The organism is Pseudomonas sp. GM79, assembly GCF_000282495.1.
Lineage (GTDB): Bacteria > Pseudomonadota > Gammaproteobacteria > Pseudomonadales > Pseudomonadaceae > Aquipseudomonas.
Genome location: NZ_AKJE01000089.1, coordinates 1 through 57,671, shown reverse-complemented (window position 1 = coordinate 57,671; position 57,671 = coordinate 1). Strand labels below are relative to the sequence as shown.

Annotated in this window: 50 protein-coding genes and 3 pseudogenes (1 of these 53 running past the window's edge); 25 read left to right on the top strand and 28 right to left on the bottom strand. The window is 54.6% G+C overall.

Annotated elements, in window-relative coordinates:
* Positions 1–2,197 carry the 3' portion of an ATP-binding protein gene (locus PMI36_RS05780; protein WP_008074747.1) on the top strand. It extends 608 nt beyond the left edge of the window, so only the last 2,197 of its 2,805 coding nucleotides appear in the window; its start codon lies off the left edge, out of view; its stop codon occupies positions 2,195–2,197.
* Here PMI36_RS05780 and PMI36_RS05785 read toward each other — a convergent pair.
* Together PMI36_RS05785 and PMI36_RS05790 are read right to left on the bottom strand one after the other, a co-directional pair.
* Positions 2,162–3,640, bottom strand: coding sequence for an ATP-binding protein (locus tag PMI36_RS05785; protein ID WP_008074746.1), 1,479 nt, complete (start codon positions 3,638–3,640; stop codon positions 2,162–2,164). The two genes, PMI36_RS05780 and PMI36_RS05785, sit on opposite strands and share 36 nt — an antisense overlap.
* 186 nt (positions 3,641–3,826) lie before the next feature.
* Positions 3,827–4,777, bottom strand: a complete 951-nt coding sequence (locus PMI36_RS05790) for a GlxA family transcriptional regulator (RefSeq protein ID WP_008074745.1) — start codon at positions 4,775–4,777, stop codon at positions 3,827–3,829.
* Positions 4,778–4,991: 214 nt separating this feature from the next.
* Between PMI36_RS05790 and PMI36_RS05795 the strand changes: the two genes are divergently transcribed.
* Positions 4,992–5,714: a pirin family protein gene (locus PMI36_RS05795; RefSeq protein WP_008074744.1), complete on the top strand. Its 723-nt coding sequence runs from the start codon at positions 4,992–4,994 to the stop codon at positions 5,712–5,714.
* A gap of 165 nt (positions 5,715–5,879) precedes the next feature.
* Here PMI36_RS05795 and PMI36_RS05800 read toward each other — a convergent pair whose 3' ends face one another.
* Complete coding sequence (locus PMI36_RS05800; RefSeq protein ID WP_008074743.1) at positions 5,880–7,691, bottom strand: ABC transporter ATP-binding protein; 1,812 nt, start codon at positions 7,689–7,691, stop codon at positions 5,880–5,882.
* 247 nt (positions 7,692–7,938) lie between these two features.
* On the opposite strand from PMI36_RS05800, the pseudogene PMI36_RS31295 reads away from it, so the two are divergent.
* The 5 genes and pseudogenes from PMI36_RS31295 to PMI36_RS05820 form a co-directional block, all read left to right on the top strand.
* Positions 7,939–8,071: pseudogene (locus PMI36_RS31295) on the top strand (VOC family protein); the annotation flags it as partial.
* A gap of 570 nt (positions 8,072–8,641) precedes the next feature.
* The gene (locus PMI36_RS05805; RefSeq protein ID WP_008074742.1) at positions 8,642–9,373 is read left to right on the top strand and encodes a winged helix-turn-helix domain-containing protein; all 732 of its coding nucleotides are present in this window, start codon (positions 8,642–8,644) and stop codon (positions 9,371–9,373) included.
* 11 nt (positions 9,374–9,384) lie between these two features.
* Positions 9,385–10,140 (top strand): EAL domain-containing protein, encoded by a 756-nt coding sequence (locus PMI36_RS05810; RefSeq protein WP_008074741.1) that lies wholly within the window; start codon positions 9,385–9,387, stop codon positions 10,138–10,140.
* A 38-nt stretch (positions 10,141–10,178) separates the two neighbouring features.
* Positions 10,179–10,847, top strand: coding sequence for a winged helix-turn-helix domain-containing protein (locus PMI36_RS05815; protein WP_008074740.1), 669 nt, complete (start codon positions 10,179–10,181; stop codon positions 10,845–10,847).
* A 490-nt stretch (positions 10,848–11,337) separates the two neighbouring features.
* Positions 11,338–12,732: an undecaprenyl-phosphate glucose phosphotransferase gene (locus tag PMI36_RS05820; protein ID WP_008074739.1), complete on the top strand. Its 1,395-nt coding sequence runs from the start codon at positions 11,338–11,340 to the stop codon at positions 12,730–12,732.
* 247 nt (positions 12,733–12,979) lie between these two features.
* On the opposite strand, the gene PMI36_RS05825 is transcribed toward PMI36_RS05820, so the two are convergent.
* Positions 12,980–13,240 (bottom strand): DUF6429 family protein, encoded by a 261-nt coding sequence (locus PMI36_RS05825; RefSeq protein WP_008074738.1) that lies wholly within the window; start codon positions 13,238–13,240, stop codon positions 12,980–12,982.
* Between the two features lie 255 nt (positions 13,241–13,495).
* On the opposite strand from PMI36_RS05825, the pseudogene PMI36_RS30955 reads away from it, so the two are divergent.
* Positions 13,496–13,774: pseudogene (locus PMI36_RS30955) on the top strand (transposase); the annotation flags it as partial.
* Positions 13,775–13,880: 106 nt separating this feature from the next.
* Here PMI36_RS30955 and PMI36_RS30950 read toward each other — a convergent pair.
* Together PMI36_RS30950 and PMI36_RS05830 are read right to left on the bottom strand one after the other, a co-directional pair.
* Entirely contained in the window at positions 13,881–14,645 is a 765-nt protein-coding gene (locus PMI36_RS30950) for an SGNH/GDSL hydrolase family protein (protein WP_008074737.1), read from the bottom strand.
* Positions 14,642–15,739: an acyltransferase family protein gene (locus PMI36_RS05830; RefSeq protein ID WP_008074736.1), complete on the bottom strand. Its 1,098-nt coding sequence runs from the start codon at positions 15,737–15,739 to the stop codon at positions 14,642–14,644. Before PMI36_RS05830 ends, PMI36_RS30950 begins: the two co-directional genes overlap by 4 nt.
* 296 nt (positions 15,740–16,035) lie before the next feature.
* Here PMI36_RS05830 and PMI36_RS05835 point away from each other — a divergent pair, with 296 nt between their 5' ends.
* From PMI36_RS05835 to PMI36_RS05845, 3 genes are read left to right on the top strand one after another with little or no spacing between them, the layout of a single operon-like run.
* The gene (locus PMI36_RS05835) at positions 16,036–17,430 is read left to right on the top strand and encodes a hypothetical protein (RefSeq protein WP_008074735.1); all 1,395 of its coding nucleotides are present in this window, start codon (positions 16,036–16,038) and stop codon (positions 17,428–17,430) included.
* Positions 17,431–17,443: 13 nt separating this feature from the next.
* Entirely contained in the window at positions 17,444–18,616 is a 1,173-nt protein-coding gene (locus PMI36_RS05840) for an acyltransferase family protein (protein WP_008074734.1), read from the top strand.
* 16 nt (positions 18,617–18,632) lie between these two features.
* A complete protein-coding gene (locus PMI36_RS05845; RefSeq protein ID WP_238543594.1) occupies positions 18,633–19,685 on the top strand; it encodes a glycoside hydrolase family 99-like domain-containing protein in 1,053 nt (350 codons plus the stop codon).
* A gap of 279 nt (positions 19,686–19,964) precedes the next feature.
* Here the strand turns inward: PMI36_RS05845 and PMI36_RS05850 are convergent, their stop codons facing one another.
* The 15 genes from PMI36_RS05850 to PMI36_RS05925 form a co-directional block, all read right to left on the bottom strand.
* Positions 19,965–20,324 (bottom strand): VanZ family protein, encoded by a 360-nt coding sequence (locus PMI36_RS05850; RefSeq protein ID WP_008074732.1) that lies wholly within the window; start codon positions 20,322–20,324, stop codon positions 19,965–19,967.
* Positions 20,321–22,423 (bottom strand): YjbH domain-containing protein, encoded by a 2,103-nt coding sequence (locus tag PMI36_RS05855; protein WP_008074731.1) that lies wholly within the window; start codon positions 22,421–22,423, stop codon positions 20,321–20,323. Before PMI36_RS05855 ends, PMI36_RS05850 begins: the two co-directional genes overlap by 4 nt.
* Complete coding sequence (locus tag PMI36_RS05860; RefSeq protein ID WP_008074730.1) at positions 22,420–23,187, bottom strand: capsule biosynthesis GfcC family protein; 768 nt, start codon at positions 23,185–23,187, stop codon at positions 22,420–22,422. The genes PMI36_RS05855 and PMI36_RS05860 overlap by 4 nt, the downstream gene beginning before the upstream one ends.
* Positions 23,184–23,843, bottom strand: a complete 660-nt coding sequence (locus PMI36_RS05865) for a YjbF family lipoprotein (protein ID WP_008074729.1) — start codon at positions 23,841–23,843, stop codon at positions 23,184–23,186. Before PMI36_RS05865 ends, PMI36_RS05860 begins: the two co-directional genes overlap by 4 nt.
* A gap of 14 nt (positions 23,844–23,857) precedes the next feature.
* Positions 23,858–24,970: a polysaccharide biosynthesis/export family protein gene (locus PMI36_RS05870; protein WP_177319503.1), complete on the bottom strand. Its 1,113-nt coding sequence runs from the start codon at positions 24,968–24,970 to the stop codon at positions 23,858–23,860.
* An 87-nt stretch (positions 24,971–25,057) separates the two neighbouring features.
* Positions 25,058–25,312, bottom strand: coding sequence for a hypothetical protein (locus PMI36_RS05875; RefSeq protein ID WP_008074727.1), 255 nt, complete (start codon positions 25,310–25,312; stop codon positions 25,058–25,060).
* A gap of 425 nt (positions 25,313–25,737) precedes the next feature.
* A complete protein-coding gene (rfbC, locus tag PMI36_RS05880; RefSeq protein WP_008074726.1) occupies positions 25,738–26,277 on the bottom strand; it encodes a dTDP-4-dehydrorhamnose 3,5-epimerase in 540 nt (179 codons plus the stop codon).
* A complete protein-coding gene (rfbA, locus tag PMI36_RS05885; RefSeq protein WP_008074725.1) occupies positions 26,274–27,152 on the bottom strand; it encodes a glucose-1-phosphate thymidylyltransferase RfbA in 879 nt (292 codons plus the stop codon). The genes rfbC and rfbA overlap by 4 nt, the downstream gene beginning before the upstream one ends.
* Before the next feature lie 45 nt (positions 27,153–27,197).
* Positions 27,198–28,265 (bottom strand): dTDP-glucose 4,6-dehydratase, encoded by a 1,068-nt coding sequence (rfbB, locus tag PMI36_RS05890; protein ID WP_008074724.1) that lies wholly within the window; start codon positions 28,263–28,265, stop codon positions 27,198–27,200.
* Entirely contained in the window at positions 28,262–29,383 is a 1,122-nt protein-coding gene (locus PMI36_RS05895) for a DUF1972 domain-containing protein (protein ID WP_032830602.1), read from the bottom strand. The genes rfbB and PMI36_RS05895 overlap by 4 nt, the downstream gene beginning before the upstream one ends.
* 154 nt (positions 29,384–29,537) lie before the next feature.
* Complete coding sequence (locus PMI36_RS05900; RefSeq protein WP_008074722.1) at positions 29,538–30,641, bottom strand: glycosyltransferase family 4 protein; 1,104 nt, start codon at positions 30,639–30,641, stop codon at positions 29,538–29,540.
* An 887-nt stretch (positions 30,642–31,528) separates the two neighbouring features.
* Positions 31,529–32,830 (bottom strand): hypothetical protein, encoded by a 1,302-nt coding sequence (locus PMI36_RS05910; protein ID WP_008074720.1) that lies wholly within the window; start codon positions 32,828–32,830, stop codon positions 31,529–31,531.
* A 265-nt stretch (positions 32,831–33,095) separates the two neighbouring features.
* Positions 33,096–34,421: a UDP-glucose dehydrogenase family protein gene (locus PMI36_RS05915; protein ID WP_008074719.1), complete on the bottom strand. Its 1,326-nt coding sequence runs from the start codon at positions 34,419–34,421 to the stop codon at positions 33,096–33,098.
* A gap of 306 nt (positions 34,422–34,727) precedes the next feature.
* Positions 34,728–36,956, bottom strand: coding sequence for a polysaccharide biosynthesis tyrosine autokinase (locus PMI36_RS05920; RefSeq protein ID WP_008074718.1), 2,229 nt, complete (start codon positions 36,954–36,956; stop codon positions 34,728–34,730).
* Between the two features lie 45 nt (positions 36,957–37,001).
* A complete protein-coding gene (locus tag PMI36_RS05925) occupies positions 37,002–37,496 on the bottom strand; it encodes a low molecular weight protein-tyrosine-phosphatase (protein WP_008074717.1) in 495 nt (164 codons plus the stop codon).
* Positions 37,497–38,099: 603 nt separating this feature from the next.
* On the opposite strand from PMI36_RS05925, the gene galU reads away from it, so the two are divergent.
* The 3 genes from galU to rfaH all read left to right on the top strand — a co-directional run bounded on the left by galU (position 38,100) and on the right by rfaH (position 39,944).
* On the top strand, positions 38,100–38,933 hold the full coding sequence (galU, locus tag PMI36_RS05930; RefSeq protein ID WP_008074716.1) for a UTP--glucose-1-phosphate uridylyltransferase GalU: 834 nt from the start codon (positions 38,100–38,102) through the stop codon (positions 38,931–38,933).
* A 76-nt stretch (positions 38,934–39,009) separates the two neighbouring features.
* Entirely contained in the window at positions 39,010–39,441 is a 432-nt protein-coding gene (locus tag PMI36_RS05935) for a hypothetical protein (RefSeq protein WP_008074715.1), read from the top strand.
* Positions 39,438–39,944, top strand: coding sequence for a transcription/translation regulatory transformer protein RfaH (gene rfaH / locus PMI36_RS05940; RefSeq protein ID WP_008074714.1), 507 nt, complete (start codon positions 39,438–39,440; stop codon positions 39,942–39,944). The genes PMI36_RS05935 and rfaH overlap by 4 nt, the downstream gene beginning before the upstream one ends.
* Positions 39,945–40,096: 152 nt before the next feature.
* Here rfaH and PMI36_RS05945 read toward each other — a convergent pair whose 3' ends face one another.
* Positions 40,097–40,933, bottom strand: coding sequence for an undecaprenyl-diphosphate phosphatase (locus tag PMI36_RS05945; RefSeq protein WP_008074713.1), 837 nt, complete (start codon positions 40,931–40,933; stop codon positions 40,097–40,099).
* Positions 40,934–41,266: 333 nt separating this feature from the next.
* Between PMI36_RS05945 and PMI36_RS05950 the strand changes: the two genes are divergently transcribed.
* Positions 41,267–41,683: a hypothetical protein gene (locus tag PMI36_RS05950; protein ID WP_008074712.1), complete on the top strand. Its 417-nt coding sequence runs from the start codon at positions 41,267–41,269 to the stop codon at positions 41,681–41,683.
* Here PMI36_RS05950 and PMI36_RS05955 read toward each other — a convergent pair.
* From PMI36_RS05955 to PMI36_RS05975, 5 genes are all read right to left on the bottom strand, one after another.
* Positions 41,677–42,579: a universal stress protein gene (locus PMI36_RS05955; protein WP_008074710.1), complete on the bottom strand. Its 903-nt coding sequence runs from the start codon at positions 42,577–42,579 to the stop codon at positions 41,677–41,679. The genes PMI36_RS05950 and PMI36_RS05955 overlap by 7 nt on opposite strands.
* A gap of 204 nt (positions 42,580–42,783) precedes the next feature.
* The gene (locus tag PMI36_RS05960; RefSeq protein WP_008074709.1) at positions 42,784–43,383 is read right to left on the bottom strand and encodes a S1 family peptidase; all 600 of its coding nucleotides are present in this window, start codon (positions 43,381–43,383) and stop codon (positions 42,784–42,786) included.
* 330 nt (positions 43,384–43,713) lie between these two features.
* The gene (arsJ, locus tag PMI36_RS05965; RefSeq protein ID WP_008074708.1) at positions 43,714–44,943 is read right to left on the bottom strand and encodes an organoarsenical effux MFS transporter ArsJ; all 1,230 of its coding nucleotides are present in this window, start codon (positions 44,941–44,943) and stop codon (positions 43,714–43,716) included.
* A gap of 9 nt (positions 44,944–44,952) precedes the next feature.
* Positions 44,953–45,957, bottom strand: a complete 1,005-nt coding sequence (locus tag PMI36_RS05970; RefSeq protein WP_008074706.1) for an ArsJ-associated glyceraldehyde-3-phosphate dehydrogenase — start codon at positions 45,955–45,957, stop codon at positions 44,953–44,955.
* A gap of 47 nt (positions 45,958–46,004) precedes the next feature.
* Positions 46,005–46,367, bottom strand: a complete 363-nt coding sequence (locus PMI36_RS05975; RefSeq protein ID WP_008074696.1) for a metalloregulator ArsR/SmtB family transcription factor — start codon at positions 46,365–46,367, stop codon at positions 46,005–46,007.
* A 183-nt stretch (positions 46,368–46,550) separates the two neighbouring features.
* Between PMI36_RS05975 and PMI36_RS05980 the strand changes: the two genes are divergently transcribed.
* From PMI36_RS05980 to PMI36_RS05990, 3 genes are all read left to right on the top strand, one after another.
* Complete coding sequence (locus PMI36_RS05980) at positions 46,551–48,674, top strand: TonB-dependent receptor (protein ID WP_032830601.1); 2,124 nt, start codon at positions 46,551–46,553, stop codon at positions 48,672–48,674.
* A 304-nt stretch (positions 48,675–48,978) separates the two neighbouring features.
* Positions 48,979–49,242, top strand: a complete 264-nt coding sequence (locus tag PMI36_RS05985) for a PepSY domain-containing protein (RefSeq protein WP_007900892.1) — start codon at positions 48,979–48,981, stop codon at positions 49,240–49,242.
* A 7-nt stretch (positions 49,243–49,249) separates the two neighbouring features.
* Positions 49,250–49,777 (top strand): cytochrome b/b6 domain-containing protein, encoded by a 528-nt coding sequence (locus tag PMI36_RS05990; protein ID WP_008074694.1) that lies wholly within the window; start codon positions 49,250–49,252, stop codon positions 49,775–49,777.
* Between the two features lie 63 nt (positions 49,778–49,840).
* Here the strand turns inward: PMI36_RS05990 and PMI36_RS05995 are convergent, their stop codons facing one another.
* On the bottom strand, positions 49,841–51,517 hold the full coding sequence (locus tag PMI36_RS05995; protein WP_008074693.1) for an MFS transporter: 1,677 nt from the start codon (positions 51,515–51,517) through the stop codon (positions 49,841–49,843).
* Positions 51,518–51,879: 362 nt separating this feature from the next.
* On the opposite strand from PMI36_RS05995, the gene PMI36_RS06000 reads away from it, so the two are divergent.
* From PMI36_RS06000 to PMI36_RS32525, 7 genes and pseudogenes are all read left to right on the top strand, one after another.
* Positions 51,880–52,551 (top strand): GntR family transcriptional regulator, encoded by a 672-nt coding sequence (locus PMI36_RS06000; protein WP_007900901.1) that lies wholly within the window; start codon positions 51,880–51,882, stop codon positions 52,549–52,551.
* Between the two features lie 106 nt (positions 52,552–52,657).
* Positions 52,658–53,590 carry a 4-hydroxyproline epimerase gene (locus PMI36_RS06005; protein ID WP_008074692.1) on the top strand — a complete coding sequence of 311 codons (933 nt, stop codon included), beginning with the start codon at positions 52,658–52,660 and terminating at the stop codon, positions 53,588–53,590.
* Positions 53,587–54,702: an NAD(P)/FAD-dependent oxidoreductase gene (locus PMI36_RS06010; protein ID WP_008074691.1), complete on the top strand. Its 1,116-nt coding sequence runs from the start codon at positions 53,587–53,589 to the stop codon at positions 54,700–54,702. The genes PMI36_RS06005 and PMI36_RS06010 overlap by 4 nt, the downstream gene beginning before the upstream one ends.
* Positions 54,695–54,931 carry a (2Fe-2S)-binding protein gene (locus PMI36_RS06015; protein ID WP_008074690.1) on the top strand — a complete coding sequence of 79 codons (237 nt, stop codon included), beginning with the start codon at positions 54,695–54,697 and terminating at the stop codon, positions 54,929–54,931. Before PMI36_RS06010 ends, PMI36_RS06015 begins: the two co-directional genes overlap by 8 nt.
* Positions 54,928–56,184, top strand: coding sequence for an NAD(P)/FAD-dependent oxidoreductase (locus PMI36_RS06020; RefSeq protein ID WP_032830600.1), 1,257 nt, complete (start codon positions 54,928–54,930; stop codon positions 56,182–56,184). Before PMI36_RS06015 ends, PMI36_RS06020 begins: the two co-directional genes overlap by 4 nt.
* Before the next feature lie 71 nt (positions 56,185–56,255).
* Entirely contained in the window at positions 56,256–57,005 is a 750-nt protein-coding gene (locus PMI36_RS06025; protein ID WP_032830599.1) for an AraC family transcriptional regulator, read from the top strand.
* A gap of 572 nt (positions 57,006–57,577) precedes the next feature.
* Positions 57,578–57,671: pseudogene (locus PMI36_RS32525) on the top strand (DUF6124 family protein); the annotation flags it as partial.

Below are 57,671 nucleotides of genomic sequence, written 5' to 3'. Positions count from 1 at the left end.
GCTGCTGGATTTATCCTTGCACGACGCCGAACCCATGAGCGGTCTCGCCACGTTCCTGCGCGAACGGCACATGCTGCTGGTCATCGACAATTGCGAACACTTGATCGATGCCATTGCGTTGCTCAGTGAAAGCATCCTGCGCGCGGCGCCCCAAGTGCACATTCTGGCCACCAGCCGCGAGAGCCTGCGGGCCGAAGGCGAGTTCGTGCAGCGCCTGGAATCGCTGGACTGCCCACCGCCCATCGCCGTGCTCGACCGCGCTCAGGCCCTGACGTTTTCGGCGCTGCAATTGTTTGTCGAACGGGCGATGGCCAGCCACGACAGTTTCGAACTGAGCGAAGCCGAACTGCCGCTGGCCATTGAAATCTGCCGGCGCCTGGACGGCATACCGCTGGCCATCGAACTGGCGGCGGCGCAAGTGGGCAGCCTGGGATTGAGTGGGTTGCTGTCGCAACTGCAAGGCAGTTTTCGTCTGCTCACCCAGGGCTGCCAGACAACCTTGGGCCGCCATCAGACCCTGCGCGCCACACTGGACTGGAGCTTCGAACTGCTCAATGCCTGCGAGCAAACCTGCCTGCGCCGATTGGGCGTGTTCCGGGGTGGTTTCACCCTGGAGTCGGCGGCCGCGGTGATCGTCGGTGAACACCTCGAGCCCGATGTGGTATTCGGCTCAATCACCCAATTGGTCGCCAAGTCGTTGCTGAACGTGGAAGTCGGCGACGAAGAAGTGTTCTACCGGCTGCTCGACACCACACGTGGTTATGCACTGGAAAAACTCGCCCAGGCCCAGGAGTTGCCAGACACCCGCGAGCGCCACGCCGAACGCTGCCTGACCTTGATGCAGCAAGCCCAGAACGACTGGGAGCAGATCTCGAGCGAGCGCTGGACCGAGCGTTACGCCCGCAACCTGGAAGACATCCGTGCTGCACTTGACTGGGGCTTGAATGCTCAAGGGCCGCAGGCCTTGGCGATCCGCCTCGCTGCAACCTCGACGCCGCTGTGGCAGGAACTGTCGCTGCTCAAGGAGCATGGCGTGTATGTGCGCAAAGCTTTGGCGTTGCTCGAAGCGACGCATCAGCCCTGCCCGCGTGTGACCATGACCCTCAAGCTTGCCCTCGGCAGTTCCTGCTACCACACCCTGGGCAGCAGCGACGAAGCCGTCGAAGCGTTCGTCCGCGCCAAACACCTGGCCGAACACTGCAACGATGTGGCCGGTCAGCTCAAAGCGATTTCCGGGCACTTGGCGGTTGATCTTAGTTGCGGCCACTACCAACAGGCCCTGGAGCAGAGCCGACAATTTGAGCGGTTGGGGCTGCACGGTGACGCGGCGTTGTCCCTGAGCACCCAACGCTTGCGGGTTCTGGCCCTGCACTTTGCCGGGGATCAGGCTCTGGCGCGGGAGAATGTCGAACAGGTTATTCAATGCCTGGCCCAGAGCGGTTACCTCAACCGCTTCACCTACTGTTTTGGTGTGCATTACGATCAAAGCGTCGCAGCCCTGACGATTCTGGCGCGCATTCTCTGGTTACAAGGGCACCCGGAAAAAGCCTGGCACACCGCACGACAGGCACTCGACATCGCGATGCAGATCAATCATGGCACGTCCATCTGCTACACCCTGGCGCTGGCCGGTTGCCTGATCGCTCATTACAACGGCGACACCCCGGTCGCCCGCGAACTCCTGAACCTGCTGCTTGAACAGGCGAAGAAACACTCGGTGCTGCTGTTCTACACGTGGGCCAAACATTACGCGCAGGTGATCGAGGGGGCCGATGCGCCCTCGTCATCGCGAGCTAACACCGGGTTGATCAAGGAAATCATGGTCACGCTGGACAGCCGTTTCATCGATGACGCATTGCTGGAACGAGCCGAAAGCGGCGCGGCGGGTTGGAGCACCGCGGAAATTCTGCGAGCCCGGGCCGACGCGTTGCTGGCAGAGGATTGTCCGACCCGGGTCAGTGCGGCCGAGGCCGTGCTGCTCAAGGCGTTAGCCGTGGCAAAAGTCCAGGGAGCGCTGGCCTGGGAACTGCGTAGCGCCACGTCACTGGCCCACCTGTGGCAGCGTCAGGGTCACTTTCAGCAAGCCCATGAGCTGTTGGCGCCGATTTACCAGCGCTTCACCGAAGGCTTTGCTACACCGGACTTGACGAAAGTCCGTCGGCTACTCGACGAGCTGCAACGACACCTGCCCGGCTGATGTCCAGCGTGCCCGGCTGATGTAGCGGGCATGACGCCGTTCAAAGGCACGCAAATGACCGCTGTGTTCGAGTTTCTCCAAGGCGTAGATACGGGTGGTGTTGAGGAAACGGTAACGGGTCACACCGCTGCCCTGCTCCACCGACAGCAGTGATTTGCTCGCCAGGCTCTCCACCCCTTTAACCACACTGGCAGGCAACAGCACCGCGCAACTGATCACGCCAATCGCCGAGTCCAGCGTGAACGCCATCTTGAACACCGCCAGCCGCTGCAACACGGTTTGCTCCAACGGGCTCAGCTGTTCATAGCTCCAGTCCAGTGCGGCTTTCAGGCTCTGATGCCGTGGCAGAGCGGTGCGCCGGCCTTGAGTCAACAACTGCAAGCAGTTGCCGAGTTGCGCTTGCAACCCCACCAGCGCCAACGCATCGATCTGCGCCACCGCCAGTTCAATGGCCAAGGGCAGGCCATCCAGGCGCCGACAGATTTCGCGCACAGCCTTGAGGTCCTGTTGGCGCAGGGCAAACCCTTGCTGACGTGCTCGGGCGCGGCTGACCAACAGCTGCACCGCCGAATAATCCATGGCCTCGGCCACGCTGTATATCGCTGAGGCCGGCGGCACCGCCAGGGCCGGTACATGCAGCAGCGTTTCTCCCGCCGCTCGCAGGGGTTCGCGGCTGGTGGCCAGGATCGACAGCCGTGGCGCCGAGGCCAGCAGATTGTCCACCACTGCCCGACAGCATTCGAGCAGGTGATCACAATTGTCGAGCACCACCAAGGCATGCCGCTGCTCCAGCGCCGCCCCGCCAACGTCCAGTTCCAGCGTGCGCGACAGATGCTCGACGAGTTGCGCCGGGTCATCGATGGCCGCCAGATCAATCCTCCAGACGCCGTCGCGATAGTGCTGCAACAGCAACTCTGCCACGCGCAACGCCACGGTAGTTTTGCCAATGCCGGCGGGACCAATCAAAGTCATGAGGCGTCGAACCGGCAACTGCCGGACCACACTGCCGATGATCGAGTCGCGACCGGTCACCGGCGTGAGCCGGGCAGGCAGATTGTGTTGAGGCTTGTGCTGCGTCTCGACGGGCACCGGCGTGCCTGCCCGGTCACACTGCACCGGGGCGATGAAGCTGTAGCCGCGCTGGGGAATATTGACGATGTAGCGCTGCTCGTTCTGGCCGTCGCCGAGTGCCCGACGCAGGGCGGCGATGTGCACGCGCAGGTTGATTTCCTCAACCACCGAGGTCGGCCATACATGGGCAATCAGGGCATCCTTACTCACCACTGAACCGGCGCGCTCGACCAGCACCTGCAAAATATCCAGGGCCCGCCCGCCCATGCGCAGCGGGCGATCCCCCTCCAGGATCAATCGCTGACGCAGGTGAAAGGCGTAGGGCCCGAACCGCAGCACCGCATCGCTGTTTATATTTCTGAGGCTGTTCATGCACGTTCACGCGCTGAAAACCTGGCCCGGCTCAAGGTACTGCAAAATCCATCGCACCGGTCCATCCAGGCTCCCGCACCTCCATGGCAAAGAGTTCATGGGTATCTTGGCAGGCATGGGTGACGGCACAACGGCCACGGGAGGAGTATCACGGCCATCACGGTGCGCGTGACGGACAACGCCCCCCTAACTGAACTGTTCGCGGTACTGGGTGGGTGTCAGGCCGAGCTTTTCACTGAACAAAAAACGCATGTGCCGCACGCTGCCGAAACCACTTTTGAAGGCCACGGTCTTGAGTGGCACGTCACTGGTTTCCAGCAGGTTCCTGGCGCAATCGATGCGCGCATTTTGCAGAAACTCCATGGGCGTCATGTTCACTTCCCGGGCGAAAACCCGGGCGAAGTGCCGCGTACTCATGTTCACCAGGCTGGCCATGCGTTCGATGCTGAACGCTTCATCGAGGTGTTCGAGCACATGGTTCTGCACCCGGGTGATCGGCGTTTCATGGGGTGCCACTGCCGCCATCAACGGGCTGAACTGCGCCTGCCCACCCTGGCGTTTCATTACCACCAACAACACCTTGGCAACGTCCTGGGCGACCTTCTTGCCATGGTCTTCGGCAACCACCGCGAGCGCCAGGTCGATGCCAGCGGTGACACCGCCAGAGGTGATGAGATTGCGGTCTTGCACGTAAATCTGATCGGTTTCGACAGTGGCCTTGGGGAAGCCTTTGATCAGGCGCTCGGTGTAGTGCCAGTGAGTGGTCACGCGATAACCGTCCAGCAGCCCGGCATGCCCGAGCACGAATGCGCCGGTGCAGATCGACCCATAACGGTTCGCCCGGCGTACAGCGCCCTGAAGCCAGGCGAGCAATGACGTATGTTTTTCGTTGTAGGCCCCCGGCCCGCCCGGCACCAGCAACAAGTCATAGCGCTCGTTCGCTTGATCGATGTGCAGATCGGCTTGCAGGCTGACGCCATTGGAGGCCCGCAACGCGCCGTGTTCGGTGCCAATGGTCGACAGCTCATAACGGTCCGCCGGCTCCAGATAGCGATTGGCGATGGAAAACACCTCCATGGGCCCGGCCATGTCGAGCAGAAGAAAGTCGGGGAACAGCACCATTGCCACGGTTTTCATGGATTGGACATCACTGATATCAGAGGAAGAGGGAACATAGGCTCAGCACCGAGCATTATGGCCAAATGTAACAACAATGATACGTGAACTCGCGCCCAAAACTGTCAACTCATAAGAGACAGTATTTCAATTTTCATCTACTTATTGCACCAAACGGTAAACATTAACCTTCTCCTCACTCGGACGAATTCACGTCCTGACAGGAGATTTCATCATGCTGACCCTTCGTAAAGCTTCGGATCGCGGCGCGGCCAATCACGGTTGGTTGAAGTCGTTCCATACCTTTTCTTTCGCCAACTACCGCAACCCACGGGAGCAGGGTTTTTCCGACCTGCTGGTGATCAACGACGACCGCGTGGCGGCTGGCAAAGGTTTTGGCCAGCACCCTCACCGCGACATGGAGATTTTTTCCTATGTGCTTGAAGGTGCCCTGGAACACAAGGACACTTTGGGCACCGGTTCGGTGATCCGCCCCGGTGACGTGCAATTGATGAGCGCTGGCAGTGGCGTGGCTCATAGCGAGTTCAACCACTCGACGAACAAACCGGTGCACTTTCTGCAAATCTGGATCGTGCCCGAGGTTAGCGGCGCCAAACCGCGTTATCAGCAAGAACACTTCAGCACGCAGAAAAAACGCGGGCGCTTGCAGCTGATCATCTCCCCGGACGGCACCAACGGTTCGCTGAAAGTAAGGCAGGATGCGCGGGTATATGCCGGCCTGATCGACGGCAAGGAAAGCGCCACCCTGGAACTGGCCGCCAATCGTTACGCCTATGTGCATGTGGCGCGCGGCAGTGTCGAGTTGAACGGCGTGCAGTTGCAGGAAGGCGATGGTGTGCGGGTTCGGGAAGAACAGGTGCTGACCTTGAGCAACGGCGTGGATGCCGAGGTGTTGGTGTTTGATTTGCGGCCGCAAGAGTTGCCGCAAATGCCATGAAGCCGGTGTTTCAATGCGCAAAAAAGCCTGCGGGCTAATGCTGGTCAGTTAAACGCAATCCCTGTGGGAGCGGGCTTGCTCGCGAAGGCGTCGGGTCAGCCAGCATCAATGTTGAATGACACACCGCTTTCGCGAGCAAGCCCGCTCCCACAGGGGATTGACGCGCTACCGGTAACCACGAGCCTGCACGTTGAACAACTGCGCATACCGCCCGCCCGCCTCGACCAGGCTGTCGTGATCGCCTCGCTCAAGGATCGAACCCTGGTCCAGCACGATGATGTGATCGGCATTGCGCACGCTGGAGAACCGATGAGAAATCAGCAACGTCATGCGGCCTTCGGTGTGTTGACTGAAATGCTCGAACACCGCCGCTTCCGCCGCAGGGTCCAGGGCCGAGGTTGGCTCATCCAGAATCAAAATATCGGCGTCGCGGCGCATGTAGGCGCGAGACAAAGCGATTTTTTGCCATTGCCCACCAGACAACTCCTGCCCACCGGCAAACCATCGCCCTAATTGCGTGGCGTAACCGCGATCCAGGCGCTCGATAAAGGGCGCGGCCATGCCCTCGGCGGCTGCTTGCTGCCAGCGCGCTTCATCGTTGAACGCCAACGTATCGCCCACGCCGATGTTCTCGCCCACGGAGAACTGGTAGCGAATGTAGTCCTGGAAGATCACGCCGATGCGTCGTCTCAGCGCTTCTTCGTCCCAGGACTGCAAATCGCTGCCATCCAGCAAAATACGACCCTGATCGGGGCGATACAGCCGAGTCAGCAACTTGATCAGCGTGGTTTTGCCCGAGCCGTTCTCCCCCACCAGGGCGACGCTGTGTCCAGGCATCAGGTGCAGATCGATGCCCTGCAAAGCGGTGCGGCTCGCTCCCGGATAACGGAAACCGACGTTCTCGAAACGCAAACCGTCGCCGGGCACCTCGCCCACGGTTAGGTTTCCGCTATCGGCAATAACCGGTTCGGCCAAATACTCGTAGAGGCTCGACAGGTAAAGGCCATCCTCGTAGAGACCACTGATCGCGCTCAAACTGCTGCTCACGGCGGCCTGCCCCTGCTTGAACAGCACCAGGTACATGGTCATTTGCCCAAGGGTGATATTGCCGTGAACGGTATCGACCACCACCCAGGCGTAGGCCAGATAAAACGCCGCGGTGCCCAGCAGTCCCAGTACAAATCCCCAGCCATCACGACGCAATGTCAGGCGCCGGTCTTCGGCGTAGAGACGCGCAAACGTGTCCCGATAACGCTGCAACAGCAGCGGCGCGAAACCGAACAGTTTCACCTCTTTGATGTAACCCTCATGGGAGAGCAGCGTCTCGATGTAATTCTGCTGCCGACTCTCCGGCGCCCGGCGCGTGAACAGGCGAAAGGCATCCCCGGAAAAGTGCGCTTCGGCAAAGAACACCGGCAACGCTCCGACCACCAGCAGCACCAGCGCCCACGGCGAAAAATGCACCAGTAACACACCGAAACTGATCAACACGATCAGGTTCTGGATCAGCCCCAGCGACTTCATCACCAGCGCCAGCGGCCGGGTCGATGCCTCGCGCCGCACCCGTACCAGCTTGTCGTAGAACTCGGAATTCTCGAACTGCACCAACGATAACGTCTGGGCTTTTTCCAGAATCATCGTGTTTACCTTCTGCCCCAACTGCACCCGCAATAGCGATTGCTGAACCGACAGTGCGCGCTGTGTCCCGGACAGCAACGCAAGAACGCCTGCTTCAAACAGCACATACTGCACAACCGGCCATAATGGCGCACTGCCCTGTTGGGCGTGCAATTGCATGGCGGTGACTACGGCATCGACAATCCGCTGCCCCAACCAGGCCGCCAGCGCCGGCAGCACACCGGCAACCAGAGTTGCCAGCACCAATCCCAGAAACAGCCCGCGGGACGTTCCCCAGACCAGCAACAAGGCACGTCTCGCCTGGTCGAGCAAAGAGGCGAAGCGGGTCAGGACGGGCATAGGACGAGGGACTCGCTGGCGGATGTCAGAGAAGCGCGGCGGTTCTACAGTACGTGAAACAAGCCATCACAAGGCGATAAGCCTCGCTTGGCCCATAGAAAAACACCTAAAAAATACCACCGCTCGCCAGGTTTTAGCGCTTTGCTATCTGGAGTCAATGCCCATCGGCATTCGAGAACGAACCTGAACGTCCTCCCCCTCAATAACCGCCTGATCTTCAACGGCGACTGCGAGGCCGCTTTTACGAAATGTCGACAGTGTGGCGGAGGCAGAACGGTTTTTTGCTGCCGCTGGAGGCGACGTTCTGGGCGATCCGTTTCGCAATGCTGGTCGATCGGTTTGGCGTTGCGTGGATGGTTAATTGCAAAAAGGACGGTTAGTACATAAAATTTAATGGCGCTTTAATATCAGCTTTGGGGATTTTTTCAATAGCCAAACAGAATAACTACCCGCTGACAATTACCCTTTCGGACATAAATATTACTAATATAATGCCAAAAGCCTCAATTAATATGGTCATTCGCCCTAAAAAGAGGCGGTCGCTGTACTAATCGCCATCCCAACGTACACCTACATCACCCTAGAACACCGTGGAATATCCATATAAATCAACTCCAGTTTTCAAAAATGCGGACATTCGCACCATTCATACGCAAGACTCCGCAGTTGTGCTTCGTTCTGCAGCCAGGTGGGCAATTAGCCATCGCATCTGTATTGCTCATAGAAAAGTCAACCTAAAAAGCCTAGTCCGACTGAGAGGGGGCCACCAACTAAGCCCGATCACAAACACCCATGGGTTTAAGCCTCGGCATTTGCCTATGTCATTGAATCAGCTAAAACTACAGGGCATGGAGTGACGTGTGTTCCAGACGGGAAATGTTATAAAAAGTCAGATAACGTCAGTATTTTGTGTATTAAGATTGCAACGCCAGCACATATGAGTAATTTGCATGATGAGTACTGAGAGCAAAATCGAAAATAGCCAGAGGGGTATTCTCGCTATTGGGCGCACTTGGCGCTCGACAGAGAAACTTCGCCAGCTATTTGTATCTAATCTCACACATGTTTATACATTAGATTATCCAAACCCGCCAAGCATGGATATCGAAACGCAAACACTCGGTACCGTACTGATCGATATTGAAAGCCCCTCCATATTTAATGACTGCCTGGCACTGATCAAGAAGTTACGTACGAATCCGACAGAACTGGCCATTATCGTTGCAATCAACTATCGCTCTCCGCACGCTAAAATTGAATGTTACCTGGCCGGAGCCAATCACTGCATCAATGTACCTAACGATCAGGATGAAAAAGCCAGGTTACTGTCAGAACTGCTCGAAACCCCTGAATGGCAGCCGAGTATAAAGTTGACGCTGGACCAAACATGCCTGCACTTATACAACGAAGAATACAAACTGGATCTGGCCTATCAGGAAATGAAAGCCCTGGATGCGCTTATCAACGCAGAAGGCAATATCCTGCACCATGATTGCATGGCCGAATCCATGGGATTGAATATAAAACTCTACGACTCACGCGTCCTGGAGAAATCCATAAGCCGGCTTCGAAATAAAATCAAAAAGCACTTTGGCATTAACATCATTCACAGTGTACGTGGTTATGGTTATCGACTGCTTCGAGGGGTCGTCTCCGTCAATCAAACAAATTTTCACTCTTAAAGGACTAGGAAATGGAGCCCGGCAGGCAAGCTATAGCGCACGAAAACTTCGCATTGGTATTCTTCAGGCAATCGATTCTGAAACGAAACGATGAACTGTTCGGCAGCGAAATCTATGCCAAGGCGACCAAACAGGAGACACCTCTGAACAAGGGGTATCAACAACTGCATTCCGATCATCCACTGGCGACTTATTACGAAGTCCTGACACGGATCCAATTGAATGCCCTCTCACAGATTGAGGCGGCACCTTCCCATTCCGCACCGGCACCAAACAAACTGTTCGTGACCATGAATCAATCTGCTTTATTGGATAAAGCGCTGATCAAGGAAATGAACGATGCTCAAGCGATACTCAAAAAGCATGAGCAACAGCTAATCCCCAGCATTAACAGCAGTTCGTTCCTGTCGTTCAACCTGAAAGAAAAAAGAACTATTATCAATCATATTCACTTATTGAAAGACAATGGTATCGAGATCGCTTTCGATGGCTATGATTTAAGCGACGACAGCACCGAAAAACTGATCAGCCTGGCCCTCTTCGATTACATAAAAGTGGACCTGACCAAATCCAATTTCGACATCATGGTCGAAAACAGCCAGGACTTTTTCAACCGGTCTTATGACTGTCTGAGCGGCATGATCCATGACAGCAAGATCAAATTCGTGGCGGACAGGGTGGAGCACAAAGCGCTACACACACTGGCTCGCAGCATGCCCTTCGACTTTTTTCAGGGGAGGTACTACTCGCCGACTGAGCTCATTTAAGTTTTGAAAACTTCACCAGACTAGGAAGGAACCTTATTGTGAACACGCCGAATAACAGCTTTCTGATTTTCACCCGGGACCAACTGGCACGACAAGCAATCGAATCGCTTCTCGCGCAACGCCTGTATTTATCTTTTGAAATCGAGTCAGGTAAACTCAGCAGCGAACGCATCCGAAAGAGTCGATTCACGCACATCCTGCTCGACCAGGCGGACATATCGCTAAGCGATGTCAGTTTCATCCGTAAAAATCAAAAAGATGCGGAAATCATCCTCATAACACCCAACTCTGAATCTTCAGAACTCAATCACTTCTCGCACTTCGGTGTTGATGGCTTTCTCAAGAAGCCGGTGGCTGATGAAGAGTTCATCTCGGCAGTCAGTCGGGTTAAAGAGCCCCAGGGCAATCCTGATATCTGGTGGTTTAACGCTGACGATCGAACACTGGCCAAAGAAGACATCACTATTCCATTGACCGGTACCGAATCGTTAATGCTCACCCAACTGGTACTCAGCGATCGACGTGTACTCAGCAAAAACGATCTTATTCTACGCATCGACAAAGACCCGGAACAATATAGCGGCCTTGAAATGTGCCTGAGCCGATTGCAGAAAAAGTTCAAGACGGCAGCCAATGGAGAACGGCTGATCCGCTCGGTTAGAAACCGTGGTTACTGCCTGGCACAAAGGATAAGAGTCGCTTACTGAGCGAAGGATCGCAAAAAACAATAACAATAAACGCGATTCTCCGCCCCACTTGATACACCCCCCACACCCACCACCTGCCTCTTCCCACCGTATATCCTGACTATCGCCATAAACTCTCCTATGGCGCACGCTCCGCTTTCCCCTCGCCTAGCCAGTAAACGTTTTTCGAATGCCGCAATTATATAGATGATTGAGCGATATCCTCCTAACAAAACAGCACGACCTTTTATAACAAGGCCTCTAAAAGAGTGGCCGTTATAATTCGTCAGACACCCACGAAGATTTAGGTACTAGTATAAAACCAGACACTGAGACAACCGTATCAGCTGACTTTAAAACAAAGCTTGGATGGCCAGCCATAAGCCCCGTTATTCCCTTCTAATAATAAAAACATTTCCTGACTGACGCGCTCGCTCAGCCTTTGTGCGTGGCTGCCATTTATTAACCGTCGACTGATACACAACGTGGCGCAGGCCCGAGGGACACCGCGATGGTACATAATCGTATTAATCGAAATAACATAACCAAAGGACTGACCTTCTGGGGGCAATGGATAATTGCCATCACTTCGGTCAATACATTGTTATTTGGTCTGGCGTTGTACCAGACAGGAGAAATCGACGCCCATTATCGTGTGCTTGCAGTACTTACTTTCCTCGGTTCGGTCCCTTCCTACTCCCTGCTGCTGGTCTATCACAAGCAGCATAGCTACCTCAGCGGCTTGGCGCGTCTGCTACTGGGATGGCTGCTGCTGCTGGCCGGACTGACCAGTATTGGTTTTTTCAGCAAGACCAGCGAATTGTTCTCCCGGGAAATCATCGTGGTCTGGGCCACGGCAGGTTATTGCATTCAGGCCTTGCTGTACCTGCCATTGCACAGTTTTTCCAAGCACTACCAGCGGCAATTGCACAGCCAGTACAACACCCTGATTATCGGCACCGATCAACTGGCGGTTAATCTGGCAGACAAACTGACCAAAACCGAGTTTCCGCCGCTGGTGGGCCTGATCAGCTCAAATCCCAACGAGCTATCGACCCAGGTCAATGCCCACCGGGTTCTGGGCCCATTGCAGGAACTGCGTGAGCTGATCCAGGTGCACGACGTCCGACGGCTGTACATCGCGCTGCCCTTGAGCGAAGCCAAACAGGTCGAGGCGCTGTACATCGACCTGCTCGACGCCAATGTCGATGTGGTCTGGGTTCCCGACCTGGGCAGCATGACGTTGCTCAATCACTCCATCAGTGAACTGGACGGCCTGCCTGCCATCCACCTCAATGAAAGCCCGCTGACCAGTTACCCAACAGCAGCGCTGAGCAAGACCTTGCTGGACAGAAGCCTCGCCGCCCTAGCGCTGATCGGCTTCAGCCCTCTGCTTCTGGTGATCGCCGCCGCCGTGAAGATTTCTTCCCCGGGCCCGATCATCTTCAAACAGGAGCGGCACGGCTGGAACGGCAAGATCATCAAAGTCTGGAAGTTCCGCTCTATGCGCTTGCACGACGACCACCAGGTCCGCCAGGCCGGCCGTGAAGACCCACGCATTACTGCGGTCGGCCGTTTCATACGACGCACCTCCATCGATGAACTGCCGCAGTTCTTCAACGTGCTGCAAGGCCATATGGCGCTGGTCGGGCCACGGCCACATGCGGTCGCCCATAACGACTACTACACCGGCAAGATCCAGGCTTACATGGCCCGCCATCGAATCAAACCGGGCATCACCGGGCTCGCCCAGATCAGCGGCTGCCGTGGCGAAACCGAGACCCTCGACAAGATGCAAAAGCGTGTGGAGATCGACCTCAACTACATCAACAACTGGTCGTTGTGGCTTGATATCAAGATCCTGATCAAGACTCCTTTTACGCTGTTTTCCAAGGACATCTATTAATCCCCGCGACTCACCCCCCGCCTATTTTCTTCACCTTGCGGCTAACAACGCTGCAGCCTGGGCAGTCAGACCTCTGACTGCCCGGAGCCCCTCCATCTCATTTCATTTCTTTTTTTTGCCGCTGCCAAAGGCTGCGTCGGACGAAGCAGTCGTGAATTTTGAGGCCAGTGATACAGGAGATTTTTCAGCGCTACCCAGTGTTTAAGCGATCCATAAACCCCACCTACCGTATGGCCGGGGTATGAAGTCAGGCATCCGAGTCGGATATATGCTCCACTTGAGTTCTTATCCCAAACAACCGGTCGGCGATCTGCCGACCTCGCTCCAGCCCCTCAGCTGTCAACCAAATCGATTTGTTCTTGTTCACCGGATCGCTGATGAAACCCTGTTCATGCAATCGGTTCATCGTCTCGAAGTCGAACCCTTTCCAAGTATTGCCGTTATCGAAACTGAAGGCTGCCAACAGGGCAAGCACGGCTTCTTCAATCAGTTTATCGTCGTATTCCATGATTGTTGCTCCGGGTTATGGCGCGCCTACCGTGAAAACGCCTTCGCCGGCAAGCCGGCTCCTACGGGGTTCGTGTCGTTCACGGTGTCTGTAGGATCTTCTATTAAAACGCCATAACTTTTAGAGCTCCAGTATCAACATCCAATTCTGAACTACAGGTTCGACTGTATGACCATCTGAAAGTATCTGAACGAGCTCCATGAAAGACAGAACACCGCTTCCCTTACGATAAGGGATAGGCAAACGGTTATGCTTATGACTAGTGGGGAGCTTTTAGGCCGGGAGCGGCAACGCCGCTGGAACTCGAAGCAAAAAAATTGCCCTGGTTCGCGAGAGTCTTGAACCAGAGCAAAGTGTTTCGGTGGTGGCTCGGCGCAATGACACCAATGCCAACCAGCTGTTCCTGGGGTGCAGTTGTATCAGGACGGCAGCTTGTCGCGTCAGTGAACGGTGGTGGCTTCCGGGCGGTACGATGCGCTCAAGCAGATCCGTGAACTGCAACGGATGCTGGGCAAGAAGACGATCAAGCGTGATTACGTGGCGCACATGTCACGACTTTTCGCGAGAAGCATATCGCCCCCCCTTCGTCACACAAACCAGATTGACAATGACGCGACTATCAACATCCTCAAACGCCAAATTAATCACGCACTGAGGAGGCTGCCTGCTGATACAACAAAAATAAACGTTTAGCATATAAGCCATGCCCGTAATCATTCGGATGCCAGCGCACCCCATCAGATGAACCGGCACCATGGGCTAGTGGAAGAGCCGCGATATCGGCTACTGAAGAGTAAGGCACATGCTCTTCAGAGGAGACCGACGCCATAACTCTATCGACCTCCCCGGACCAGCCACTGTAACGCCCAAGGCCATTCTGACGAGACAAGGACCATGGGCCCACGGCAATGATACTCGGACGACTATCGAGTCGACGGAGAGCAGTAATTAACTTTCTGTAATTTTCTTCTAAATTACCAATTCCGCTTCTAATATCTTCGTGCTCACCTAGCTGAATAACCACAAGATTTGGGCGCGTATTAATTACAGAGTCCAATGCTCGGAGTCGCTGGTCAACTGTTCCACTTCCTCCTGCAGTGTGATAACAAACCACCGTCGGCTGCTCGCGGGCATCACTAATGTCTCGACTTAAAATACTTACATAATCAGACTGCCTGGAGGATGCGGCCATACCACTTGTATGACTCCATCCTAGATTCTTCCTGGTCGTCTCGTCGAAGCCATGCAAAGTAATACTGTCACCGACAAACAATATCCGGTAAGCCTTGAGATTATCAGTATCACACGACATCACAGTATCTAGCTGTGACGACGGTGCAGCAGCCAATAAGGAGCAACCAAGAGCAAGGACACTCCCTACCAACACCCTCATCAGACCTTTCATTCAAAACTTTTCATCTGCTTTTTAAAATCAGTTGAACTATTAAAATATTGTTTTACATAGCGATTGAGCCTATCCGTAAGTGGAGACTCAACAAAGCGATACATGAAAGCCCCAGCGCAAAGGGCGACAAAGATACTGCCAACCACCGACGGAACAGAATAGATAATGCCAAGTCTCTTGAACACCTCAGGCACCGCCGGCGCCGTTAGGGGATGAAACAAATAAATGGAGTAAGACGCCGCCCCCAAAAACACCAAAACCCGAGGCATTGTAAATTTTATTGCCTTTTCAAGGCTAGCACAGCAATAAACCGACAAAAAAGAAGCCAAACCATAAGTTATGACATTTCCATATTCAGGGAAGCGTGGAAAAAACAAGTAGCAAAGTGAAAACAGCAGAATCAAAACGGCAACACTTCGCTCAATGAGTACGCCTCGCTGCATTAGCCTGGCCGCCAACATCCCCCACAAAAAATTAAGAACTATTGGATCAGCATAAAAGGCCAAAACCACATTCCATGTATCAGATTTAAAAATTGACGCAACTGCGAGAGCACCTAATATTGGCGCTGTAAATTTCACGGCATCTACCCGAACCAACAATGCCAGTGTAAAAATAGCATAAAAAAACATTTCGAATAGCAAAGTCCAACCGACCGCCAACAGTGGTTTTATTTCGTTATCAACATTGATATCGGGCACAAAAAAATAGGACTTCACTATGTATAACCAATCAACTTGCGCATGCAATACCAGACCCGCAGCAGCCAGTAGAGTGAATAGTTTTACCGAAGTGGCAAACCAGTAAAGCGGAACAATCCTAACAATTCTGCGTATGGCAAAAAGCTTCCAAGCACCGTCCGCATTGTGCATTTTCTCAGCAGCTATCATCATCACAAAGCCGCTAATAACAAAAAACAGAGGTACTCCATTAGCGCCAAGATTATAACTAATAGTCCCTGAATCCAGCCTTTCCTTTGAGTAAAACGCAGAGTGGCAGACAACTACGGCCAACGCAGCAATGAATCGCAATACCTGGATCAATTCGAACTTACCCGCCGTCGTGCCTCCGGCATGCTTTTTTGCTGCCAACATATCCACCCCCAAGTAATTAATGGCCAAAATGCTGTAGGTCCAAGATAAGCTTGGCCGAAACGGACAGGATGAACTCGGGCACTCTTCTTGTCGCCACCCGATATCCGACGATTTTTAACATAAGGAATGAGCAAATGATTTCGTTATTTTTCGTCCACATAAAACAATGTAGAAAAGGACAAAAACATGTTAGAAAATCAGATATTTTTTACAATTCCTCCCCCCGCTAGAGCCTAAGTATTACTCCTTCCCGGGAGACCAATACACCGTAAGCACTTGACCTAAGGCCCCAACATATGATTTTTATCCTGGCCGCCCTCGGCACATTGGCAATGATTTTGTCATTTCGCAGGAGCGTACTGCTTATCCCTGTCTGGACGGTGCTGACGCCCAAAGCTCTGCTCCTACTTGATATACCTTCCCTGCCTGCCTTCAGTCTTTACAAATATCTTTGCCTTGTAATGATAGGCATGTACCTGACAAAGACTTTACTCGAAAAAAGACCACACTCCCCCAAAAAGCCTTTCAGCCGTGCATTCTATATAATCCTAATCTCCTCGGCAGTTTCAGCCATATTAAATATAAGCTCTAGTAACTCTGGATTGCTGACGCTAACAAGCTTGGTCATTGAAGTGTTCATGCCCGCGACTATCTACTGCGAATACCTAAGCAGACAAACCCCCGAAAAGCTCAGCACACTTATGAGCAAATATATAACATGCTACTGCGCCCTGGCAGCATACGGAACAATCTGCTACTTAATAAACTACAATCCTTATATTGAATTCATTAACTCAACCACTCATACAGGTCGCATCATTGCTCAAACCTACGCGGAAACATTACGCGGAATCCGGGCGCAAGGAACAATTTCGCACCCTATCACTTATGGTGCACTTATTGTAATGATGCTACTCACTTACTATACAGTGAAGCTCAAAAGACCGAAGCTCAACCTCAAAGACTATCTAAAAATCGGCTTGGCTACGACGATAATTATTGGAGGAGCGCTATTCACAAACTCTAGAACCCCACTTATTTTATTCGCGATCCCACTTATAATATTTGCACTTAGCCAAAGCGCAGCCAAATCCTTAAAATACACGCTAACCTTCTCCCTGATCTTTGTTACGCTTTTTTCCACCTCCGAACTATTTAGAGAAAAAGTACTGTCCGTTGCCAACATATTTGACTCCAACTTCGGCGAAGACATGAATGGCTCCGATTTAGCTATGCGTGGCGCACAATTTGCTGCTTCCGCCCGTCATTTCTTTAGTTCTCCTCTTGTCGGAGGCGGCCTTGATGCGACTCGCAACATTGTATCCTCAGGCCTCGACCCGGACCTTTTCAATACTGAAAGTATCGTATTTCGCTTGATGATCGACCAAGGCTCTCTTGGCCTCATTAGTTATACTGCATTTTTCTTTTTACTTTATATCAAGGTCGCTCGAACCATCCGACAACGGTCTGCTCGGCGTATGTATCTGGGGATGGTGGTTGGCTATATTACGTTTACAATATCCACCGGCCTCATCGACACATTACAGAATACCTTGTTCATGATTTGCGCCCTGTATTATATATTTAAATCTGAAGCCAATGAAAATCGCTCTATCACACGGAGACCTATCCTGTTTCAGGACAACTATCCCGAAACGATGCCGCCATCAAACCACGCTATAGTTTCTTAATAGGCTTTCCAAAATGACAGTTATCGCAGCGTTACTACTGCTATATACATTATCAATAGCATTACTAAACAAACTATTCAGCTACTCCACATTGCTAACTCAACAAATCCTAGATCGCTCCTCACCATTAGATGCGCTTCGAGGAATCCTTGCAACTTCAGTAGTGTGCCACCACTTCATCACCACATACTATTGGAAAACAACTGGAGTTTGGTCGCGCCCTGATAGCGATCTATTAAACAACCTAGGTGCCGTCCCGGTTTCATTATTTTTCATGATCACCGGATTTCTTTTTCTAGGAAAAATTTATGAGTCACACCCCAACTGGGCCAAACTGCTCAGCTCACGTGTACGCCGCATCATGCCGCTATATCTATTTGTGTTCGCGGCACTTATTCTTACCACCCTTATCAAAACAGAATTCAAATTTGTTCACCTCGGCGTATTAGCAAAAGAAACACTAAAATGGCTAATTTTCTTCGGGGCATCATTTAATGGATTCCAGGACAGTATCCGAATGACTGCTGGAGCTCATTGGACCTTAGGCTACGAGTGGATTTTCTATTTAACACTTCCACTCATAGCTATCTTGTTCCGAAAAAATGGCCCAAGAGCCTACCTATTACTTTCATTACTCACCCTTGCACTAGTGACGTTAGGATTTTATAACAACCTCATTAAACCCAGTCTTTTCCAGCTATTTTTTCTCGGATTTATCCCGATCCTAATCAAAAAACACCTTTCCTACGCAGTCCCCCTATTGCAAGGAAAAGGCGCTGCATTTATTGCCACAATATTAATTGCAACTGCACTCTTTCAACATGAAGAATATTCAACACTCCAAATGCTGTTTCTCGCGGTTCCATTCGCTATCATTAGCCTTGGAAACGACATATTTGGTTTACTGAAAAACCGTGGACTTAAATCGCTCGGAGAAGTAAGTTATAGCATCTACCTTACTCATGGACTTATACTTTACTGGGCATTCTCGACATTCAATATTTTTGACTTTTCCAAAGCAGGGGTTTTCACATTTATCGCACTTCTCCCTGTCGTACTACTCGTAGTGTCTGGCACTTCCGTCATCACTTATCTATTCATCGAAAAACCATTTATGTCATCCAATAAAAACAAGACAAAGCCCATCTCCCAATCACTGAGCACTGCCAAACCCACTAATATCTAGGACTCACGGTGCCATTTTGAAAAAGCTACTAGTTACTTCTCTTTCATTTCTATCCCTGATAACTTCCACCACATATGCTATTGACGTCGGAGTCTACTATTATCCCGGCTGGAAAAGGCCTGATGTAGATGGCTGGGCGAAAATCAAAGCGCATCCCGAACGAGAGCCGCTTCTAGGATGGTACACAGAGGGGTCGGATGAGGTGACGAGAAGGCACCTGCAATGGATGGAAAAATACGGTATAAACTTCATTGCCTATGATTGGTATTGGGATCAAGGAACAGGTGTAAAAAACCGCACCTACGCTATAGACTCATACATAAAGAACTCTAAGGACTACAACGTAGAGTTTGCTCTACTATGGGCGAACCATACGAACACTCCGGAAAGCATGTCACAGTTCGACGAAATAATTAATTACTGGATATTGAATTACTTCAAAAATCCAAAATACAAAAAGATCGACGGCAAGCCTGTAGTGTATTTATTTTCTTCAGACATGCTAAGTAGAGACTCAGCGAAATTTGGTTCATCGCCCAAGGAACTACTAACGAGAGCGCGTAAGCTAGCAAAAAAATCTGGGCTCAACGGAATTTTTTTCATTGGGACGCCAGGTTCAAAAAAAGACTCACTAACACTTGAATTACCAAATCAAACGTATGATGCAGTGAGCGCCTATAATTATCAGTACGGACCGTCAAAAACTCCAGAGATTCGTACTCTATCCAAAAGCTATTCGGAGCTGATGGATGGCTACTCCCAATCCTGGAGCTTTACGTTGAGAACAAGCCCCTTGCCTTACGTCATCCCAGTGACCTCGGGGTGGGATAGAACTCCTTGGGGTGGAAGCAGCGATCCAGCGCACGACAACTCCTACAGCACCCCAGAGGAGTTTTCGGAGCATTTATCCAGGGCAAAAGCAGAACTTCTTGGCCACCCCAAAAAAACGCTAAACACAATCATTGTTTGCTGCTGGAACGAGTTCGGGGAAGGCTCTTATATTGAACCCACTAAAAAATTTGGATTCGACTATCTTGAGCAAATACATAAAGTTCTCAAAACCCAATAGTTTCTAAAGCAAGCTTTTTTCGCAGTTATTTATATAGACTTTCAGAGGCCAGGCCATCCACTCTGCTTCGGTCATACGCTGCCGCCAGCGCTGGGCCCGCTAACGGCAAGATAAACCCTGGGTATGAAATTGAACGGCCGGATGGGATCCTCGACGCCGATTACATCAAGCGGGTCGAGGGTGTTCGTGCCATCGGTAAGAGAGGTGTTACTGGAGGGGGATGGAGAGAGGATCAGCGGTTGCAACATGCCGGTAGGCTGGTTGGTATTTCGTGCCTTTTCAGCGCACCCAGTACCTTGAAATCAATAACCCCATCAACACGCCGACAGTATTTGCCAGCATGTCGTAGGGCGACGCCGTGCGCAGCGGCATCAAACCTTGCGCGGCCTCGATGAGTACGCCGGTGAGCAAACACCCCACGGCTATCCAGCGAAACTTCACATTGGGAAAGGCCAAGCGGCAGCTGCACGCAAATATCAGAAAGCCGATCCAGTGATGGAGCTTGTCCTCTTCGACGAACAGCTCCGGGATCGGCTGGGAGCGCAAACCCGCGAAGAGCAGAATCACGGTCACCGAGGCAAAGACCAGGCCCCGCAGCCAGAATGGTAATTCGACCAAGCCCTTGAGCCACGTGATCATTCGGTAATTTTCTCGAAGTTGTTGTAGAACAGGTCGCTATCACGTCCGTCGGTCATGGTCTGCAGCGAGTAGGCACGATTCAGGCGTGCACCGCCATCGCGGGTCAGTGGCGCCCAGACGATGTTGGCCCGACGCATGGTGGAGGTACTCATCAGTTCGTCGAACGGGATGGAAACATAGATCCCTTTGTCGAAGCTGCCCTCGCCATACTCCTCCTTCGACGCGCTGGTCAGCGTGACCCAGGCGCCAAACTTCACACCGTTCTTGAACACCCGCGACAAGTCGACGGTGGTGCCCCAGTCCCGCGCCAGATAACGCCCGACACTGACCGCTGCAAGCATGTCATTGGGCAGCTCAGTATAGCTGGTGACATGGCCCGTCACGGTGTTGTAACCACGCAGACCGAAGCCCTGATCATAATCGCGCTGGCGTACGAAGTTCAGGTCAGCGCCCACCGACCAGCGTTTCCCTGTGGGTCGATACAGCACTTCGCTGCCAACGCCAGCGTACATGGATTCCAGATAGCCGCCGTAGACCATGCCATACAAGTCCTGATCCAGCTGTTTTGCATGGTTAAACTGGAACGTCGGCATCATCACATCGGAGGTGGTCATGTATTGACGCAAATCGGTGCGCACTCGCGGCAGCCCGCTCGGCGCATCGTAGGTGAACTTGTCGTAGTTGTTCAGCAGGTTGACACTGAGCAAGCCGCTCCACCAGGTATTGCGGGTGAAACGGTACTCCGCATCGGCATCGGCGGTGAACTGATAGATCAGTCCGTCGGGGCCACCGATGTTCTGTTTGTAGCCCAGGCCGAGGCCATAGGTGAACGGTTCCAGCGCCTGGGTGTAGAGCGTGGTTTCCCGGTGCGCCATCGCCGGGTTGACCTCGGTCGTACGGTGCAGATCCTTCAGCGGCTGGTCGTTGTTCACGACCGCGCGGAACGTTTCGCGCGGCACGCTGGTTTCTTCGATGGACATGTCATAGCGCTGGTTCACCAGGGTGAACCAATCGATGTCCTGATTGACGCTGTTATCAAGAATCCGGCTGGCTCGCCCGACGGCTTTGGACGGATAAAAATAGCGAGACTGCTCGCCATAGACCATCAACTCGGAGCCACGCTGAGTGATGCGCTTCACCTTGTAGCCGGCATTTTGCTGTAGCCGGTCGGAGACATCGGCCCAATTGACCTGATCAGCCGGAGTCGACGGTGCCTGCACCGGCAATGGCTCGGCGGGAGGGTCATAGGTCTTTACCGGCGCCTTACGGCTGACAAAGTTGGTGTGCAGGGTGATGCCGAACATCGCCGTATTGCCACGCTCCCAGCCAGCACTCAGATCGATACTGTCCGCGAGTTTGTAGACCACGCCGATGTTGATCGGCAGGTCTTGCTTGATCGAGTTGTCCAGCGGTTCATTCTTGTAATCGTTGCCCTCGTACTCGAGCTTCAGGCTCAGCGGTGCCCACGGTGTTTGATAGGCGATCCCGCCAAACAACGAAGGGTGACCCCTGAAGTACGCGTTGGTGTTCACGTCCCCTGCCCTGGCGATAGCCGCCGTGCTTTCTGGCCGGTCGTTGAACTTGCTGCCGAAGACCGCCAGCGGATTGCTGAAATCCCCCCGATTACCCAGATAGCCCCAGGCAATGCCAAGGCTGAAATCCAGGTCGCCATAACGCTTGTTGGCGACGAAATACTCGCTGGAAAACAACCCGGTACCGCCGATGTCCCGGGCACCAACGGCGACCTGTGGGGCCCAGTGACTTTCTTCCCAAAGCCGCGCCTTGATGTCGATGGCCTTGTCTTTGAAGCTCTGATCGCCGCTAAAGTCTTCAGGGCCGTACTTACGGTTGGTGATCGCGGTGTAACGAAACGAGCCCTCCAGCCAATCGAGCGGCTGCAAGGAAAAACCATAGCGGGTGTAAGGATCGGTACGACTGGCCGTGGCGCTCAACTCCCCCACGGGGGCCATGCGCGCGGTGGGGGTCTGTAACAGACCGACGCCACCAAAATCACTCTGGGTGTAGCGTGGTTCACCGTGAGCAAATCCGCAGGGCAGGAGCAATACAGCAGCAAAACGTAACTTAAAGGGGCACTTCAAGGGGCCACCTCAGCCAAGGGTTGAGTGGCGAGAAACTCGGCCAGTTGTTGATTGAGCTCGGGAGTCGGCACCTCAAGGTCGTCGTTCCTGATCGGCACCAGGATCTTGCTGCCAGGAGCAGCCACGACGCCCTCCTCACGGTTCCATGCCGCCACGCCCACACGCCGCACCTGGCCGTCGGGCTGAATCAGCCATAAATAATCGCGTTCGGCATCGTCGAGAATGTTGCAGTCCAGAGCATAAGCACGGACTTCCTGCAGGCCGCGGTAAGGCACATGACAGGGCTGCGCGACTGCCCCAAGGACTTCAACAGTGGACGGCCGCGCGGGATAAATAAGTCGGTCACCATCATCCAGCAAAGCGTTGCGGGCGAAGCCCACTTCCACGGCAATCGGGTCGAGCACCGCGACCTGACGCCCGGTGACCGGCAGCCGCTCGATCTGCTCATACAGGCGCTTGCTCAAGTCTGCTCGCGTGCCCTTGCCATCCAGCAAGGCACCCCGTTGTAGCAACTTCAGATCGAACAAGACACCGGCCTTCAAACGCGTTTGCTGATCCTCCAATGAGCGGTGCAGCCACGCAGCACCCAGCCAGTAACTTTCGGCGTTGGGTTGGGCCTCTCGAATGACGTCCATCAAACGTGCACCGGGTTTGACGTCGATGGGCCCGGGGCTGCGCACATCACCACTCACCGTGACGGCTGCCTGGCTCATGCCCGGACCAATCAAGAACAAACCCAGCAACAAAAGGTTCGGACACTTCAACGGGCAGCCCCCCGATCAGGGCGTAACTGCACGATTTTCAGGAACAATTGCGGCGTCAGGTGCTGCTCGCTGCGCAAGATGAAACCGTCCTGGGGGTCGACCCAGTAGCGGTTGGTGGCGTGGAAATTCAGGGTGGGTGCATCCACCTGCTCGTCGATGCGCAGCAAGGCGTAATCCTTGTCCAGAATGCTGATGGTCTCGATGCCATGGGTGCTGAAACGGCTGTCGACCGCAATGCCGATACGGTTGCCGTCATAGATGTCAATCCAGCGCGTGCTGGTATAGCCATCAGGCAAATGCTGAAGGCCGCGCTTGAACGGCGACTCTTCATTAAAGCGAGTGCCGTCAAGAGAAACGCCCAGCCCGACGGTGCGTACCACCAGACCGTCGCGCATCATCAATACTTGCTTGCCAGAAGCGACCCAGAACTGCAGGTCGCCCCGCCGGCGAGCCAAGGCCATCACCCCCTCGCTGGAGATGGTGGTGACCAGGATCTGCGGATACGGCACGGCGTCGACCTGAGCGCGGGTCAGGTTGATGGAGGCAGGTCCTGTGATGGAGGATTCCAGGGTGTGCCAGGAGGCCTTCATCAACGGGTTACACCCGCACAGCAAGAGCGCCATCGACAGACAGGCACAGGTAGGCAAAATTTTCACGGCGGGATAGAGCCTTATCTGCTGTTGGCTTCGCTGAGGTCGTTAACTGAGCTGGCACCGGTCCCGAGGACACTAGCGGTAGGCAGGAGCTGGGTGATCAGACGGTTCCAGCGCGTCACGCCGGCCGGGCCGACATAGACGATGTCTTGCGGTTGCAAGTCGAAACGGGTGGCCAGCACCAAAGCGGAAGGCGATTCTGCATCAAGCTGGAATACCTTGGCCGGTTCGGTTTCCAGGTTGTCCGCACCGCGAATCACGTACACCGCGTTGCCATTGGAGGTGGTCTGGTTCAAGCCACCCACAGTGCCCAAGGCATCGGTCAGGTTGATCGATTTGCTCTTGAAGCTCAGCGCGCGAGGCTGGTTGACCTCACCCATGACATAGATTCGCTTTTGGTCGTTATAAGGCAAGTACAACCGGTCGCCACCCTTGAGGTAGACGCCCTGCAGCTGTGAGTCCTGACGATTGAGCGTGTCCAGATCCAGTTTGTATTCGCGCCCGTCCCGGGTCAGCGTCAGGCCCGACAAGTCTGCGTTCAAAGGGTCCACCCCGGCCGCGCCAACGGCCTCCACCACACTCAACGGGGTAGTGGTGATCGGTTGCTGGCCGGCTTTGATCACCGCACCGGAAATCACCACGGTCTGGCTGGCGAAGCGCAGTACGCTGACGTCGACCTGAGGGCTTTCGACAAATTGCGACAAGCGCTCGGCGATAAAGGCTCTCAACTCTTCGATGGTTTTACCGGCGGCCGGAATATTACCGATGTAGGGATAAAACAGCGTGCCGTCCGGGCGCACCAGACGACCGTTGGCATCGATTTGCTGTTGCGGCCCTGAAGGCGCCGTCAACTCGGGATGATCCCAGACCGTGATAAACAACAGATCATTGGCGCCCACGCGATAACCGCCCGGAACATAGGACAACAACGCAGCGGGGACCGATTCGCGAACTTTCGTGGCCGCATCCATGGCAATCAATTTAGGAGTGATGGGAATAAGTTCCACCCGGCTACTCTCCGGAGAGCCGTCACTGACCATTTGACTGGTGTCCATGTGTTGACCAGGCGAAAACATACAGCCGGACAAGCTGATACTTGCCAGCATAACAACAGATAATCTACGGATCATAATGGCACTACGCTAGTCGAGGGCAAATCTAAAACAAGATCACCCAGAAAGCTCTGAGTGATCTTGAACAACACACTTCGCGGGGTATTAGTTGGTACCGGTAGTACCACCGGTTCCGGTGGTGCCGCCTGTTCCGGAGGTACCACCATTGGAACTGCCACCGGAGTTTGAAGCGGCTACTGCAGCGCCAGCGATAGCCGCGCCGATCACCACGGTTTCGGCAACTGTTACTCCCCCGACTAACGGGGTGTTCAAGCTTAGTGGTTCGGTCAATGGTTCTTCCGCCGCCCACGCCGCCGTGCTCATGACAACCAGCAAGCTGGCCGTAATTAGTTTCTTCATATCAGACTCCTTCTCGACATCAACTCTCTATAAGATTTGATACTAAGGGACCAGGAATGGAACAGCAGAACGAATGAAACCGACCGATTGAACCAGCCAACTCATGCGCATTGCCTCCTTTGGAGCATGTCATTTATAGGTGCTGCACGCCATATACCAAACCTCATCACATCATTGACAGAGGGCCAGAATCAGACTGGACCTATTGACGGAAAATGGCGATTTTCAAAGAAATTCAGCGCATAAAAAGGTATTTTTAATACATTTTTATGGGCATGAGTCACTTGCCCTCAGGGTCTGTTGTTATTATTCGTCAGGATTTTCCCGACTTCTTATTCCGCAAAACCCTATTGTTGTTGGACATTCAAGGCTAAATAACATCAGGTCATAAATAGTTAATATAACTATAGACCCTTATTCATCCGTCATTCGCCATTCAACACCGCACGCAAGCGCGGGTTGCGCAAGTCTTTTTCCGAGAGTACAGGCGACTCCAACGGCCAGGCAATGTCCAACTCCGGGTCATTCCAGAGCAGACCACCCTCGTCCTCGGGGTAATACAGATCGGTGCATTTGTATTGAAAATCAGCGGTATCACTCAGCACACAGAAACCGTGGGCATAACCCGGCGGCACCCAAAGCTGAAGATGGTTGTCGGCGGTCAACTTGACGCCCACATGTTCACCACAGGTGGGGGATTGGGGATTGATGTCCACAACTACGTCATACACCGCACCTTGGGTGACCCGCACCAACTTGCCTTGGGGCCGGGTCTTTTGGAAGTGCAAACCACGCAACACGCCATATTGCGAGCGCGAGTGATTGTCCTGGACGAAAGGCAATTCGATGCCGGCGTCGCGATAACGCTGCTGGTGATAGCTCTCGAGAAAGAACCCGCGGGCATCGCCGAAGATTTTAGGCTCGATGATCAGTACACCAGGCAACCGGGTGTTGATGACATTCATTTCGCAGGCTCCGTATTCAGCACCCGTGCCAGATATTGGCCGTAACCGGTTTTGTGTAACGCGGTGGCTTGTTTATCCAGTTCCGCGGCCGACAACCAACCCTGGTGGTAGGCCACCTCCTCCAGACAAGCCACTTTCAAACCCTGACGCGCTTCGATGGTCTGGACGAAATGCCCGGCCTCCATCAACGAATCATGGGTCCCGGTGTCCAGCCAGGCAAAACCACGTCCCAACACACTGACGTGCAAATCCCCGCGCTGCAGATACGCGTTGTTCACGTCAGTGATTTCAAGCTCGCCGCGGATCGAAGGTTTGACTTGCTTGGCAATGCTCACCACATCGTTGTCGTAGAAATACAAGCCAGTGACGGCATGGTCGGACTTCGGATGTTTAGGCTTCTCTTCGATCGAGATCGCCTTGCCGTCGCTGTCGAACTCGACAACACCAAAACGGTCCGGATCGCTGACTCGATAACCGAAGACGGTGGCACCGGTCTGTCGTTGTGACGCTTCGCGCAACAAGGCGCTGAAGCCGTAACCGTAGAAGATGTTGTCGCCAAGAATCAGCGCCACATTACTGTCGCCGATAAAATCCTCGCCTATCAGGAAGGCCTGGGCCAGACCATCGGGAGAAGGTTGTTCGGCATAACTGAGTTCAATGCCGAAAGAAGAGCCATCACCCAACAGGTTCTGGAAGTTGGGCAAGTCCTGCGGCGTGGAAATAATCAATATCTCGCGAATGCCCGCCAGCATTAATACCGACAGCGGATAATAAATCATCGGCTTGTCGTAGACCGGCAGCAGCTGTTTGGATACACCACGGGTAATAGGATGCAAGCGAGTGCCGGAGCCGCCCGCCAAAATGATGCCTTTCATATGAGGATTCCCTTCAGAGTTGAATAGAGGCAGGGGTTGAATGGTTTAACCGATATGGCCAAGACGCTCCGGGCGGTACTCACCGTTAAGGACTCGTTGCCACCACTCTTGATTATCCAGATACCACTGAACCGTTTTGAGTAGGCCGCTTTCAAAGGTTTCCTGTGGTCGCCAACCGAGCTCACGCTCGATCTTGCTCGCATCAATGGCGTAACGACGGTCATGCCCGGGGCGGTCGGTGACGAAGGTGATCAGTTCCTTGTATGAACCCAGCTCTTCATCGCGGGGGCGCAGCTCATCGAGCAGTTCGCAGATGGTTTCCACCACTTGCAGGTTGCGCTTCTCGTTGTGCCCGCCGATGTTGTAGGTTTCGCCCACGGTGCCGCGCGACACTACTTCGAACAGCGCTCGGGCATGGTCTTCGACAAACAGCCAATCGCGGATCTGCGACCCATCGCCATACACCGGCAGCGGTTCGCCATGGATGGCATTGAGAATCACATGGGGGATCAACTTCTCGGGGAAGTGGAAAGGCCCGTAGTTGTTCGAACAGTTGGTGACCAGCACCGGCAGGCCATACGTGCGGTGCCAGGCGCGCACCAAGTGGTCGGAGCCGGCCTTGGATGCCGAGTACGGCGAGCTCGGCTCGTAGGGCGTGGTCTCGGTGAACAGGTCGTCGGTGCCTTCCAGGTCGCCATAGACTTCATCGGTGGAGATATGGTGGAAGCGAAAGCCCTGCTTCTGCTCCACCGCCAGCCCAGACCAGTAGCGGCGGCTGGCCTCCAGCATGCTATAGGTGCCAACGATGTTGGTCTGGATGAAATCCGATGGGCTGTCGATGGAACGATCCACATGGGACTCGGCCGCCAGGTGCATCACCGCATCAGGCTGGAAACGCGCGAACAGTTCGTGCAACGCCGCCGTGTCGCAGATATCCACCTGCTGGAATTCATACCGGGGGCTGCCCGCCACCGACGCCAGGGATTCGGTATTGCCGGCGTAGGTGAGTTTGTCGATATTGAGCACGCTCACATCCGTGTTGTCGATCAGATGGCGAACGACGGCGGAGCCGATAAAACCGGCACCGCCGGTGACGATAATACGTTGGGTCACTTGCTGTACTCCCTGGGGTACCACTGGATCAGTAATTTTTCATATTGGGAAAGGATGTTTTCCCAAGTGAACTTTTCGTTGAAGCGGCGGGTGCTTTCAGCCTTCATCGCCGCGATCAAATGGTTGTGGTCGTCGCGCAGGTACTTCTCGAACAACTTCGCACAGTCGTGCTCGTCGTCGAAATACACCGCCGCATCACCGGCAACCCAACGGTTGAAATGGTTGTTATGGGCAATCACCGAGCAGCCAGCGCCCAATGCCTCCACCAGCGAAGGGTTGGTGCCCCCTACCTGATGGCCATGGATGTAAAAGCGGCTGAAAAACCGCAGGGCCCGGACCACCGCCGCCTCATAGATGGCGCCGGGGAAGATCACTTCCTCGCCGGCCGCGTCCATCACCCGCTTGTGGTACTCGTTCTTCTCTGGCGTGAAGTTGCCCAGCACCACCAACTTGTGGTTACGGCGCTTGCTGCTGAAAGCCTTGACGACCTGCAGAAAGGAGTTCTCCGGCTCCGGCCGGGCGATAACCACCGAGAAACCATGGGGCTCCAGCCCGTAACCGGCCAGGGCGGCCGAGTCCGCCTCGTTCACCCGGTCCCCGCCATAGGGGATCATGGTGACCTTCGAATCCTTGACCCGGGTGACCAGGTGATCCTTGATTTTCGGGTGGTCGGCCACCAGGTGGTTGCCGATCCAGCAACCCGCCCGCTCGTTCAGCCAGAACCAGGTTTTCGCCACGAGCCCCCACTTCTCCCGCCGCCATTCAATGCCATCCATATTGATGACATTGGTCTGGCCCTTGATCCTCTGCAGAATATTGAACGCCGCCGTGTTGTAGCCAAGGGTTAGAAACAATCCCTTCTGGCCCAGCGCATGGACGGTGGCCTTCCAGTCGAAAAACACCGTGCCCGCCACGCCGGTATTGGTGATCGGGATATGAATCCGATGAACACCCTTCCATTCACTGGTCGATATACCGCCGGAACCCTCTTCCTGGCAGTAGACAGTGACTTTCCAGCCCTGCTTGACCAGGTAGAGAGAGAGCTTTTCGGCGAAGGTTTCGAAACCGCCATGTTTAGCGGGGACGCCGCGGATGCCGAGGATATAGAGGTTTTTCATAGAGGCGCTTTTTGGTTCTTTCAATGTAATGGGCTCTCAGAGTTACCTGAAATTTTTAACGTGCTTTTAATCGATTCTAAATATTGAAAAAACAAAGAACACATGAAACATGATAAGTCTCATGACATTCCTATGGCGTGACTTGACCTAGTTTTTAATATGAACTTTTTAGCGTTGAGTTTATGTGTTCTTTATAGCTTTTTAATGAAAATTTCTTGTAATACGTATCCAGTGCAGACTTGCTCAGCTTTTCGTACAGCGGGCTACTAGGCGGAGGAAGTTTTAGCAGGACATCCTCAAGGCTGCTCTGATTGGCAGGGATGAAGAGAAAACCATCTTGTTCGTGGTTAACGATCTCTACCAGGCCACCATGGCCCGCAGCTATCACTGGTTTTCCGACGGAGAACGCTTCGATCGCTACTCGACCGAACGGCTCCGGTTTCGTGGAGGGGACAACAACATAACTTGCCCATTGAAAGTGCTCGGTTGGATCCGAGCAAAAAGGGAAAAACTCGACATTGTCGGAGATCCCATATGAGTTTACTTTTTCGATTAAATCCTTTTCCAGGTATTCGTACCCCTCAAAAGGGCTACCCACTATCCTTATGTGAAGGTCATCTCCGGCGTTATTGGCTATCTTTCCAATTACATCAATAAAAAAGTCTTGCCCTTTCCATGTGTTTATCCTGCCGATCAAAAGTAGATTCTTACGATCTCTTTCAGTAGGCATCGACGGGACGCTGTAAAGGGGGGCTACACCATTGTAAATCACTGTTCCCGGAAGGTTAAAAGCGGCCTTCGTAGCCTCGGAATTGAATATTAATTTTGCACCTGAGAACCGCAGAAGTAAACGGAAGATCACTATGAGTTTTTTGTCTGGAATTTCTCGGATGTGGCAAAAGAAACTCTTCTTCGAAAATCTATAAAACCCAGCAGCAAGCAGCGCGGACACCATAACGGTCGTGTTTATGTATATTGCATTAAACTCCTTATATTTCTTTGCGTAATACAAGGTTGCCTTAATTAGCTCTATGCCATAGCTGATTGGGGTTTTCAGCTTTTGTTTTCTCAGTATTCCGTAGGGATAATACTCTATTTCGGCCCCGATGCATTTAACTAGAGCAGAGAGCTCCCCAAGAAAAGGTAGAATGCAATAGATTTTCTTTTTTGCGGAAATCGATTCAATCGCCGCAAGAAAACTTCGATCTGAACCGTACAGTTCGGAGCTTTGATGAAGGCAAAGTATTTCATCTCGCATAGGATTTCCTTGGGTTCAGTATGTGCAGCGAAAGTAACATCAGGGATAAATACCTGATATTTTTTTCTTTAAGGCATGTGTTTAGGCTAAACAACAGAACATATAATGATATTTTAAATTTGTGATGCTTGACGTAATCGAAAACTAGCGGCCGCGACAGTATGAGGTTCCGGAATCGCTGAACCTTTTTGGTATAAGCTTGCCCGTTCTCTCGGAGTGCCGAGCTATGAGGAATTGATGCTTTGAGAATGAATATTTCGCTGTATATGTTTGCATAGTCGATAAAAAACCGTGTATCAACCCCATAAAAACTCAAGCGTTCATCAAACTTCAGCCCCCGCGACAGCGCTTCTTTAGATATGACAGTCCCACTCATCATTGCCACGATACTTTTGGACGGGACGGGACCAGTCACCAGATCTTGCAAGTTCAACGCTCTGCCGCGAACCCCCTTTATGGTTCCAGGCGATATAAGGCTATTATTGAACAAAATTTGAGGTACAGCGACTGGCACACTGCTTCTGAAAAACACATCCAAACTGGATATATAATCATTCGTTATGCTGGAGTCGTCGTCCAAAACTATAAAGTAGTCCGAATCCGCACTGCGGGAGATTAGTGCGTTGTATACTTTTGAAAGGGGCTCGTTTTTTCCGCTGTGGTGATACGTTACTTCACCAGGCAGCGTGGGGATTGATGCCTCTCCAAACCCCTGTTCAGAGTTATCCCAAATTGAAAACCTTGGAAGAATTCTTGCCGATTGAAAATCCAGGGTGGCTAGGGACTTGAGCGTAGTGGTTAAACCAGGACTGGTAGAGTAAACCACAACAAGGAAGTTAACCTGTACTTGGCTCTGTGTGTACGTCATAACGAACCTGATAGTTTAGCTACGATTGAATTGAACTAATGGCCATTGTCGATGTGCGCCGATTAAGTTCTATTGCGGCTAGAGGGAATAGAATTGCATTAATGCATGCAATGGTACTCCCGATGGCAACTGCAGCCCCCAACACACCCCAGGCACCTAAAAGCCAATAAGTCACGAAGGGAGACAGTGCAACAGTCAAATATAGTGCTACGTTAAGATGGTAAATACTTGAAGCGTTCTGGTAATAATACCCGCATACCGACGTAGAGCAATTTACAAAATAGCCAAACAATACGATATAACATGCAACATGGAAGTTTTCCGGTATTTGCCCGCTAAACCTTACTAAGAACAGCAGAAAAAACAGATAAATGCAGGAGAAGGAAGTTAACTTCTTTGTATTGGACCAGAATATTTTTTTTATGGCTTGATAGTTGGATCGACTGGAAAGCTCTGAAAACTGAGGCGCGGATATAGAATTTATTGATACCGATATAAAGATTGAAAGCATTGCCAGTCTTTGGAGTATGTTAAAGACCGAAGCAAATGAAGCGCCTAAAAGCAACGAGGCTAACAGAAAGGGCAACCAACCAACTAGCTGGGTTCCTATTGTTGCGGAAGCAAACTTCAGTTGTGAGGCTAGAATCTTATTGAGTGATTTTTTTGATAGTGCAGATATTGGCGCCCACGTCATGCTTGCGTTTTTTGCAAGCACAGCAGAGATAATCATGTAAATTAAAATGGAGGCATAGAAGGAAGCTACAATCGTTGTGTCGGGAGCTAAGGACAGAAAATCAAAGTGGATGGCTAGCTTAATCGCTAGATAAAAGGCCAAAAAAATCCAGGGCTGAATGACATTGATACCCAGGATTTGAATGATGGTCTTATGCCTGGCTTGATATATAAAAAAAACCGTATTGGCGGCAGAAAACAGAGGAATCAATAAAAATATTAGAAGTATTGACGAGTGATTATTGCTAGTGCTTGATATGTCACTCCAGTGTTGGACGTAGAAACTTCCAAGAAAGTATGTCATTGGGATCAGTATTGAGCCCATCAAAAGGCTAACCACTACAGATTGATTGAAGCAGTCCTGCACTTCCTCGCTGGATTGTTTGTAGTAATTTCTTACTAAGTGGATGTCCGATCCGAAGCGCGCTATGACTGCGGAGATCTGAAATATAGTGTAAACAACAAGAAACAGGCCTGCCAAATCACTGCTTTCTATTTTCAGAATAACAATATTTGCAAGCAGTACTGCTATGGCGCCGATAATTCGAACGCATAGCAAGTGAAGTGATTTCGATTTCAGTATGTTCATTGTGGTCTTGGTAGCCAATTGTTTAAGTAGTTGACTTCAATACCTGATCGCTTTTGTGTCTGACCAAGTTGGCTGAGATGACCAGCAAGATCCAGGTCATACAGTAATATATGGACCCGGATGGATGCTGGAACAGTGATATCATTGCAATGGCGCTAGTATGCCGAAAACGAATACATGATTATTTCATCTTCTGACAGCTTAAATGCATGGCTGCCAGTTGCCAAACTGTCCAGGACTAAAGCCCCCCACTTCACTTGCAAAGCTACTGGCGGCCTATGGAGTAATACTTAATGCCTTTGTCTTTAAGCTTTTGAGGGTTGAAAAGATTTCTTCCGTCAAATATTACAGGCTCGCGAAGCTGGCTTTTAATTTGATCCAGATCGGGCGCTTTGAAGGCCTGCCATTCGGTAATGATGATTAATGCATCGCTTTCTTTTAAAGTCTCTTCTTTGGTTCCGCATAGACTCAAGTCATCACGATTGCTGTAAATACGTTGAGTTTCTTCCATCGCCTCCGGATCATACGCTCTAACCTTGGCGCCACTTTTCCATAGAGCTTCAATCAGTACGCGACTAGGTGCTTCACGCATATCATCCGTATTCGGTTTAAAACTTAAACCCCAAAGAGCGAATGTTTTTCCTGCAATATTTCCATCGTAGTGGTTAATTATTTTTCTGAAAATCACGCTCTTTTGATCGTTGTTTCTTGCTTCTACCGACTTCAGAAGTGTTGCATCAAAGTCTAGCTGTTCGGAAGCTTGAATGAGAGCTTTTACATCTTTGGGAAAGCAAGATCCACCATAGCCGGATCCAGCATAGATGAAGTGATAACCAATTCTTGGATCTGAACCTATGCCTTTTCGTACCATTTCGATATCAGCCCCGAGCATTTCTGACAAGTTAGAAATCTCATTCATAAAGCTGATTTTTGTAGCAAGCATGCAGTTAGCTGCATATTTCGTCAGCTCAGCGCTGCGAATATCCATGACAATTATTTTTTCGTGATTTCGATTGAATGGAGCATAGAGGTCACGTATGACTTCTTCTGTGCTAGATTGCTCTGTTCCGACAATTATCCGATCTGGACGCATGCAGTCAGATACTGCAGAACCTTCTTTTAAAAATTCTGGATTCGATGCAACGTCAAATGAGAGATCAGTGCGACCGCGTTCAGAAAGTACGCTCGTAACTCGGTCTCTCACTTTATCGGCCGTCCCAACAGGAACGGTAGATTTGTTAATGATAATACAATTGCTCTCAATGTTACTTGCTATCGTTTCTGCAACGGCCAGCACATATTTTAGGTCCGCAGATCCATCCTCATCAGGAGGAGTGCCTACCGCAATGAATTGAACCTCTCCATGTTTCACTGCAGTCATAGCATCTGTAGTGAATTTCAATCTTCCAGCACTGTAATTCTCTTTAACTAAGGCTTCCAGTCCAGGCTCATAGATTGGAATGATCCCCTGTTCCAGATTTCTTACTTTTTGCTCATCTATGTCCACACAAATTACATCGTGGCCAATCTCAGCGAGCACCGCCCCTTGAACAAGACCTACGTAGCCAATTCCGAATACAGTAACTTTCATGATGATTACCTGTGATACAAACGTTGTTTTTTGGCTCACGCCGCCCACTGAAAACCGAAGTAACCCTAGGCTCTTTGATAGCCTTAAAGTTCGGCGGTGAGAATGACCGATGAGGAAGGAGGCGGCATAAGACACGCTACCGCCCCAGGATTTTTCGTCATTTTCCTCAGGACGTGGTGGTTTCCATGAAATATCGGTTTGATCATGCCTATTGGCTAATGACCCGGCGCAGCAATAACGATAAATATTCAAGAACAGTAACGCCGTCAAAAATCTAAACTTATGACGCGACCCTATTAATACTCATCAACTTTTGTCAGAGGCGTAGTCATAGTGGTAATAACCATAATCACTGTAACCATATTTATTGGAGGCCTTTCTCTCCACGCCGTTAAAAATCGCACCTTTAATGGCGACGCCATTCTGGGAGAACCGGCGGACCGTCAACTCGATTTCTTTCGCCGGGTTCAGGCCATAGCGCGTAACAATCAGATTGGTCCCGGACTGGCGTCCGACGATCGCCGCATCTGTCACCGCCAGTAGTGGCGGCGTATCGAGAATCACCAGATCGTAGAGTTCACTCGCCTGTTCCAATAGCGCGCTGAAATTGGCGTGCATCAGTAACTCGGAAGGATTGGGCGGGATCTGGCCTCGACTGACAAAATCGAAGTTGTCGATTTCGGTCTTATGGATAGCGGTGGCCACATCGCAGCGCCGGGCCAGGATATCGGAGAGCCCATTGTCTGAAGAAACACCTAACACTTTGTGCAGATAGCCCTTGCGCATGTCGACGTCGATCAGCAATACCCGCAACCCGGTTTGTGCTATCACCACCGCGAGGTTAACCGACACGAAGGTTTTACCCACCTGAGGGCTGGGCCCGGAAATCATCAGGCGGTTATTGTCGGACTCATGCATGGCGAAGTGCAGACTGGTACGCAAACTGCGCAGTGCCTCAATTGCCAGATCGGTAGGATGGCTGACGGCCAGCAACGTAGTACCTGCCCCGGAGCGCCCTCGTCCGCGGGAGACTTTGTCTTCTTCGGTTTTCTGCAAAATGCTGTAAGGAATCGACGCGTAGACCGGCAACCCAAGTTGCTCAATGGCTTCGGGACTTTCCAGCCCTCGGTTCAGTGCCTTGCGTACCAGCACCAGGGCCACCGCCAGGAAACCGCCAAGAATGGTGGCGATCAATACAATCAAGGCTTTTTTCGGTTTGACCGGCTTGAGGAAATTGACGTCCGCGGTGTCGATCAGACGCACGTTACCGACGGTGCCCGCGCGCATCACATCCAGTTCCTGAGACTTGTTCAGCAACTGGGTATAAATGGCAGTACCGACCTCTACATCCCGGGTAAGGCTCAGCAGTTCTTGCTGGGTGGAGGGAAGGCCCTCCACCTTGGACGCCAAACTTTTCTGCTTGCTGGTCAACTCACCGATCTGAGTCAATAAGGCGCGATAGGCGGGATGTTGGCGGGTGAATTTGCGGTCCATCTCGGCTTGCTGCAATTTCAACTCGGAGATGCTGGTATCAAGCCCGACAATCTGATCAAGAATGGCTTTGGTTTCGAGCGTGATGTCCACGGACTTGCTGCGCGTCTGGTATTCATTCAAGGCATTCCCGGCTTTTTCCAGGTCCTGCTTGACCACCGGAAGTTGCTCTTTGAGAAACGCCAGGCTCTGCGCTGCCTCAGCTGAAGTGCGCTCTACGTTTTGCCGCACATAAATAGCGGCAATTTCATTGAGTGTTTTGATGGCCTGATTCGGATCGGTGCTTTCCAGCGCCAGCCCGATCATGCCCGACTCTTTTCCGCGCTCGGCTACATCCAAATCCTCTTGGTAGTCGAGGATGCTGGTCAGGCGAGAATTGCGGATGATTCTGAAGCGGGTTCCAGGATTGGCGTGCATTTCCTCTATCTGGAACGCAACGCCATTTTGTTCGAAAAGTTGCCCAGTCTGGGTGGCTGCCAATAGGTTGTCGTCTTCGTCCACCAAGGTGTAATGACCATTTTCACCCGCGGTCAGGGTCAACTTCTTGCCCAGTTGCGAGTCGGGAAGATCCAGTTTGAATATCTTCAGCGACTCCCCTCCCCAGGCGAAACTGTTCAACCCCAACAAGGGGTCGGCTATTTCACCGGGATTTTTACTCTGGAATCGACGAGCCAGGAACTCACCGACCACCGGGAAGTACATCGGTTGTATGACGATATCAAGTTTCAGGTTGTCAACCGCTTTGCCAATCACCGCACGAGACTTGATCAGTTCGATCTCGGTCGCCGAAGGCGATTCTTTTCCCAACATACTGCTGACATCGGAGAAACCCAACAAATCGTTCTTTTTCGCTTCAACCTGCAACAGCGCATTCGCCTGGTATACCGGGGTCGCAATCACCGCGTACGCGGCCCCAGCGACCATGAAGGCACCGGTAACCGCGGCAATCAGCCATTTATGGTCGATGAGTGTTCCAAACAAGCCGAGAAGATCAATCTCGTCATTGTCGTCGTCCCGCACGTTAACTACCGGTGCTTGCTGCATAAGTCGGATTCTTTGCCTGTATTACGATTCAAAAAGGAGTGGCCATCAGCGCGCCAGGCGCTGTGCCCATGCGAGTACGGCTTCTTCGATCAACGCATAAGCGTGCACAAATGCAGGTTTGCCTTGACGGTAGGGGTCGCTGATTTCGCGATCGTCTTGCCATTTGCCCAATAGCAACACTTTGCCTCGCGCTTCAGGGGCAATGTTGAGTACCCCGCTGACATGCCGTCGCTCCATCACCAGAATCAAGTCCGCCTCGCTGACGGCTTGAGGCGTGAGTTGAGCGGCCTCATGCCCATCGGGCAGATGACCATGCTCTTTGAGTAGGGCGTGTGCTGTCGGCTCGATGGGTTTGCCCACCAAGGCAGCGAGACCAGCCGAACTGACCTCGATATCGGAATGAACGAGTGCCCCGCGCAGCAGATGCTCCGCGGTGGGACTGCGGCAAATATTGCCGACGCAGACAATCAAAACCCTTTTAAGCAAGATAACATTCCCCGTCTTGTCAACATTGGCGGTGACATAGCACTTGCCGAACATAAGAGCTTTAAACTACGAATGAATCCGGGTATGTATAACCCCAGTAACTGCAGCTGAAACTTTCAAACCATCAGTGCGTATTTATTACCATGACGTTTGAACAGCCCCCAACTTTTTCTTCAGACAAAAAATAACATTTCGCTCTTTGAACGCTGAATATAACAGTTCGAAAATTTATCCAGACAATTTCTAACAATTGCCGTTTTCCCGTGACCGTTCAATCTAAATTACACCGAAATAGCGAGTGGCTAATATATAGCCGCTCCATTAGTGAATTGCCAGGGCGTCGGACATTCGGTTAGAAGTTGGGTAAGAGATGCCTTGGGCAATAACTTTATTTACAGCGGGTTGCGTCAGAAGCATGCAGTGGAACAACCAGGCATGCTCGCCTACCAAGCGACCGCGCGATCTTTCTCTCTGCCTGCGCCTTGCGAGAAACATGGCGTACAGGCCTTTCGCTGCCCATGCAGCGTTGCCAACATTTTTCTCGAGTGAACGAGCCATTTAGAGCCCGCACTCTCCAGCGTTACCGGTTCCGACAACCCGTCGAACCTTTCCTACTGCCATTAGCCATTCCATCTGTCTACTTTCAAGGACGCTTCCATGATTCGTAAATGCCTATTCCCCGCTGCCGGCTATGGGACCCGCTTTTTGCCCGCCACCAAGGCCATGCCGAAGGAGATGCTGCCGATCGTCAATAAGCCGCTGATCCAGTACGCCGTCGAGGAAGCGCGTGACGCCGGCCTGCAACATATGGCCATCGTCACTGGCCGGGGCAAGCGAGCGCTGGAAGATCATTTCGATGTCAGCTTCGAACTGGAACACCAGATTCGTGGCACCGATAAGGAGCGGTACCTGGAAGGCACTCGAGAGCTGATCGATACCTGTACTTTTTCCTATACCCGCCAGGTAGAGATGAAGGGCCTGGGTCACGCGATTCTCAGCGGTCGGTCGTTGATCGGTGATGAGCCATTCGCCGTGGTGCTGGCCGATGACCTGTGCCTGAACCTTGAGGGCGATGGCGTACTGGCGCAAATGATCAAGCTCTATCAGCAGTTCCGCTGCTCGATCGTGGCGATTCAGGAAGTGCCGCGTGAGCAGACTCAGAAGTACGGCGTGATTGCCGGCGAGCTGATTCGCGAGGGGATTTACCGGGTCAACAGCATGGTCGAAAAGCCCCGCCCGGAAGACGCCCCGTCCAACCTGGCCATTATCGGCCGGTACATTCTGACGCCCGATATCTTCGACCTGATCGCTGACACCGAACCTGGCAAGGGCGGTGAAATCCAGATCACCGACGCCTTGATGAAGCAGGCCCAAAATGGCTGCGTGCTGGCTTACAAGTTCAAGGGCCAACGCTTCGATTGCGGCGGCGCTGAAGGTTACATCGAAGCCACCAACTTCTGTTTCGAGCACCTGCATCAGAACACCTGGTGACGGCGCTGAACCCTGACAAACGTGTGCGTTATCGAATTGATTTTTTGGTCTTTATTACCCTATGGACGAAGCCTCTATGAAGACATTGAGCGGTTTCAAGGCAGATGACAGTCGCCGCCCGTATGGCGCTGACCTTAAGAACAACCTCGCGTACCTCATCGTGCGCGCCTACGCGTCGGAGCTGATCTTTCCTCGCGTGCAGAAACAGCCGGCGCTGCTGGTGGAACGCATCGGTGCCTTCCCCTCTTCCGGGGAAATCCGCCGTCACGTCAAGGATGGTCCGGCGTTGCTGGCGAGCATCAGGCAGCGTTACGCCGCCGACGCCCTCGACATCGACGAGAGCGATGGGCTGAACCTGGTCTTTGCCGACTGGCGTCTCAGCTTGCGTCTTCTGGACGATGATGGCGAGACGTGCCTGACCGTGGAAAGCCGCGGTGACAGCTCGCTCATGCAGCACAAGACCGCCGAACTGCTGAGGCAAATCGATGCTGGGAGGGAATTCGAATGAACGCGATTGCAGAACACGCCGACAAAGCCTGGTATCTGCTTCAGTGCAAACCCAAACAGGATGAGCGCGCCGAAGAACATTTACAGCGTCAGGGCTATGCCTGTTTTCGCTCGACCTACCGGCGCGAACGCGTTTTGCGCGGGCAGCGTCGAGTGATCAGCGAGTCGTTGTTTCCGGGCTATCTGTTTATTCAACTGAGCCTTCAGGACAGTTGGGGCCCTCTGCGCTCGACCCGCGGTGTTTCGCGAGTCGTCGGGTTCGGCGGTCAGCCACTGCCGATCCGTGATGCGCTGATCGACGAGCTCCAGGAGCGAGACAGTCAGGCGATCGTGACAACGTTGTTGAGGCACGGAGATACGGTGCGCATCACTGAAGGCCCGCTCTCCGATCTTGAGGCGGTGTTCCTGGCCATGGACGGCGAGGAACGGGTGCTGTTGATGATGAATTTCCTGCAGCGTGAACAGCGCATCAGCTTGCCACTGGCAGGGGTTAACAAGATTTAGATCCGCCCGGAGTCTTGAGTCAAAGAAACCTGTGGCGAGGGAGCTTGCTCCCGCTTGAGTGCGTAGCACTCACAAAAATCGGTTGTCAGATTTTTGGGGCCGCTACGCAGCCCAGCGCGAGCAAGTTCGCTCGCCACAAAGCCCAGGAAAACCTACGCGCCTTCCGAGAGATGGTTCCAGTCGATCCACCCCAAAAACCATGTCGCCAGAATCAGCAAACCGAACGCAATCCGGTACCAGGCAAACACCGCATAACTATGATTGGCGATGAACTTGAGCAAACCGCGCACGGCAATCATCGCAAAGAGGAATGCGGCGACAAATCCCAAGGCAAACACCGGCAAGTCTGCGGACTGGAACAGGTCGCGGTACTTATAGCCCGAGTACACCGCGGCCCCCACCATTGTCGGCATCGCCAGGAAGAATGAAAACTCGGTAGCCGTCTTGCGTGACAGGCCAAACAGCAACCCGCCGATAATCGTCGAACCCGAGCGCGAAGTGCCGGGGATCATCGCCAGGCACTGTGCGCAACCGACTTTCAAGGCATCGGTCCAGCGCATCTCGTCAACGTGCTCGATAACCACCACATGCTCACGTTGCTCCGCCCACAACATGATGATTCCACCTATCACCAGCGCCACGGCAACGGTGATCGGGTTGAAAAGATACTCATGGATTTTGTCGGCGAACATCACACCCAGAACAACCGCCGGCAAGAAACCGATCAACAAATTCAGCGTGAAACGTTGCGCATTACGCTGGGTTGGCAAACCGGTAGTGATCTCCAGAATCTTGCGACGAAACTCCCAGACGACCGCCAGAATAGCCCCCAACTGGATGATGATATTGAACGCCATGGCTCGCTCACCGCCGAAGTCGAGCAAGTCTGCGGCAATAATCTGGTGTCCCGTGCTGGAGATGGGCAAAAACTCTGTGAGTCCTTCAACCAGCCCTAGAATCGATACTTGCGTGGTGGTCCAGAAGTCCATTAATCCCCCGTTAAACCCTCTCGGCTGAAAGGTCTGTTGATGATGCCGAACATTTGATTCTGGTCGCGATTAAGCCTGTCGGACCAGCGGAGGATTAAAGCGCACTCTCTGCCTGCTTGAGCTAAACGTTATAAAACGTCCATGTCGCAGCGCCGGGTCCGCACTCCTGAAGTGCCTTCGCTCCGAGGACGCCTGAGAATGTAATTCTTTTGCAGAACCTGCACTTGGGTATCGCGAATTTATGGATGCCACTCATCGTCGGATCGTTGACGTTTCGGCTTTGGGCGCGCGCAATGTTCTACCCAAAAATGATCGCCCAAGAGAAAACTCCATATGGCAAAGATCATAGTACTCGCCGGTGACTTCCCGCAGGGCGACGGGGAATATCACCTTGGAACCCTCACCCTCAAGACGTCCCTCAAACCCCGGCTTGGAGCAAGCTTCCCGGTCTCGGAGTTTAAAGATCTAACCGTTCAGAACACTGAATCCAACAAGAATATAAAGACCGCCATAGGCCTGGGCCTCGCGGGTGCCATGTTGCTCGGTCCCGTCGGCGCCATCGCCGGCTATCTGCTCGCCGGAAAAAACACCGAGGTGACCTTTATGGCCACAATGAAGGACGGTGCAAAGCTGCTCGCGGCGACCGACAGTGACACCTTCCGGGATATCTCGGCACGCGCCCTGAAAAAATCCCGAGCCGGTCGCCGAGCCCCCCTTTCCAGCTCACTTAACAACGGATCCATTCATTGATCCGCTTGCCCGGCGACTGCGAGAATGTTGCAGGGCACCCGATACAGAACATGCTCCGTGGTACTGCCCACCCATTTTTCCAGCCCCTTGCGATGGGCATTGCCCATGACGATCACGTCGGCCCGGTGATGCGCTGCAAAGTCGGCCAATGCTTTGCCTGGCGGCCCTGCAACGAAGTGTTGCCGTTCGGTGGGCACGCCGTAGTGATCGGCCAACGTGATGAATGACTTGTGCAAAGACTTGCGCACGTCGCTGTTGAAGCCGGGCATCGTCACTGCACCCGCGCCCGCATCGGAGATATGTGTCTGCGATAGATCGTAGGCATACAGCAGATGCATTTCTGCATGGCATTGCGTTGCCAATTCGTTCGCAGCCTGGATGATCAGGTCGTTGATTCCAGTGATCTGAGTCTCTGGATGCGACGGATCGACGGCCGCCACAATCACGCGTGGAAGTGGGCAACTGACTTCACTGACCAGATGGACGGGAACCGGACATTCACGCAGCAGATGCCAATCCAGAGGCGTGATGAAAACGCGTTTGAGCGCCGACTCATGCTGCACGTCCTTGATCACCAGATCCGCCTGCGTTGTTGTCACGTGCTGAAGGATCTCTTGCAACGCGTCGCGAGTGAAAAGCACCTCGGTACTCAGGTTGATCCCGCGTCCACGGATCAGATCGGCTTCATCGTTGAGCCATTTTTCGTTCTCTTGCTGGCAAGCCTCACGAAACCGCGCACTGGCGTGGATCAAACCCAGGATGTTGAAATCTTCGATAATCACCGTGATATGCAGCGCTGCGCCCGTGGCCTCGGCAATGGCGACGGCCCGCTGCAGTGCCGGCGTGTGACGCATGGTGGGGCCGGCTATTAGAAAGAGTCGTTGATATTGGCTCATGTCACACCTCCAAACGTTCTGGGATATCTGCTAGCCCCCCAGCCTCTCGTCTGTCGCACCGCCAGCGATCTGCTATCGCCTCGATGATCTGGATCGACACAATCAATATACGCCTGGATTCAACTAACCAGCCATGATGGGGTTCATCATACCCACTACGATGAACCCCATCCCGACGGTCAATTGATTGACGACAATTCAACGTTACTTCTTCGCGTACTTCGCGCCGTGCGGATCGTTAAGTTTCACCTGCATCAACTCCCATTCACGCTGAATGATCGAGTAAGGGATAAAGACGCTGATTCTCTCAGCCCCCTTTAACCCAGGGTGAAAACTCACATCATTTAAAGAGGTGGAGAAAAAACCGACATTGATACCGACAATGCTACCGTCATTGGCGATGACGGGACCACCCGACATCCCCTTTATTATCGGGGCATCATGAATGGCATAGCGTTCGCCGCTGCCTTCATTGCTATTGATGAAAGGCGCCGAATACACCTTGCCTTGCCCGCTGACGGTGGTCATGTAGGGGCTCGCCCCCACGGCGGTGATGTGTTCACCCACACGCGGTGTGCGCCATGACGGGTAGCGGCCGTCGGCCTTGTGCCGGATGAAGACAAGGTCGCAACCGGTGCTGCAGCTGTATTTCACGTTGCGGATGAGGGGGGTGTGGCGAGTGGTGACGGCATAGTCTTCGTTCCATTGCACGGCCGAGGCCATGTACAGATAAGGCAAAGGAAAGCCCGAGAAGACTGAAAAGTATGAATCATTGGCAGGCCCCGACAAGTCGGGCTTTACCATACCGTTGCATCCTGCAAGAACAGCTCCTATTAAAAAGTAGGTCATGAATTTAATCATGATGATCACCGACTTATAAGGAGGATTGGATTTTTATTGTGGCGAAACTTTTGGTTGTCAGGTTCTTGTAGTTTTCCTCGCAGCCCGGCCTGGTTGGTTATTTATGGCTTAAGTTTTAATAAATGCGTATGAATAAATTGTGCTAAGACTAATTACTTTTCGATCCATATAAGAAACTTCAACTATTTGACGCCTGAAAAATGGCACCCACATAATAAGCACACTAGAAATTGAACTTTCTTACTTGGTGTAAAGCCCATGAAACAGCGGCTTTCAGGGCAGTTGAATAGCCTTGGCATGCCGGGGTAACGCCACAGAGATCAATGCCGCGAAAATAACAAATGCGCTGGATATCCATAAACACGCCCCCAGCCCGAAAGCCTGATAAACCCAGCCAGAGAGCACGGTGCCGATCAACCGTCCCATGGCGTTGGACATGTAGTAAAACCCCACGTCCAGCGACACGCCGTCTTCTTTGGCATAGGACACGATCAGGTAGCTGTGCAGAGAGGAATTCACCGCGAACAGCGCACCAAAGACCATCAACCCGCCTAACAGCACCGCCTGTTGCGACAACCCGGTGTTCAGGCCCAGAGCGATTGCCGCGGGCAGGCCTGCCAGAGCAAATGCCCACAGAAAGGCAGCGCGACCATCAGGAACATGCCCCCGTTTCTTGCCAGTGATTCGCGGCGCGAACGATTGCACGATGCCGTAGCCGATCACCCAGGCCGCGAGGAATCCACCGACCTTCCAGAAGTCCCAGCCAAAGACGCTGCTCAAGTACACCGGCAAAGCCACGACAAACCAGACATCGCGAGCACCGAACAGAAACATCCGGGCCGCTGACAGAATGTTGATCGCCCGGCTTTTGGACAGGATGTCGCGAAACCTGGGCTTGGCTTTGGCCTTGCCCAGATCCTTTTTTAACAGAATCAAGCTGCTGACCCAGATCAGCGCCAAGACACCCGCCATGGACAGTAATGCCCCTTTGAACCCGATCAGGGCGAGCAATGCCCCGCCAAGAAAGAAACCAACACCCTTGAGTGCATTCTTCGAGCCGGTGAGGATGGCTATCCATTGGTAAAGCGTGCCCTGCTGCCCCTCGGGCACTAACAGCTTGATCGAGCTTTTGGCGCTCATCTTGTTCAAGTCTTTGGCGATCCCCGACAGTGCCTGAGCGCCCATCACCCAAGGAATCGTCAGCCAGGCCACTGGCACCGTCAGTATCAACAACGCCACAACCTGCATCCCCAACCCGATGTTCATGGTCCGGTTCAAGCCCAATCGAGCGCCGAGATAACCGCCCAGCAGATTGGTGATCACACCAAAGAGTTCGTAGAACAGAAACAACGCCGCGATTTGCAGCGGGCTGTAGCCCAACGCGTGAAAGTGCAGCACCACCAACATGCGCAAGGCACCGTCGGTGAGGGTGAAGGCCCAGTAATTGCCCGTCACGAGCAGGTACTGCCGCACTTGAGGCGTGAGGGCTGACAACGCTTTCATCACCGCTCCTCAGACGGCCAGGCCGACCATTCTGGCCAGTTCGACGGTGCGATTCGCGTAACCCCATTCATTGTCATACCAGGCATAGAGTTTGACCTGGGTGCCATTGATGACCATGGTCGACAGCGCATCGATGATCGATGAGCGCGGGTCGGTGCGGTAGTCGATGGACACCAGCGGACGCTCCTCGAAACCGAGAATGTCTTTCAGTTCGTTCTCGGACGCGTCCTTGAGGAACTGATTCACTTCTTCGATGGTGGTGACGCGCTCGACTTCAAAGACACAATCGGTCAGCGAAGCGTTGGCCAACGGTACGCGCACGGCGTGGCCATTCAGACGCCCGCGCAGTTCCGGGAAGATTTCGGCAATCGCGGTGGCCGAGCCGGTGCTGGTCGGGATCAAACTCATGCCTGACGCCCGGGCACGGCGCAAATCCTTGTGGGGTTGGTCGAGGATGCTTTGAGTGTTGGTCAGGTCGTGGATGGTGGTGATCGAGCCGTGGCGAATACCCAGTTTCTCGTGGATCACCTTCACCACCGGCGCCAGGCAGTTGGTGGTACACGACGCGGCGGTGACGATGCGATGTTCCGCCGGGTTGAACAGCTGATGGTTGACGCCCATGACGATGTTCAGCGCGCCCTGCTCCTTCACCGGGGCGCTGACCACCACACGCTTCACGCCTTGGTCGAGGTAAGCCTGAAGCACCGCGACGGTCTTCATTTTGCCGCTGGCTTCGATCACCAGATCGCAGCCCGACCAATCGGTGTCGGCAATCGCCTTGTTGGCCGTTACCTTGATGCGTTTGCCGTCGATGACGATGTTGTCGCCCTCGGAGTCGGCCTGATCATTCCAACGGCCATGCACTGAGTCGAAGTTCAGCAGATGCGCATGGGTTGCCGCGTCACCTGCCGGATCGTTGATCTGCACGAATTCAAACTCTGGCCAGCGCCAGGCTGCTCGCAGAGCGAGGCGACCGATGCGGCCAAAACCATTGATGCCCACTTTGATAGTCATGTTGGTGTGCTCTGTTTCTGTTGTCAGGGGTGGCGCTTTGGGAATCATCAAGCCGGGCAGCAAGCCGCTGCCCGTTCGGGACGGTCACCCATTTCTTCAAGGCGTTTGGCATCCGGGCTCAACCAGTGCTTGTTGGCTTCGAGCACCAAGGTCAGCACCTGATGCACCCAGTCTGGAAGGTTCGGATGCAGTCGGTAAAAAACCCATTGGCCTTGCCGACGGTCCGAGAGCAATCCGCCTGTACGCAACTGCGCCAGGTGCCTGGAGACTTTGGGCTGGCTCTCATTCAACGCACAGGTCAGCTCGCAGACGCACAGCTCACCCTCTCGGGCGATGAGCAGCATCATGCGAACCCGGTTGTCGTCAGCCAGGCATTTGAAAACAGTGGTCGGCGTCAGGTGGTCAGCCATTGGGTTTCTCAGCGTTTGGTGTACACGCGGTGCGAATGAATACAGGCATATGCGTTTTACCGAATATATGTTTTCCCGCATGTAAGGGTCAACGGCAAATGTATCGACTCCGTGTGTGAATGATATTTATTTACTTACAAAAGGTAATCGTTATCATTAGCGCAATAATTAAAAAAGGAGCTCATGGTGGCTTTACCGCGCATTTACCCGGCCTCTCTCTCACTGCTGGGGCTTTTTGCAGTACCTGATTTGCAAGCAGAAACCCAATCGGCATTGGCCCTTCCTGCAACCGCTGTGACCAGTGATTACAGCGAGCAGAGCTACAAGCCGACCGACAGCCGCAGTGCGCTGAAGATCGACGCGCCGCTGCGGGATATCCCGCAAACGGTGAACGTGATCCCCCAGAGCGTGATCAAGGATCAGGGCGCACAGTCGATGGAAGACGTGTTGAAGAATGTCCCCGGCATCGGTCTTTCCAATGGCGATGGCCAGCGCGACCAAGTCACCATTCGCGGCTTCAGTGCCATCGGCGACATGTACGTCGACGGCGTTCGTGACGACGCGCTGTACTTCCGCGATCTATCCAACGTCGAGCGCGTGGAAGTGATCAAGGGACCGGCAGCGGTGCTCTATGGCCGTGGCTCATCCGGTGGCCTGATCAATAGCATCAGCAAGAAACCCAACTTCACCCCCAAACAGGAAGTGGGTGTCAGCTTCGACAGCGAGGGTAAAAAGCGCACGCAGTTCGACGCTGGCTGGGCCGATCAGCAGCAAAACGACAAGGCATTCCGGGTGACCGGTGCGCTGGAGAACAGCGACACCTTCCGCGATGACGGTTATATCGATCGCAAGGCCATTGCGCCTTCGGCCTACTTCAAACTCTCCGACGATCTTGAGCTGAACCTGGGGGCGACGTACCTCTACGACAAACGCTTGATCGACTTCGGCATTCCCGCACGGGGCGATCGCCCGGTCGATGTCGATCGGGACAAGCGCTTCGGTTCCGCCGACCCGGATGACGATTACACCCGCAGCGAAGTGTTTTCGTTCACGGCCGGCGTCGACTACCGCATCAACGACGACTTCACCCTGAGCAACACCAGCCGCTACTACCACTACGATCTGGATCGCAACAACACACTCGCCGACTCCAGCCCGACCCGTTTCGTCACCGCGCCCAACGGCGAGCTGTTGGTAAAACTCAATCGCGGCAACGTGCAGCGCAAGGAAGACGGCTGGTTCAACCAGACCGAATTGAAGCAACGGGCCACGCTGGCCGGGATGAACCACAACCTGCTCTATGGCGTGGAACTGGGGCGTCAGGTCAAGGACCAATCCGTCTTCAGCCAGAGCAACGTAGCGCGGGTTCCGGTGTACCGCGATGGCTTGGTCGACGTGCCGTTCCAGGCCAACCGACAAACCGCCAAGGGCACCACTACCCAGGACACGGCCGGTTTCTACGTCCAGGATCTGATTGAACTGACCCCGCAATGGAAAGCACTCTTGGGCGTGCGCTATGACGTATTCGATCAGGAGTATTCGGATGACCTGACGGGTGCCTCAATGTCCCGAACCGACAACACCTGGAGCCCGCGCGCAGGCCTGGTCTATCAGCCTGATCAGGTTCAGTCCTACTACATTTCGGTAAGTCGCTCTTATCAACCCTCCTCCGAAGTCTTCGCCCTGAGCACTACCAACCAGGGCCTTGAACCGGAGCAAACCACCAACTTCGAGATCGGCGGCAAGTGGGACCTGCTCGACAATCGCCTGGCGTTGACGGCGGCGCTGTTCCGGCTGGAACGCACCAACATGAAAACGACCGATCCGGCGAACCCGACCAAGCTGGTCCTGTCGGGCGAGCAGCGCACCGACGGTCTTGAACTGACCGCCAGCGGGCAGTTGAGTGACAAGTGGCAGGTCTATGCCGGCTATGCCTATCTGGACGCCGAGATCACCAAGTCCAACAGCCGAACCAATGGCGTCGCCAACGAAGGCCAGACACCAACGTTGACCCCGCGTCACAGTGCCAACCTCTGGCTGGTGCGCTCGCTGACCAACACCTGGCGCGTGGGCATGGGGGCGAACTATGTCGATGACCGTTACACCGCCCTGGACAACCAGGTGGTCATGCCCGCCTACACCACCGTCGACGCGGCGTTGCTCTACAACTTGCCGAAATGGGACATGGCGCTGCGCTTGCGCAACGTCTTCGACAAGGACTATTACGCCTCGGCCCATGGCTCGGTGGACTTGATCACCCCCGGAGCACCACGGACTCTGGAGCTGAGCACCAACTACCGGTTCTGAGTGGAAACCTGAAATCCAACACCGCAATGCCGGTCAGTTAAACGCAAATTCCTGTGGGAGCGGGCTTGCTCGCGAAGACGGCAGCACAGTCAATATTGATGTCGCCTGACACACCGCTTTCGCGAGCAAGCCCGCTCCCACAGGTTTCGCACCTTAACTGATTGGCACTGGTCAAACGCCCGGGCATTTGTTCGCAGCCCGCAATCCAGTGACAACGATTCAAAGCTCAACTAACCTTCAGCCCGCGGAGAGTGATGAGAATCTCTCGCGTTGTCAGACAACAACAATATGTCGAGGAAAACCCATGCGTAAACTTCTGTTGCTCTCGCTTCTTGCCGCCTCCCCCTTGGCTTTCGCCGGGACTCAATGCACCACAGCCGACAAGGCCCAATGGCAGGACCAGGCCAAGTTTCAGGAAGATCTCAAGGCCAAGGGCTACAACATCAAGAAGTTCAAAGTCACGAGCGGCAATTGCTACGAGATCTACGGCTGGGACAAAGACAAGCGCAAAGTCGAGATCTACTTTGACCCGGTCACCGGCAAAGTCGTGAAAGAAGAAATCGAATAGGCCCCCTGTGAAAGCTGAAACCCTGCGCCTCTGGGACCCGCTCGTGCGTATTTGCCACTGGTCCCTGGCGGTTGTCTTCATCAGCGACTACTTCCTCAATGAGGAAGGAGACGGCTGGCATCGCTGGCTCGGCTATTACGCCGTAGCTGTCGTGCTGGTGCGCGTGGTGTGGGGGTTCATCGGCCCGCCATCGGCGCGTTGGTCAGACTTCTGGCCGACGCCGACGCGGGTCGTTCAGCATGGCCGGGCGCTGTTTTCCGGCAAGGGCTATCACCGCATGGGGCATTCGCCCATCGGTGCACTGGTGATGGTCCTCATGCTGCTGTTGATGACCGGTCTGGGTATCAGCGGTTTCTTGATGGAAGAAGTGGACTACTTCTGGGGCGAAGACTGGCTACGTGATGTTCACGAGTTTATGGCCAATGCACTGCTCGCATTGGTTTGTGTGCATATCGTCGCAGCGTTGGTGGAAAGCCTGCGTTTGCGTGAAAACCTGCCTCTGTCGATGATCACTGGCCATCGTCGTAAGCGCTAACGCTCAAAGCTACCTGATACCGCACATTGCCCTCCCCCTTGCGGGAGAGGGCGGGTGCCAATCTTATGTGTGATGTATTTCCCTATCCTTGGTTTCCGGCAGGAAGAACGTGCCAAGAATGGCCGTCATCACGGCGATGACGATCGGGTACCACAGCCCGTAGTAGATATCCCCCGTGGCCGCGACCATGGCGAACGCCACTGTGGGCAGAAAGCCGCCGAACCAGCCGTTGCCGATGTGGTACGGCAGCGACATCGAGGTGTAGCGAATGCGCGCCGGAAAGAGTTCCACCAGCCAGGCGGCGATCGGGCCGTAGACCATGGTGACGTAGATCACCAGGATGGTCAGGAGCAGCAGCACCATCGGATAGTTGGTCTTGGCCGGGTCGGCCTTCTCGGGGTAACCGGCGTCCTTGAGGGCGGTGCCGAGGGTAGCGACGAAAGCATCGTTGCGGGCCTTGAAGTCGGCGGCCGGCATGCCGGTACCCTCGAAGCTCTGGATCACCTTGTCGCCGATACGAACCTGCGCGATGGCGCCAGGCTCAGCCTTCTCGTTCTTGTAGGGTATGGCCTTCTTCGCCAGCACAGTCTTGGCGAGGTCGCAGGAGCTGGTGAATTTGGCCTTGCCCACCGGGTCGAACTGGAACGAGCACTGGCCGGGGGCGGCGATCACAGTAACCGGGTTCTTCTCCTGCGCAGCGAACACGTCGGGGTTACCGTATTCAGTCAACGCGTGGAAGATCGGGAAATAGGTCAGCGCCGCGATTATGCAGCCGGCCATGATGATCCCTTTGCGGCCGATGCGGTCGGACAGGCTGCCGAATACGATGAAGAACGGCGTGCCGATCAGCAGCGAGCCGGCAATCAGAAAGTTGGCGGTCTGCGGGTCGATCTTCAGCGTCTGCAGCAGGAAGAACAGCGCATAGAACTGCCCGGTGTACCAGACCACGGCTTGGCCGGCAGTGCCGCCGAGCAGGGCCATGATCACTATCTTGAGGTTTTCCCAGCGGGCGAAGGATTCGGTCAGCGGCGCCTTGGACGACTTGCCTTCTTCCTTCATCCTCAAGAACACCGGTGACTCGCTGAGTTGCAAGCGGATGTACACCGAGACGATCAGCAGCAGGATCGACAGCAGGAAGGGAATCCGCCAGCCCCAGGCTTCGAAGGCTTCGGTGCCGAGAATGGTTCGGCAGGCGAGGATCACCAGCAGCGAAAGGAACAGGCCCAGGGTCGCGGTGGTCTGGATCCACGAGGTGAAGTAGCCGCGCTTGCCTTTGGGTGCATGTTCGGCCACATAGGTCGCCGCCCCGCCGTACTCACCGCCCAGGGCCAGGCCTTGCAACAGGCGCAGGGTGATCAGGATGATCGGTGCCGCCACGCCGATGGTCGCATAGCCGGGCAGAAAGCCCACTACGGCAGTGGAGATACCCATGATGACAATGGTGATGAGGAACGTATGCTTGCGCCCGATCATGTCGCCCAGTCGGCCGAAGACGATGGCGCCGAAGGGCCGTACAGCGAAGCCAGCGGCGAACGCGAGCAGCGCGAAGATAAAGGACGTTGTCTCATTGACGCCGGCGAAAAAGTGCTTGGCGATGATCGCGGCGAGGGAGCCGTAAAGGTAGAAGTCGTACCATTCGAACACGGTGCCCAGGGACGAGGCGAAAATGACCTTGCGCTCCTCCCTGGTGATCCCGTGGTGGGGCGCGCTGCCTGTGGTCGTATTGTCGATTGCGGCCATGATTGTTCTCCGTCTTGCTCTTGTTATAGGCCGGAGTACCTCACTCTCTTTTTACCGCACCCAGGCCCTAGGGCTATGTCATCGGATTACGGATTGCGCAAAGCATGCAAACAGGCTGACGGCCTCGCATCGCTGCAAGGTTTCTTGAAGCATAATCGGCTTCGCGCAGATATCCACTCGGCCATCCCGCCCAGACCCGGGCCGACGCGCTGCCAAATGACTATTCAGACCGGTGAAATCCCACGCGAAGCGTCTGGGTGGCGCTCGCTGATGCCTATTCTTCGGGGCGGCCATCGCCTGGAACTTCGCAGCGAAAGAATTTCGTATACCCTATCGCCATCTCACTCCAAACGACCGCTGCCGTGAACCTACCCAAACTTAACGCTCCCGATCTTGGCAATACACCATCGACCTCGGAAATCATCACCCGTCATCTGCGGGACGCGATCGTCGCCGGGCATTTCGCCGAAGATGAGCCGATTCGCCAGGATGACATCGCCCGCCAGTTCAACGTCAGCAAGATCCCGGTGCGCGAGGCCCTCAAGCGGCTGGAGGCCGAAGGGCTGGTGATGTTCCAGCGCAATCGCGGGGCGATGGTCACGCGGGTTTCCGATGCGGAGCTGGCGCAGATGTTCGAAGTGCGGATGTTGCTGGAGGACAAGATACTGCGCCTGGCCATTCCCAACATGACCGAAGAAACCTTCGCCCGTGCCGAACGTATCTGTCAGGAATTCATCGGCGAGGACGACGTGGGTCGCTGGGCCGAGCTCAATTGGGAGCTGCACGCTTGCCTTTACGAGCCGGCGCAACGGCCGTTTCTGGTCAGCTTGATTCGTTCGGTCAACGACAAGCTGGAGCGCTACCTGCGCATGCAGATGAGCCTGTCGGCCGGCAAGGAACGGGCTGATCACGAGCACCGTGAGATCATCAAAGCCTGTCGTGCCGGGGATGTGGATCTGGCGGTAAAGCTGCTGGACGAGCACATTGCCGGGGTCTGCAAGACCCTGTTCGAGCACCTGCCTCACGCGCACTAGGATGCTGTGCTGATTTCGTCATCGGCACAGGATAAATCCATCAAGCCGACACCCCGCCGCACGGGCCACTCTTTCGTTCACTCATCTGAACGGACGTGGCCCTCCCATGAAACGCATCACCGTGATCGACTCCCACACCGGCGGCGAACCGACCCGTCTGGTGACCGCCGGCTTTCCTGACCTGGGCACCGGCAGCATGGCGGAACGCCGCAAGCTGCTCGCCGAACACCACGATCAATGGCGCGCCGCCTGTGTGCTCGAACCCCGTGGCAGCGACGTGCTGGTGGGTGCCCTGCTCTGCGAGCCGGTTGACCCGAGCGCTTGTGCCGGGGTGATTTTCTTCAACAACACCGGTTACCTGGGCATGTGCGGCCACGGCACGATTGGCCTGGTGGCGTCGTTGGCGCATCTGGGCAAAATCAGCCCCGGCGTGCACCGCATCGAGACGCCGGTGGGTACGGTGCAGGCGACCCTGCACGACGATCATTCGGTGAGCGTGCGCAATGTGCCGGCCTACCGTTACCGCAAGGCGTTGGTGTTGCAGGTGCCAGATATCGGTCAGGTGGTCGGCGATATCGCCTGGGGCGGTAACTGGTTTTTCCTGATCGCCGAGCATGGCCTGCGGGTGGCCGGCGACAACCTCGACGCGCTGACCGCTTATACCTACGCCGTGCAACAGGCGCTGGAGGCCCAGGGTATACGTGGCGAAGACGGCGGGCTGATCGACCATGTCGAGCTGTTCAGCGATGACGATCACGCCGACAGCCGCAACTTTGTCCTCTGCCCCGGCAAGGCTTATGACCGCTCACCGTGCGGCACTGGCACCAGCGCCAAACTGGCGTGCCTGGCAGCGGACGACAAACTGCAACCGGGACAGATCTGGCGCCAGGCCAGTGTCATCGGCAGCGAGTTCGAAGGCTCTTACGAATGGCAGGGCGAGCGCGTTGTGCCGACCATTCGCGGCCGCGCTTTTATCAGCGCCGAAGCCAGTTTGATCATCGAACAGGATGACCCGTTCGCCTGGGGCATTCGTCCATGAACGAGGGCCTTGTGGCCGATGTGATCGTGATCGGCGCCGGCATCATCGGCGCCGCCTGTGCCCAGGCGCTGGCCCGTCGTGGCTTGCAGGTGCTGGTGCTGGACGCCGGCCTGCACGGTGCGACGGCGGCGGGCATGGGCCACCTGCTGGTGCTCGACGACAACCCGGCCGAACTGGCCCTGAGTCAATATTCCCTGCAACGCTGGCGCGAACTGGCGCCGGACTTGCCCGACGGCTGCGCCTACCGCAACAACGGCACGCTGTGGCTGGCGGCCAACGCCGAGGAAATGGCGGTCGCCCATGGCAAATACCTGAACCTGCAAACCCAGGGCGTGGCGTGCGAATTGATCAGCGCCAGTGCCTTGCGCCAGCGTGAACCGGAACTGCGCGAAGGTCTGGAAGGCGGTTTGCTGATCAATGGCGACGGCATTCTTTATGCGCCGGCGACAGCCAACTGGATGCTCGACACGCCGAACATCCGTCAGCGCCGGGCGCGGGTCAGCGCAGTCGATGGCAACCGCGTCTGCCTCGATGACGGTCGCTGGTTGAGTGCCGAAGCGGTGGTGTTGGCCAACGGTATTCAGGCCAACGAACTGTGCCCGGAGTTGCCCATCGAGCCGAAAAAAGGTCACCTGCTGATTACCGACCGCTACCCCCGCACCGTCACCCATACCTTGGTCGAACTGGGTTACGTCACCAGCGCCCACAACGCCACGGGGCCGTCGACGGCCTGCAATATTCAGCCACGCCCCACCGGGCAATTGTTCATCGGTGCCTCGCGCCAATTCGGCACCACCGACCCGCAGGTCGAAGGCTGGATGCTGGCGAAAATGCTCAAGCGCGCCGCCGAGTACATGCCGGGGCTGGCCCGGCTCAACGGCATCCGCGCCTGGACCGGCTTTCGCGCCGCCAGCCCCGACGGCCTGCCGCTGGTGGGCCAGCATCCACAGCGCCAGGGCTTGTGGCTGGCGGTCGGTCATGAAGGGTTGGGGGTCACCACGGCCCCCGCCACGGCCGACTTGCTGGTGGCGCAACTGTTCGATGAAACCCCGCCACTGCCCGCTCACCCCTATTTGCCCCAGCGCTTCCTCGGAGAACCTGCCTATGCCTGAATTGCTGCTGGACGGCCGCGCCTTGAAGGTGGCCGAGGGCACCAGCGTCGCCGCTGCCCTGGCGTTGGGTAGCGACGGCTGCACGCGCACGTCGGTCAGTGGTCAGCGCCGCGCTCCACTGTGCGGCATGGGCATCTGCCAGGAATGCCGGGTGACCATCGACGGCCGGCGACGCTTGGCCTGCCAGACTTTGTGCCGAGACGGCATGCAGGTGCAGACATGCCCATGAACGAATACGCCGATCTGCTGATCATCGGTGCCGGCCCGGCGGGCATGGCCGCCGCCCTTGCCGCCGCGCCGAGCGGCGCACGCATCGTCCTGCTCGACGACAACCCGCTGCCGGGCGGGCAAATCTGGCGTGACGGGCCTCAAGCCAACGTGCCCGATCAGGCCCTGCGCCTGCGTGAGCATTTGCAGTCTTGCAGCAACATCTGCCGTCACACCGGCACCCGAGTGATCGCCAATCCCGGTCCGAAACAACTGCTGGTCGAAGATGATGACGACGGCTGGTTGATCAGCTACGACAAACTGATTCTGTGCACCGGCGCCCGCGAGTTGCTGCTGCCCTTCCCCGGATGGACGTTGCCGGGCGTGACCGGGGCCGGTGGTTTGCAGGCGCTGATCAAGGCCGGTTTATCGGTGCAGGGTGAGCGTGTGGTGATCGCCGGCAGCGGCCCGCTATTACTGGCGAGTGCCGCCACCGCTAAAAAGCATGGCGCACAGGTACAACGCATCGCCGAGCAAGCCTCGCGCACAGCCGTCGCCGGTTTCGCCGCGCAACTGCCCCGCTGGCCCAACAAGCTGATGCAATCGTTCAGCTTGTTCGACCGCCATTACCGCACCGCGACTCATGTGCTGGCCGCCCTCGGCACTGACCGACTGGAAGGCGTGCGCCTGCAACAGCAAGGCAAAATCGTCGAACTGGAATGTGATCGGCTGGCCTGTGGTTTTGGCTTGATCCCGAACATTCAGTTGGGCCAGGCACTGGGTTATGCCATCGAAGGTCAGGCGTTGGCGGTGGATGCCTGGCAGGCCAACAGCCGTTCCGATCATTATGCGGCAGGTGAATGCACCGGGTTTGGTGGCAGTGAACTGGCGTTGGTCGAAGGTGCAATTGCTGGTCACGCGGCGGTCGGAGACCTTGAAGCGGCCCGCCAATTATGGCCACGCCGGGCACACTGGCAGGGTTTCGCCAGAGCGCTGAATCAGGCATTCGCCCTCGCCCCGTCACTCAAGTCCCTGGCCCAACCCGACACCCTGGTCTGCCGCTGCGAAGACGTGCCTTACGCTGCATTGGCCGGGCACATTGACTGGCGCGAAGCCAAGCTGGCCAGTCGCTGCGGCATGGGTGCCTGTCAGGGTCGGGTGTGTGGCGGTGCGGTGCAGCATCTGTTTGGCTGGCAACCTTCGGCGCCCCGCCCACCTTTCAGCCCGGCGCGAATCGAGACCTTGATGTGCCTGGACGACACCCCGCCGGCCTGATTCCCCCTCGGGGGTTTCGGCCACGCTGTCGAGCCTCTATGATCCCGGGGTCGCCATCAGACCCCTGCGCCATGTATCCCTCGCTCAGCACTTTCAAACCCTGCGATCTGCCAACGCTGCTGAACAGTCTGCAGCCGATCGCGCCGCTGCTCGATACCCTGTCGGACGTGGTGTTTTTCATCAAGGATTGCGAAGCCCGCTACGCCTTCGTCAACCAGACCCTGGCCCGGCGTTGCGGTTTCAAATATCGCGAGGAGCTGCTGGGGCGCACCGCCGAAATGGTCTTCCCGGAACGCTTCGGCCCGCTGTACACCGAACAGGATCGACGGGTACTGTCCAGCGGCCGCGAACTGGCCGACCAACTGGAGCTGCACCTGTATTACGGCAATCAACCGATCTGGTGCCTGACCCACAAGCTCGCCTTGCACGATGAACAGGGTCACATCGTTGGCCTGGCCGGGATCTCCCGCGACCTGCAATCCCCCCAGTCCAACCATCCCGCGTTCCAGAAACTCGCCGCCGTGGATGCGCACATCCGCAGCCACTTCTCCCGCGCCATCAGCCTCGCCGAACTGACCGCCATCGCCGGCTATTCCGTGGCGCAACTGGAGCGTCACTGCAAACGGGTGTTCCAGCTCACCCCACGTCAGATGATTCACAAGGCGCGCCTGGAAGAAGGTTCGCGGCTGTTACTGCACACCGACCTGCCCATCACCGAAATCGCCCTGCGCTGCGGTTACACCGACCACAGTGCCTTCAGCCGACAGTTTCGCGCGTTGACCAGTTTGTCGCCGAGCCAGTTTCGGGATAATCCACGCTAGGTGGAGGTGCGCAATTTTTTTGTTCCGGATTCATTTTCCGGTGGTTTGGCCGAGAGATGGTGGCTGTACCGGCCTCTTCGCGAGCAAGCCCGCTCCCACACTGGATCTTCTGTGAACACATTATTTGTGACCGACACAAATCAACTGTGGGAGCGGGCTTGCTCGCGAAGAGGCCGGTACAGCCACCACAAGGCTAGGTGTCAGACCGCTAAACAAGCACTGTTTAAACGACACTTCCAGACACTCACCCAGGCTACACATCCTTGCGCCGTTGCCTACGACTACGCCAGAATCCGCCGGCTTGTACGCCTTGAGGCCGGGCTCTATCGTTTCCGGGTCGCTGACGAATCAGCGATCGGGTTTCGCAGCCCGGGTCAATCAAGGCGCACAGCGCCACCGTTCCTTTTCAGATGACGTTTTTCGTTCGCTGAATTGCGTTATGGCGGCTGTGCGCGGGAGATCTTCGGGTCTGCCGGGTTCCTTGATTCCCGGTCTGCGAACCTGCGTACAGCTGCCACCTATCTTCGTTTCGCAGCGAACCGTGGCGGCTCCACTAATCAAGGAGCATTACCATGTTCAAAGCCACACCCAACCCACCTGAAACCGCCCCAACATCCCCCTACGAATCCCTCGATTCCAAAAAACTCAACGAAGCCGCCGACCGCG

What these genes read in the sequence shown, in the direction of transcription:
- PMI36_RS05975 (WP_008074696.1), bottom strand. Translation starts at nt 46,367, where the DNA reads ATGGCTGACCACCTGACGCCGACCACTGTTTTCAAATGCCTGGCTGAC.
- PMI36_RS05820 (WP_008074739.1), top strand. Translation starts at nt 11,338, where the DNA reads ATGGTACATAATCGTATTAATCGAAATAACATAACCAAAGGACTGACC.
- PMI36_RS05790 (WP_008074745.1), bottom strand. Translation starts at nt 4,777, where the DNA reads ATGAAAACCGTGGCAATGGTGCTGTTCCCCGACTTTCTTCTGCTCGAC.
- PMI36_RS05795 (WP_008074744.1), top strand. Translation starts at nt 4,992, where the DNA reads ATGCTGACCCTTCGTAAAGCTTCGGATCGCGGCGCGGCCAATCACGGT.
- PMI36_RS05870 (WP_177319503.1), bottom strand. Translation starts at nt 24,970, where the DNA reads ATGATCCGTAGATTATCTGTTGTTATGCTGGCAAGTATCAGCTTGTCC.
- PMI36_RS05920 (WP_008074718.1), bottom strand. Translation starts at nt 36,956, where the DNA reads ATGCAGCAAGCACCGGTAGTTAACGTGCGGGACGACGACAATGACGAG.
- PMI36_RS05910 (WP_008074720.1), bottom strand. Translation starts at nt 32,830, where the DNA reads ATGAACATACTGAAATCGAAATCACTTCACTTGCTATGCGTTCGAATT.
- PMI36_RS30950 (WP_008074737.1), bottom strand. Translation starts at nt 14,645, where the DNA reads ATGAAAGGTCTGATGAGGGTGTTGGTAGGGAGTGTCCTTGCTCTTGGT.
- PMI36_RS05840 (WP_008074734.1), top strand. Translation starts at nt 17,444, where the DNA reads ATGACAGTTATCGCAGCGTTACTACTGCTATATACATTATCAATAGCA.
- PMI36_RS06020 (WP_032830600.1), top strand. Translation starts at nt 54,928, where the DNA reads ATGAACGAATACGCCGATCTGCTGATCATCGGTGCCGGCCCGGCGGGC.
- rfbC (WP_008074726.1), bottom strand. Translation starts at nt 26,277, where the DNA reads ATGAATGTCATCAACACCCGGTTGCCTGGTGTACTGATCATCGAGCCT.
- PMI36_RS05785 (WP_008074746.1), bottom strand. Translation starts at nt 3,640, where the DNA reads ATGAACAGCCTCAGAAATATAAACAGCGATGCGGTGCTGCGGTTCGGG.
- PMI36_RS05800 (WP_008074743.1), bottom strand. Translation starts at nt 7,691, where the DNA reads ATGCCCGTCCTGACCCGCTTCGCCTCTTTGCTCGACCAGGCGAGACGT.
- PMI36_RS05925 (WP_008074717.1), bottom strand. Translation starts at nt 37,496, where the DNA reads ATGTTCGGCAAGTGCTATGTCACCGCCAATGTTGACAAGACGGGGAAT.
- PMI36_RS05935 (WP_008074715.1), top strand. Translation starts at nt 39,010, where the DNA reads ATGAAGACATTGAGCGGTTTCAAGGCAGATGACAGTCGCCGCCCGTAT.
- PMI36_RS05810 (WP_008074741.1), top strand. Translation starts at nt 9,385, where the DNA reads ATGGAGCCCGGCAGGCAAGCTATAGCGCACGAAAACTTCGCATTGGTA.
- PMI36_RS05970 (WP_008074706.1), bottom strand. Translation starts at nt 45,957, where the DNA reads ATGACTATCAAAGTGGGCATCAATGGTTTTGGCCGCATCGGTCGCCTC.
- PMI36_RS05900 (WP_008074722.1), bottom strand. Translation starts at nt 30,641, where the DNA reads ATGCGAGATGAAATACTTTGCCTTCATCAAAGCTCCGAACTGTACGGT.
- PMI36_RS05945 (WP_008074713.1), bottom strand. Translation starts at nt 40,933, where the DNA reads ATGGACTTCTGGACCACCACGCAAGTATCGATTCTAGGGCTGGTTGAA.
- PMI36_RS05805 (WP_008074742.1), top strand. Translation starts at nt 8,642, where the DNA reads ATGATGAGTACTGAGAGCAAAATCGAAAATAGCCAGAGGGGTATTCTC.
- PMI36_RS05995 (WP_008074693.1), bottom strand. Translation starts at nt 51,517, where the DNA reads ATGGCCGCAATCGACAATACGACCACAGGCAGCGCGCCCCACCACGGG.
- PMI36_RS05950 (WP_008074712.1), top strand. Translation starts at nt 41,267, where the DNA reads ATGGCAAAGATCATAGTACTCGCCGGTGACTTCCCGCAGGGCGACGGG.
- PMI36_RS05895 (WP_032830602.1), bottom strand. Translation starts at nt 29,383, where the DNA reads ATGAAAAACCTCTATATCCTCGGCATCCGCGGCGTCCCCGCTAAACAT.
- PMI36_RS05875 (WP_008074727.1), bottom strand. Translation starts at nt 25,312, where the DNA reads ATGAAGAAACTAATTACGGCCAGCTTGCTGGTTGTCATGAGCACGGCG.
- PMI36_RS05985 (WP_007900892.1), top strand. Translation starts at nt 48,979, where the DNA reads ATGCGTAAACTTCTGTTGCTCTCGCTTCTTGCCGCCTCCCCCTTGGCT.
- PMI36_RS05980 (WP_032830601.1), top strand. Translation starts at nt 46,551, where the DNA reads ATGGTGGCTTTACCGCGCATTTACCCGGCCTCTCTCTCACTGCTGGGG.
- PMI36_RS05830 (WP_008074736.1), bottom strand. Translation starts at nt 15,739, where the DNA reads ATGTTGGCAGCAAAAAAGCATGCCGGAGGCACGACGGCGGGTAAGTTC.
- galU (WP_008074716.1), top strand. Translation starts at nt 38,100, where the DNA reads ATGATTCGTAAATGCCTATTCCCCGCTGCCGGCTATGGGACCCGCTTT.
- PMI36_RS05835 (WP_008074735.1), top strand. Translation starts at nt 16,036, where the DNA reads ATGATTTTTATCCTGGCCGCCCTCGGCACATTGGCAATGATTTTGTCA.
- PMI36_RS06025 (WP_032830599.1), top strand. Translation starts at nt 56,256, where the DNA reads ATGTATCCCTCGCTCAGCACTTTCAAACCCTGCGATCTGCCAACGCTG.
- PMI36_RS06005 (WP_008074692.1), top strand. Translation starts at nt 52,658, where the DNA reads ATGAAACGCATCACCGTGATCGACTCCCACACCGGCGGCGAACCGACC.
- PMI36_RS05825 (WP_008074738.1), bottom strand. Translation starts at nt 13,240, where the DNA reads ATGGAATACGACGATAAACTGATTGAAGAAGCCGTGCTTGCCCTGTTG.
- PMI36_RS06010 (WP_008074691.1), top strand. Translation starts at nt 53,587, where the DNA reads ATGAACGAGGGCCTTGTGGCCGATGTGATCGTGATCGGCGCCGGCATC.
- PMI36_RS05955 (WP_008074710.1), bottom strand. Translation starts at nt 42,579, where the DNA reads ATGAGCCAATATCAACGACTCTTTCTAATAGCCGGCCCCACCATGCGT.
- PMI36_RS05850 (WP_008074732.1), bottom strand. Translation starts at nt 20,324, where the DNA reads ATGATCACGTGGCTCAAGGGCTTGGTCGAATTACCATTCTGGCTGCGG.
- PMI36_RS05960 (WP_008074709.1), bottom strand. Translation starts at nt 43,383, where the DNA reads ATGGTAAAGCCCGACTTGTCGGGGCCTGCCAATGATTCATACTTTTCA.
- rfaH (WP_008074714.1), top strand. Translation starts at nt 39,438, where the DNA reads ATGAACGCGATTGCAGAACACGCCGACAAAGCCTGGTATCTGCTTCAG.
- arsJ (WP_008074708.1), bottom strand. Translation starts at nt 44,943, where the DNA reads ATGAAAGCGTTGTCAGCCCTCACGCCTCAAGTGCGGCAGTACCTGCTC.
- rfbA (WP_008074725.1), bottom strand. Translation starts at nt 27,152, where the DNA reads ATGAAAGGCATCATTTTGGCGGGCGGCTCCGGCACTCGCTTGCATCCT.
- PMI36_RS06015 (WP_008074690.1), top strand. Translation starts at nt 54,695, where the DNA reads ATGCCTGAATTGCTGCTGGACGGCCGCGCCTTGAAGGTGGCCGAGGGC.
- PMI36_RS05915 (WP_008074719.1), bottom strand. Translation starts at nt 34,421, where the DNA reads ATGAAAGTTACTGTATTCGGAATTGGCTACGTAGGTCTTGTTCAAGGG.